This is a genomic window from Micromonospora sp. DT53 (assembly GCF_049841535.1).
Taxonomy (GTDB): domain Bacteria; phylum Actinomycetota; class Actinomycetes; order Mycobacteriales; family Micromonosporaceae; genus Micromonospora.
Genome location: NZ_JBNCKM010000003.1, coordinates 113,092 through 170,762, shown reverse-complemented (window position 1 = coordinate 170,762; position 57,671 = coordinate 113,092). Strand labels below are relative to the sequence as shown.

At 71.2% G+C, this 57,671-nt stretch carries 45 protein-coding genes and 2 pseudogenes (2 of these 47 only partly in view); 20 read left to right on the top strand and 27 right to left on the bottom strand.

Annotated elements, in window-relative coordinates:
- Positions 1–528, bottom strand: partial view of an SDR family NAD(P)-dependent oxidoreductase gene (locus tag ACLQ3B_RS12165; RefSeq protein WP_425780165.1) — the 5' portion only. It extends 171 nt beyond the left edge of the window; the window shows 528 of its 699 coding nt (coding positions 1–528); it begins with the start codon at positions 526–528; its stop codon lies beyond the left edge, outside the window.
- A gap of 102 nt (positions 529–630) precedes the next feature.
- Here ACLQ3B_RS12165 and ACLQ3B_RS12160 point away from each other — a divergent pair, with 102 nt between their 5' ends.
- On the top strand, positions 631–1,533 hold the full coding sequence (locus ACLQ3B_RS12160; protein ID WP_425780163.1) for a helix-turn-helix transcriptional regulator: 903 nt from the start codon (positions 631–633) through the stop codon (positions 1,531–1,533).
- A 57-nt stretch (positions 1,534–1,590) separates the two neighbouring features.
- On the top strand, positions 1,591–2,070 hold the full coding sequence (locus ACLQ3B_RS12155) for a septum formation initiator (RefSeq protein WP_425780161.1): 480 nt from the start codon (positions 1,591–1,593) through the stop codon (positions 2,068–2,070).
- Here ACLQ3B_RS12155 and ACLQ3B_RS12150 read toward each other — a convergent pair.
- From ACLQ3B_RS12150 to ACLQ3B_RS12130, 5 genes and pseudogenes are all read right to left on the bottom strand, one after another.
- On the bottom strand, positions 2,067–3,137 hold the full coding sequence (locus ACLQ3B_RS12150) for a hypothetical protein (protein WP_425780159.1): 1,071 nt from the start codon (positions 3,135–3,137) through the stop codon (positions 2,067–2,069). The genes ACLQ3B_RS12155 and ACLQ3B_RS12150 overlap by 4 nt on opposite strands.
- Positions 3,134–3,481, bottom strand: coding sequence for a PadR family transcriptional regulator (locus ACLQ3B_RS12145; RefSeq protein WP_425780157.1), 348 nt, complete (start codon positions 3,479–3,481; stop codon positions 3,134–3,136). Before ACLQ3B_RS12145 ends, ACLQ3B_RS12150 begins: the two co-directional genes overlap by 4 nt.
- A 324-nt stretch (positions 3,482–3,805) precedes the next feature.
- On the bottom strand, positions 3,806–4,465 hold the full coding sequence (locus ACLQ3B_RS12140) for an HAD family hydrolase (protein ID WP_425780155.1): 660 nt from the start codon (positions 4,463–4,465) through the stop codon (positions 3,806–3,808).
- Positions 4,466–5,160: 695 nt separating this feature from the next.
- Complete coding sequence (locus tag ACLQ3B_RS12135) at positions 5,161–9,096, bottom strand: ThuA domain-containing protein (protein WP_425780153.1); 3,936 nt, start codon at positions 9,094–9,096, stop codon at positions 5,161–5,163.
- 269 nt (positions 9,097–9,365) lie between these two features.
- Positions 9,366–9,464: pseudogene (locus tag ACLQ3B_RS12130) on the bottom strand (30S ribosomal protein S4); the annotation flags it as partial.
- Positions 9,465–9,614: 150 nt separating this feature from the next.
- Here ACLQ3B_RS12130 and ACLQ3B_RS12125 point away from each other — a divergent pair.
- Positions 9,615–9,905 (top strand): DUF1540 domain-containing protein, encoded by a 291-nt coding sequence (locus ACLQ3B_RS12125; protein ID WP_112678265.1) that lies wholly within the window; start codon positions 9,615–9,617, stop codon positions 9,903–9,905.
- Between the two features lie 61 nt (positions 9,906–9,966).
- Here the strand turns inward: ACLQ3B_RS12125 and ACLQ3B_RS12120 are convergent, their stop codons facing one another.
- The 7 genes from ACLQ3B_RS12120 to ACLQ3B_RS12090 all read right to left on the bottom strand — a co-directional run bounded on the left by ACLQ3B_RS12120 (position 9,967) and on the right by ACLQ3B_RS12090 (position 18,341).
- Complete coding sequence (locus ACLQ3B_RS12120) at positions 9,967–10,740, bottom strand: ABC transporter ATP-binding protein (protein WP_425780151.1); 774 nt, start codon at positions 10,738–10,740, stop codon at positions 9,967–9,969.
- The gene (locus ACLQ3B_RS12115; RefSeq protein WP_425780149.1) at positions 10,737–11,819 is read right to left on the bottom strand and encodes a FecCD family ABC transporter permease; all 1,083 of its coding nucleotides are present in this window, start codon (positions 11,817–11,819) and stop codon (positions 10,737–10,739) included. Before ACLQ3B_RS12115 ends, ACLQ3B_RS12120 begins: the two co-directional genes overlap by 4 nt.
- 4 nt (positions 11,820–11,823) lie before the next feature.
- Entirely contained in the window at positions 11,824–12,876 is a 1,053-nt protein-coding gene (locus tag ACLQ3B_RS12110; protein ID WP_425780147.1) for a FecCD family ABC transporter permease, read from the bottom strand.
- Positions 12,863–13,882 carry an ABC transporter substrate-binding protein gene (locus ACLQ3B_RS12105; protein WP_425780146.1) on the bottom strand — a complete coding sequence of 340 codons (1,020 nt, stop codon included), beginning with the start codon at positions 13,880–13,882 and terminating at the stop codon, positions 12,863–12,865. The genes ACLQ3B_RS12110 and ACLQ3B_RS12105 overlap by 14 nt, the downstream gene beginning before the upstream one ends.
- Positions 13,883–14,024: 142 nt before the next feature.
- The gene (locus ACLQ3B_RS12100; RefSeq protein WP_425780144.1) at positions 14,025–15,485 is read right to left on the bottom strand and encodes a hypothetical protein; all 1,461 of its coding nucleotides are present in this window, start codon (positions 15,483–15,485) and stop codon (positions 14,025–14,027) included.
- Complete coding sequence (locus ACLQ3B_RS12095; protein ID WP_425780880.1) at positions 15,482–17,338, bottom strand: dynamin family protein; 1,857 nt, start codon at positions 17,336–17,338, stop codon at positions 15,482–15,484. Before ACLQ3B_RS12095 ends, ACLQ3B_RS12100 begins: the two co-directional genes overlap by 4 nt.
- A gap of 115 nt (positions 17,339–17,453) precedes the next feature.
- Positions 17,454–18,341 carry an IniB N-terminal domain-containing protein gene (locus ACLQ3B_RS12090; RefSeq protein ID WP_425780142.1) on the bottom strand — a complete coding sequence of 296 codons (888 nt, stop codon included), beginning with the start codon at positions 18,339–18,341 and terminating at the stop codon, positions 17,454–17,456.
- 300 nt (positions 18,342–18,641) lie between these two features.
- On the opposite strand from ACLQ3B_RS12090, the gene ACLQ3B_RS12085 reads away from it, so the two are divergent.
- Positions 18,642–19,901, top strand: a complete 1,260-nt coding sequence (locus tag ACLQ3B_RS12085; RefSeq protein WP_425780141.1) for an Hsp70 family protein — start codon at positions 18,642–18,644, stop codon at positions 19,899–19,901.
- A 34-nt stretch (positions 19,902–19,935) separates the two neighbouring features.
- Here ACLQ3B_RS12085 and ACLQ3B_RS12080 read toward each other — a convergent pair whose 3' ends face one another.
- A complete protein-coding gene (locus ACLQ3B_RS12080) occupies positions 19,936–21,090 on the bottom strand; it encodes an RNA-guided endonuclease InsQ/TnpB family protein (protein WP_425780139.1) in 1,155 nt (384 codons plus the stop codon).
- On the opposite strand from ACLQ3B_RS12080, the gene tnpA reads away from it, so the two are divergent.
- The 7 genes from tnpA (at position 21,078) to ACLQ3B_RS12045 (ending at position 29,651) form a co-directional block, all read left to right on the top strand.
- A complete protein-coding gene (gene tnpA / locus ACLQ3B_RS12075; RefSeq protein ID WP_425780879.1) occupies positions 21,078–21,458 on the top strand; it encodes an IS200/IS605 family transposase in 381 nt (126 codons plus the stop codon). The two genes, ACLQ3B_RS12080 and tnpA, sit on opposite strands and share 13 nt — an antisense overlap.
- Positions 21,459–21,521: 63 nt before the next feature.
- Positions 21,522–24,086: a LuxR C-terminal-related transcriptional regulator gene (locus ACLQ3B_RS12070; RefSeq protein ID WP_425780137.1), complete on the top strand. Its 2,565-nt coding sequence runs from the start codon at positions 21,522–21,524 to the stop codon at positions 24,084–24,086.
- Positions 24,083–26,017, top strand: coding sequence for a nitrate- and nitrite sensing domain-containing protein (locus tag ACLQ3B_RS12065; RefSeq protein WP_425780135.1), 1,935 nt, complete (start codon positions 24,083–24,085; stop codon positions 26,015–26,017). Before ACLQ3B_RS12070 ends, ACLQ3B_RS12065 begins: the two co-directional genes overlap by 4 nt.
- The gene (locus tag ACLQ3B_RS12060) at positions 26,014–26,463 is read left to right on the top strand and encodes a roadblock/LC7 domain-containing protein (RefSeq protein ID WP_425780133.1); all 450 of its coding nucleotides are present in this window, start codon (positions 26,014–26,016) and stop codon (positions 26,461–26,463) included. Before ACLQ3B_RS12065 ends, ACLQ3B_RS12060 begins: the two co-directional genes overlap by 4 nt.
- On the top strand, positions 26,441–26,821 hold the full coding sequence (locus ACLQ3B_RS12055) for a DUF742 domain-containing protein (RefSeq protein WP_425780132.1): 381 nt from the start codon (positions 26,441–26,443) through the stop codon (positions 26,819–26,821). The genes ACLQ3B_RS12060 and ACLQ3B_RS12055 overlap by 23 nt, the downstream gene beginning before the upstream one ends.
- Before the next feature lie 74 nt (positions 26,822–26,895).
- Positions 26,896–27,633: a cellulose binding domain-containing protein gene (locus tag ACLQ3B_RS12050; protein ID WP_425780130.1), complete on the top strand. Its 738-nt coding sequence runs from the start codon at positions 26,896–26,898 to the stop codon at positions 27,631–27,633.
- A 101-nt stretch (positions 27,634–27,734) separates the two neighbouring features.
- Entirely contained in the window at positions 27,735–29,651 is a 1,917-nt protein-coding gene (locus ACLQ3B_RS12045; RefSeq protein ID WP_425780128.1) for a glycerophosphodiester phosphodiesterase family protein, read from the top strand.
- Positions 29,652–29,699: 48 nt separating this feature from the next.
- Here ACLQ3B_RS12045 and ACLQ3B_RS12040 read toward each other — a convergent pair whose 3' ends face one another.
- The 4 genes and pseudogenes from ACLQ3B_RS12040 to ACLQ3B_RS12025 form a co-directional block, all read right to left on the bottom strand.
- On the bottom strand, positions 29,700–30,296 hold the full coding sequence (locus tag ACLQ3B_RS12040; protein ID WP_425780126.1) for a hypothetical protein: 597 nt from the start codon (positions 30,294–30,296) through the stop codon (positions 29,700–29,702).
- Positions 30,297–30,418: 122 nt separating this feature from the next.
- Positions 30,419–30,982 (bottom strand): GerMN domain-containing protein, encoded by a 564-nt coding sequence (locus ACLQ3B_RS12035; RefSeq protein ID WP_425780124.1) that lies wholly within the window; start codon positions 30,980–30,982, stop codon positions 30,419–30,421.
- A pseudogene (locus ACLQ3B_RS12030) lies at positions 30,979–32,335 on the bottom strand (sensor histidine kinase). The gene ACLQ3B_RS12035 and the pseudogene ACLQ3B_RS12030 overlap by 4 nt, the downstream one beginning before the upstream one ends.
- A complete protein-coding gene (locus ACLQ3B_RS12025) occupies positions 32,332–33,021 on the bottom strand; it encodes a response regulator transcription factor (RefSeq protein WP_425780122.1) in 690 nt (229 codons plus the stop codon). The pseudogene ACLQ3B_RS12030 and the gene ACLQ3B_RS12025 overlap by 4 nt, the downstream one beginning before the upstream one ends.
- Before the next feature lie 375 nt (positions 33,022–33,396).
- On the opposite strand from ACLQ3B_RS12025, the gene ACLQ3B_RS12020 reads away from it, so the two are divergent.
- From ACLQ3B_RS12020 to ACLQ3B_RS12010, 3 genes are all read left to right on the top strand, one after another.
- Positions 33,397–33,777: a YccF domain-containing protein gene (locus tag ACLQ3B_RS12020; RefSeq protein WP_425780120.1), complete on the top strand. Its 381-nt coding sequence runs from the start codon at positions 33,397–33,399 to the stop codon at positions 33,775–33,777.
- 190 nt (positions 33,778–33,967) lie between these two features.
- Complete coding sequence (gene helR, locus ACLQ3B_RS12015; protein WP_425780118.1) at positions 33,968–36,103, top strand: RNA polymerase recycling motor ATPase HelR; 2,136 nt, start codon at positions 33,968–33,970, stop codon at positions 36,101–36,103.
- A gap of 59 nt (positions 36,104–36,162) precedes the next feature.
- Entirely contained in the window at positions 36,163–36,930 is a 768-nt protein-coding gene (locus tag ACLQ3B_RS12010; RefSeq protein WP_425780116.1) for a hypothetical protein, read from the top strand.
- 63 nt (positions 36,931–36,993) lie between these two features.
- On the opposite strand, the gene ACLQ3B_RS12005 is transcribed toward ACLQ3B_RS12010, so the two are convergent.
- A complete protein-coding gene (locus tag ACLQ3B_RS12005; RefSeq protein WP_425780114.1) occupies positions 36,994–39,066 on the bottom strand; it encodes a PQQ-dependent sugar dehydrogenase in 2,073 nt (690 codons plus the stop codon).
- Between the two features lie 387 nt (positions 39,067–39,453).
- Between ACLQ3B_RS12005 and ACLQ3B_RS12000 the strand changes: the two genes are divergently transcribed.
- The 3 genes from ACLQ3B_RS12000 to ACLQ3B_RS11990 are packed head-to-tail and all read left to right on the top strand — an operon-like array spanning position 39,454 to position 43,406.
- Positions 39,454–41,421 (top strand): serine hydrolase domain-containing protein, encoded by a 1,968-nt coding sequence (locus ACLQ3B_RS12000; RefSeq protein ID WP_425780112.1) that lies wholly within the window; start codon positions 39,454–39,456, stop codon positions 41,419–41,421.
- A 36-nt stretch (positions 41,422–41,457) separates the two neighbouring features.
- Entirely contained in the window at positions 41,458–42,753 is a 1,296-nt protein-coding gene (locus tag ACLQ3B_RS11995) for a sensor histidine kinase (protein WP_425780110.1), read from the top strand.
- A complete protein-coding gene (locus ACLQ3B_RS11990) occupies positions 42,750–43,406 on the top strand; it encodes a response regulator (protein ID WP_425780108.1) in 657 nt (218 codons plus the stop codon). The genes ACLQ3B_RS11995 and ACLQ3B_RS11990 overlap by 4 nt, the downstream gene beginning before the upstream one ends.
- A 55-nt stretch (positions 43,407–43,461) precedes the next feature.
- Here the strand turns inward: ACLQ3B_RS11990 and ACLQ3B_RS11985 are convergent, their stop codons facing one another.
- Positions 43,462–43,827 (bottom strand): hypothetical protein, encoded by a 366-nt coding sequence (locus tag ACLQ3B_RS11985; RefSeq protein ID WP_425780106.1) that lies wholly within the window; start codon positions 43,825–43,827, stop codon positions 43,462–43,464.
- 196 nt (positions 43,828–44,023) lie between these two features.
- On the bottom strand, positions 44,024–44,557 hold the full coding sequence (locus ACLQ3B_RS11980; protein WP_425780104.1) for a flavin reductase family protein: 534 nt from the start codon (positions 44,555–44,557) through the stop codon (positions 44,024–44,026).
- 383 nt (positions 44,558–44,940) lie between these two features.
- Between ACLQ3B_RS11980 and ACLQ3B_RS11975 the strand changes: the two genes are divergently transcribed.
- The gene (locus tag ACLQ3B_RS11975) at positions 44,941–45,738 is read left to right on the top strand and encodes an SAM-dependent methyltransferase (RefSeq protein WP_425780102.1); all 798 of its coding nucleotides are present in this window, start codon (positions 44,941–44,943) and stop codon (positions 45,736–45,738) included.
- 55 nt (positions 45,739–45,793) lie between these two features.
- Here the strand turns inward: ACLQ3B_RS11975 and ACLQ3B_RS11970 are convergent, their stop codons facing one another.
- Complete coding sequence (locus ACLQ3B_RS11970) at positions 45,794–46,528, bottom strand: cellulose binding domain-containing protein (RefSeq protein ID WP_425780100.1); 735 nt, start codon at positions 46,526–46,528, stop codon at positions 45,794–45,796.
- Positions 46,529–46,841: 313 nt separating this feature from the next.
- Here ACLQ3B_RS11970 and ACLQ3B_RS11965 point away from each other — a divergent pair, with 313 nt between their 5' ends.
- On the top strand, positions 46,842–47,915 hold the full coding sequence (locus ACLQ3B_RS11965; RefSeq protein ID WP_425780098.1) for a hypothetical protein: 1,074 nt from the start codon (positions 46,842–46,844) through the stop codon (positions 47,913–47,915).
- A 196-nt stretch (positions 47,916–48,111) separates the two neighbouring features.
- On the opposite strand, the gene ACLQ3B_RS11960 is transcribed toward ACLQ3B_RS11965, so the two are convergent.
- A complete protein-coding gene (locus ACLQ3B_RS11960) occupies positions 48,112–49,368 on the bottom strand; it encodes a phosphodiester glycosidase family protein (RefSeq protein WP_425780096.1) in 1,257 nt (418 codons plus the stop codon).
- Between the two features lie 360 nt (positions 49,369–49,728).
- Here ACLQ3B_RS11960 and ACLQ3B_RS11955 point away from each other — a divergent pair, with 360 nt between their 5' ends.
- The gene (locus ACLQ3B_RS11955) at positions 49,729–55,191 is read left to right on the top strand and encodes a carboxyl transferase domain-containing protein (protein ID WP_425780094.1); all 5,463 of its coding nucleotides are present in this window, start codon (positions 49,729–49,731) and stop codon (positions 55,189–55,191) included.
- 81 nt (positions 55,192–55,272) lie between these two features.
- Here the strand turns inward: ACLQ3B_RS11955 and ACLQ3B_RS11950 are convergent, their stop codons facing one another.
- The 4 genes from ACLQ3B_RS11950 to ACLQ3B_RS11935 form a co-directional block, all read right to left on the bottom strand.
- Positions 55,273–55,734, bottom strand: a complete 462-nt coding sequence (locus ACLQ3B_RS11950) for a hypothetical protein (RefSeq protein WP_425780092.1) — start codon at positions 55,732–55,734, stop codon at positions 55,273–55,275.
- A 77-nt stretch (positions 55,735–55,811) separates the two neighbouring features.
- The gene (locus ACLQ3B_RS11945) at positions 55,812–56,510 is read right to left on the bottom strand and encodes an MOSC domain-containing protein (RefSeq protein ID WP_425780090.1); all 699 of its coding nucleotides are present in this window, start codon (positions 56,508–56,510) and stop codon (positions 55,812–55,814) included.
- A 25-nt stretch (positions 56,511–56,535) separates the two neighbouring features.
- Positions 56,536–57,591, bottom strand: coding sequence for a threonine aldolase family protein (locus tag ACLQ3B_RS11940; protein ID WP_425780088.1), 1,056 nt, complete (start codon positions 57,589–57,591; stop codon positions 56,536–56,538).
- 17 nt (positions 57,592–57,608) lie between these two features.
- Positions 57,609–57,671: the 3' portion of a sigma-70 family RNA polymerase sigma factor gene (locus ACLQ3B_RS11935; RefSeq protein ID WP_425780086.1), read on the bottom strand. The gene runs 516 nt beyond the window's last position; 63 of the gene's 579 nt are visible here — the last part of the coding sequence; its start codon lies beyond the right edge, outside the window — the gene reads right to left on this strand; it ends in the stop codon at positions 57,609–57,611.

Sequence of the window (57,671 nt, the reverse complement as noted above, 5' to 3'; positions counted from 1 at the left end):
GTCCGTCAGCGCCTTGGCGTACTGGGTGGTCAGCATGGTGAGCGCCGCCTTGGAGGACGTGTAGACGGGGGCGATGACGCCCGACTCGGCTCGTGAACGGTCATGGGTGGCTGCCAGTGAGCCCATCGCACTACTCACGTTGATGATCACTGGGTCGGGTGACCGGCGCAGCAGCGGCAGAAACGCGGTTGTCGTCCGCACCACGCCGAGGAGATTGACATCCAGGACGGCGAGCAGGTCGCCGCTGGTCAGTTCGCTCGGGTCCCCGAACGGGCCGTGGATGCCCGCATTGTTGATCAGCACGTCGATCCGGCCCTCGTGCTTCTCGACCTCGGCGGCCGCCGCGGCGACCGAGTCGTCGTCGGTGACGTCGATCTGCACGAACCGGGCTCCGAGTGTGTCCGCCGCCACGGCCCCCAGCTCCGGGTCGCGAGCCCCGACGACGACTGTGTGACCCAGTTCGATGAGGCGGCGGGCGGTCTCGCGACCGAGCCCCTTGTTGGCTCCGGTGATGAAGGTGATCGTCATGCACCCATCGTTTGTCGCCGCCCAGGCGTGTGCCAGAGACGTCGCGACGGTAGGACAAGCAATACCACCTTCCTCGTGGCGGTCTGCGAAACAATCGAGGGCGTGAGGACACAGACGGCGGGACTGGGCGCGACGATCCGCGCCTGGCGTGACCGCCTGTCGCCGGCCGCCACCGGGCTGCCCGTTGGCCATGGGCGCCGAGCCGCCGGGCTGCGACGGGAGGAGCTGGCCGAGCTGGCCGGTGTGTCGGTCGACTACGTCGTGCGGCTGGAACAGGGGCGGGCCACCACACCGTCGGCGCAGGTGACCTCCGCGCTCGCTCGCGCCCTACAGCTGACGTCCGCCGAGCGCGACCATCTCTTCCGGCTGGCCAACCTGGCCCCACCGACGGACGACGAGATCTCTGATCACCTGCCGCCGGGTGTGCAGCGGGTGGTGGGGCGCCTCGGTGACGCTGCCGTCGCCGTGTTTGCCGCGGACTGGCAAGTGATCTGGTGGAACCAGAGTTGGGCGGCGCTGCTGGGCGACCCGTCGGCGTGCCCGCCGGTTCGTCGCAACTTCGCCCGCGACACCTTCCCGGTGAACTCCGACGGGCCGGGGATGTCGCGCTGGCCCGTGATTTCATTGGACGCCGATGTCACGAGCGCCGCCGTCGTCTCCGACCTGCGGCGGGCCACCGGCCGTTTTCCCCGTGATCGCCGCCTGGCGAAGCTCATCCGTGATCTCGCCGAGGGCAACGAGCAGTTCGCCGACCTGTGGGCGGCCGGGACGGTCACCGCTCACCGGGAGGACACCAAGATCGTCGAGCATCCGGCGGTCGGTACCGTTCGGGTCGACTGCGATGTCCTGACCGACGGCAACGCCGAATTGAAGATCGTGATCCTCACTGCGGCCCCGGGCAGCGACGACGAGACCAAGATCCGCCTCGCCACGGTGGCAGGCGTCCACCACCCTGCGGAGCCTGGGGACCTCGACGACAGGGCCCGCCACCCGGGCGGGCGTTAACCGTGCCTTAGGGTCCGGATGTGCCGGCGACAACCGTGGATCGGGGATAGTCAGGGAATGGGCCGTCGTTCGATTCTCGTTGCCGCCGGTTGGGTGGCCACCGCCGCCGTGGCGACCCTGATCGGGTTGGGCGCGATCCGCTTGGTGGGTGACAGCCTGACCGGCACCCCGGGTGGGGTCCGCAGCGAGGCCGAGATCGAACGGGCGTTGGCCGTACCCGAGCCGGCGCCCACCACGAGCATCGCCCCGGGCACGACGGGCACCGCCCCGGCTGCGCCGGGCACCACAGGTCCGGCACCGAGCGCCGGCTCCGGGGCCCGCCGGGGGTTCGCCACCGACGGCGGCACGGCCGTCGCCGAGTGCGGCGTTGGCGGCGTACGCCTCGTCTCCTGGGCGCCCGCGCAGGGCTTCCGGGTCCGCGACGTGGACCGGGGCCCGGACGACGACGTCGAGGTCACGTTCCAGGGGGCGACCCGGGAGTACGAGTTGAAGGTGCGCTGCATCGGCTCGGAGCCGGTGGCCGTCGCCGACGACTAGGTGTTCTGCTCGCGGTCCGCGTTGCGGCCGAGGGCGACCATGCGCAGGGTTTCCTCCCGCCGCCGTACGAGCAACGCCCCGGCCAGGAAGGTCACCGGCGCGACGAGCACCAGCATCGCCCACTGCTCCGGCACCAGGGGGATGGTGTGTCCCATGTTCATGGTCGAGGTGACCCAACCGGCGAGGGCGCTGTCGATCACCAGGGCGAGGGCTGCCACGGGCAGGAGCATGACGACGATCCGGCGGCGTACCTCCGGAGTGAGCGTGGACACCGCGATCACCATGGCCAACGCGGCGGCCGCCAGGCCCGCGACGTAGAGCCAGAGGACCAGCTCGCTGCCCGCCTCGATGCCGTAGAAGACCTGGTAGGACACCTCGCCGACGAAGTCGAAGGTGGGACTGTTCACCCGGTTCGCGGCCAGCAGCGCGATCATCGCGGCCGGCGCGAGAACCAGCGCGAGCAGTCGGCGTACGCCCAGCAGCGCGACCGCTCGGCGACGCGGCGCCGGCACCGTGAGTGCGGCGGCGGCCACCACGGCGAGGGCGAGCTGCGGCAGCATGTCCACCACGTACGTCGGGTTGTCGCTGGTCTGCGGGGCGACGAGCGCACCCCAACCGAGCACGCCGGCCCAGGCCAGAGCGGCGGCTACCCAACGCCACCCGACCAGCACCGTGGCGCAGACACCCGCCCAGCCGGCGACGCGCAGCCAGTCGACGAGATCCGGGCCACTCGGCGAAAACCCGGGCGGCAGGCTCGGCGCGCGGACGAGCTGGTCGAGCAGCGCCTTCCCGGTGATGGCCAGCAGGACGACCACGGCCAGCAGGCCGGTCACCGTTGCCGCGTCCGCCCAGCTCGGCTCGGTGAACCCCCGTGCGCCCACCCGAAACCGCGCCCGCAACCCGGCGCCGACCAGATTCCGCACGTCGGCGGCGGCGGGTCGCCGCTGGCCCGGCCGTGCGCCGGCGAGGAGCACGGCCAACATCTCGTCCTCGTACACCCGACGGTGTTCCCACGGATAGGCGGCCAGCAGCCGCCGGTAGCGGCGCTCCAGATCGTCGCTGCTCACGCCGCTCCCCCATCGGTCAGTAGGCCGCTGCGGCGCAGCCGCGCGCGAGCGGCGTCCGCGTTGTGTCGGAGGCGGGACGCCTCTTCGGTGAGCCGCCGCGCGCCCAGGGCGGTGAGGCGGTAGTAGCGGCGCAGTCGCGACTGCACCACCTCCTCGCGCTCGACCTCGATGAGACCGTCGGCACGGAGCCGATCGAGGACCGCGTAGAGGGTGCCGGCACGTAGGTGCACCCTGCCGTCGGAGATGCGCAGCACATCCTCGATGACGGCATAGCCGTGCAGGGGTGCCTCTGCCAGCGCGGTGAGCACCAGGAACGTCGGTTCCCGAAGTGGAGCCTCAGCCATGCCAGAGAGCATATACCGATAGGCGGTATATTCAAGGACGATGAGAGCTGGGGAACGAACGTGACTGGCACGGAGATCCGCAGTCGGTGGAGGCGTCGCTGCAGCATTGACGCGAAGCGTCGGATGACGTGTTGCGGTGCTCCAGCCGGCCGGGTGCCCCGCATCCGGATCAGTGCGTGGTCGGGCTGGCGTTCGCCGACTGACGACTCTCACTGGCGCCGGAAGCACTCGGAGGGCAGGGGGCGGAAGGCTCGTGTTCTCTCTCGCTGACGTACCGGTTGCGCAAGTTCCGAGAGGACGCTTCTCCAGCGTTTGATCCGCTTGTTAGCTAGCGGGCACGGTGATGGTGTCCAGCCAGGCGCTGAGGGCGGGCGCGACGGCGTAGAGGTCAGGGCCGTTTACCGTTTCGCTGGCGGCGGCACGAGCTTCGGGGGTCGCGTTGAATGCGATGGCGCAGCCGACCACGCCGAACAGCGGTACATCCGAGCGCCCGTCGCCGATGGCCGCGCAGTGCCGGAGTTCGACACCCAACTCGGTGGCCGTCCTGATCGCGAAATCACGCTTGGCGTGCTCGTCGAACTGCTCGGCGACCTCGCCGCTGTAGCGGCCGTCGACCATGTGCAAGCGTGGTCCGCACGCTCGGTCGAAGCCGAAGCGGCTGCACAGGTAGGTGCCGACGAAGTCCCAGGCCAGCGTGCTCAGTACCGGCACGAGCGAGTGGGCCCGGCACCACGAAACCGTCTCCGCGATGCCGTCCACCAGCGGCATCGACTCCAGAAACGCGTGTGCTTCAGCGGGTGTTCTGCTTGCCCACCCACGAGCTTCGAGCACGCACGCCTCGTCACTGCTCAAGGTGCCGTCTGCGTAGCCGGCTTGTATTTGTGCGATCTCCTTGGCATTGCCGACGAGCTCGGCGAGGTGCTGGCCGCTACTGGTCGGTGTCAGCGTTCCATCGACATCAAAGAACACCGCTCCACGGATCATGGCCGAGACAATACCCGTCAGGCGTGGGGCTCCCGGGCAATCACCTCATGCTGGCGGCTGCCAAGCGCTGGGTCGCGAGCGCATCAGACCCTTGAGCGGCATCACATCCACTGATCCACGGCATCAGCTTCCCGCGCCGCATCAGCTCCGCTCAGCCAGGACCGCCAGGAGTTACCGGAACGGCGACGACAGCTCGGGGGCAAGCTGGAGGCCGATGACCTACGCCAGTACGGCGCGGCGTACGCGACGCTGGCCGTTGCGCAGGAGCTGAACCGACCCCGCGCCGCCATGAAAGAGATAGCCGACAAGCTCGGTGGCTGCGCGCAGTGCCGGGACGGCGAGTGCGAGATGTTGACCTGGGCGCGGGACACGCTCAAGGCGCACCGCAGGTGATCGAGCGGGGAGTTGCCCCGGTCGGTGTGGGTGCCGATGTTGGCCCGACCGACCATCGCGCAGCACCGGGCGCAGGGATCGTGCCGGCACCGCCGGCCGGACGGCTGCGCGGAACTGCGGTGGGCGAAGGACCGATTGAAGACCCGCCACCCGTCGGGGCGGACGACGCGCAGGGTCGCACCGTGATCACTTGATGAGGAGTAGTTGTCAGACGGGCCTCGGAGCTGCTGAGCATCACGTGATCGAGGCGAGTCCGCCCCCCACCGCCCGATCGGCGGTGGGGGGCGGACTCGGGTGGTGGTTCAGCTGCTGTACGCCTCCACCTCCCAGAGTGAGTGGCCATACCCGGTGCCCCGGGCGGTGCCGTAGATCCGCAGGTAGCGGCCGTTGGCACCGAGGGCGGCGTGCTCGTCCACGCCGCCGTCGGCCCCGGTCACCGTCTTCACTGTGGTCCAGGTGGTGCCGTCGTTCGAGGTCTGGATCTGGTACGCGCTGCTGTACGCCGCCTCCCAGCTCAGCTTGACCCGGCCGATCGCGGTGGCGCTGCCGAGGTCCACCCGGATCCACTGCGGGTCGGAGAACGTGCTCGACCAGCGGGTGGCAGGGCTGCCGTCGACGGCCTGGGCGCCGGACACGTCGGCCCCCTCGTTGCTGGACGTCGACGTGGGTTTGTTCAGCAGCAGGTTGCCGCCGGTCGGGCCCCCGGTGCCGCCGTACACCTCGAACTCGAACAGCGAGTAGCCCCAGGCGGATCCCCGGGTGGTGCCGAGAAGCCGGACGTACCGGCCGGACCCGCTGAGCCCGGTCAGGTCGTCCACCCCGCCGTCGCCACCGGTCACCGTACGGATCGTGGTGAAGGTGACCCCGTCCGGCGAGGTCTGGATCTGGTATCCGCTGCCGTACGCCGCCTCCCAGGTCAGCTTGACCCGGTTGATGGCGTACGTGGCGCCGAGGTCCACGTCGATCCACTGGGGGTCACCGAAGGCGCTGCCCCACCGGGTGCCGGCCGCGCCGTCGAACGCGTTGCCCGCGCCGAACGCGCCCTCGAAGCTGGACGCGCGCGCCGGCTTGCCCCGGGCCAGGTTGGCGCCCGGCTCGGGATCCGGGTCCGGGTCCGGCCCGGGCCCGCCGGTGCTGGTGGAGAGGGTGAACTCGTCGATGTCGAAGTACGGGCCGGTGCCCTTGAACACCAGGAACAGTGTCCGGGTGCCGGTCGGGGCGGTGACGCCACCGGTGACCGTGGCGAAGTTGGCGTACCCGCCGGTGGGCACCACGGTCGCCGAACCGACAAGTTGCCCGGTGGGCGAGTCGACTCGCAACTCCAACGTGCCGCCACCGCCGGCCGGTGCGCCGACCCGGGCGCTGAACGACTGGACGCCGGTCAGGTTGTAGGGGCGGAACGAGATCCAGTCGTTGTTGTCGACGTAGCCGACCGCCGCGCCGCCGTGTCCGGCCGCGCCGGCGACGACCTGGACGCCTGACGAGTCACCGAAGTGCTCGGCCTGGCGTACGCGCGGTTGCAGCACCGCCTGGGTGTGCGTGGTCAGCGCCGGCTGGCCGCCCCCGCCCAGGTCGGTGTACTCGGCGTCGATGATGCCGAAGATGTTCGCCGCCGTGTCGTGCTCGCCGTCGGCCGAGGTCTGGATGACCCCGGTGCAGCCCTGCACGCTGCCGAGTTGGTGGCCGTGCGAGTCGTGGCCGAGGACGTAGTTCACCTTCACCCGGGCGCAGTTGATCGCGCCGTCCTGGGCGTCGGTGACGGTGACGGTGAACGGCACCGCGTCCCCGAAGGTGAAGGTCTGCCCGTTCAACGGGGTGTTCACGGTGACCACCGGGGCGCTGTTGCCGACCGTGACGACCACGCTCGCGGTGGCCGTCTTGCCGGTGGTGTCCCGGACCGTCAGCGTGGGGCTGCGGGTCCCGTTTGTGGTGTACGTGAAGCTCGGGTTCGCGGCCGTCGAGTCGGTGGTGCCGTTGTTGTCGAAGTCCCAGGCGTAGGTGAACGGGTCGCCGTCCGGGTCGAGGGTGCCGGCCGAGGAGAAGGCCACTGTCAGCGGCGCGGTGCCACTCGTCGGGGTCGCCGACACCTTGGCGACGGGCGCTCTGCCCTCGCGGGCGTACTCGATGCGGTAGAGCGCCGAGTTCGCGTCGCCGTTGAACCATCCGGTGCCGTAGTCGAGCACGTAGAGCGCGCCGTCCGGGCCGAACTCCATGTCCATGACCTGGGTGCCGGTCCACGGGAACGGGTTGATCTTCAGGGGTTGGCCGGACGCGTCGAGCTTGATGTTCTTGATCCAGCGGCGACCGAACTCACCGGCGAAGTAGGTCCCGTCGTAGTACTCGGGGAACGCCACGGGCGAGGTGTTGTTCGGGTCGTACCGGTAGACGGGTCCGCCCATCGGCGACAGGCCACCGCCGGTGAACTCCGGCGGCGAGCCGGAGCCGCCGTACGGCAACCAGGCCGGGACGGCCGGGGGCAGCTGGGTGATGCCTGTGTTGTTGGGCGAGGTGTTCACCGGCCCACCGGCGCAGTCGAACTTCGCTCCGGACGGCCCGGACGGGAAGGTGTAGTCGTTGTAGGCGTCGTTGCGGGCGGTGCAGTACGGCCAGCCGTAGAAGCCGGGCCGATCGATCCGGGCGAACTCCACGTTGCCGGCCGGGCCCCGGTTCGGGTCGGCGGTGCCCGCGTCGGGGCCGTAGTCACCGAGGTAGACGATGCCGGTGGCCTTGTCCACGCTCATCCGGAACGGGTTGCGGAAGCCCATCGCGTAGACCTCCGGGCGGGTCCGCGCGGTGCCCGGCGCGAACATGTTGCCGGCCGGGATGGTGTAGCCGCCGGCCGCGCTCGGCCTGATCCGGAGGACCTTGCCGCGCAGGTCGTTGCTGTTCGCCGAGGTGCGCTGCGCGTCGAACGCCGGGTTGCGCCCGGACCGCTCGTCGATCGGGGTGAAGCCGGCCGAGTCGAACGGGTTGGTGTCGTCACCTGTGGACAGATAGAGGTTGCCGGCCGCGTCGAAGTCCATGTCACCGCCGACGTGGCAGCACATGCCGCGGCTGGTCGGCACGTTGAGGATCAGCGTCTCGCTGGCCAGGTTGATGGTGTTGTCCGCGTTCACGGTGAAGCGGGCCAGCCGGTTGACGCCGTCCCAGGCGGCGAACTGCGCCGGGGTGCCCTCGGCGGGTGCACCTCCGCCGGGTGTGCTCAGTGGTGGGGCGAAGTAGGCGTACACCCAGCGGTTGGTGGCGAAGTTCGGGTCGGCCTTGATGCCCTGCAGGCCCTCCTCGTCGCCGGTGTAGACCGGCAGGGTGGCGGCGATCTTGGTGTTGCCGGCGGCGTCGGTGTGCCGGATCACGCCGTTGCGGGAGGTGTGCAGCACGCCCCGGTCCGGCAGGACGGTGAGGCTCATCGGTTCGCCGGTCTCGGCCGCGCCCTTGGCCAGCTCCACCTGCTGGAAGCTGCTGGTGACGGTGGGGCCGCAGTCGGCGTCGACAGCGCCGGCGGCCGTGCGGATGCCGCCGAGCAGGTGCTGCCGAAAGTTCGCCTCGGTGTACGACGCGTCGGTGTGCCCGAGGCCGGTGTACCAGGCGCGACCGCCGGAGTAGTTCTGACACCAGGAGATCGGGTGGTCGGCGCCCATGCTCCCGCCGGTGTAGGTGCTCTCGTCCAGGGTGGCCAGCACGTGCGCGTTACCCCGGGGGTTGGTGCGGTAGTTGTACAGCTCGTCGAACCGGCTCCACCGCTGCGGCAACGTCGCGGTGGACGGGTGCACCTGGTCGGCGACCTTCACTGTGACGTTCTGCTCGGCCGGGTGCGAGGCGAAGTACGCCCCGACCAGTCCCCCGTACCAGGGCCAGTCGTACTCGGTGTCGGAGGCGGAGTGCACCCCCACATAGCCGCCGCCGCCCTGGATGTAGCGCTCGAACGCGGCCTGCTGGGCGGCGTTGAGCACGTCGCCGGTGGTGGAGAGCCAGATCACCGCCGCGAACCGGTCCAGGTTGGCGTCGGTGAACTGGGCGGCGTCCTCGGTGGCCTCGACGGTGAAGCCGTTGGCCGCGCCGAGCTGCTGGATCGCGGCGATGCCCGGGGTGATGGAGCCGTGTCGGAATCCGGCGGTCTTGCTGAAGACCAGCACGGTGAACGGCGCGGCGCTGGCTGTGGGTGGCGAGGCGACGATGCCGCCCGCCACGAGGATCGCGCTCAGCGCGAGGCCGAGCCACGATCTCAGGGATCTGCGCACGGTGGGGTCCTTTCGCGGTGCGGGGGACGGCGTGCGCCGATCACGCCTGGCGGTGGTGGGACGAGATATGTGAATGCATCGTTGCGTCCGGATCACGGGCGCGTCAAGCACTCTCCCACCATCCGTGAGAGCGTTATCTCCGCAGGTCAGGGGCGACCGTGCGAAGTGAGATCGAATAACGGTTTTCGGGCCGCGATCCACACGCGCAGGGCCCCGGCGCCTGTCGTCTGCACGCGGGGCCCTGCCGCACACCTCGGTCAGCGTGAGATAGGGGCGACACGTTCCGGCGCGTGCGCTCCGGCCGCCGCGACGACGAACGGCGCCTTGCTCCGACTGCGTTCCGCCACCGCGATGACGTCACCGGGCTGCGGGGGCTGGCACGCCCGCTGACGATCGGCGTCATCGTTTGTGGTTAGGGAAGGCTGGCCTATGCAAATTGTCCCCGAAAAGGCGGCTGATAGGGAGTTGTCCCGCCGGAGCCGGGTATGGAGATGACCACCGACGGAAGCGAGATCGCCATGACCGACATGCTGGAGATGCCGCGGGTACACGAGTGCACGGTCACCGACTGCGGCTACAACCACGACGGCTGCCACGCGTTCGCCATCACCATCGGGCAGCAGAACGCCAGTTGCGCCACCTTCATCGACACCTCGGCGAAGGGTGGGCTGGACCGGGTCATCGCCCAGGTCGGGGCCTGCAAGCGGGACGACTGCCAGCACAACGCCGAGTTGGAGTGCCACGCACCGTCCATCCGGGTGGGTCCGGGTCAGGACATCGCGGACTGTCAGACGTACGAGCCGCGCTGAGCCCGGCGCGAACAGGTTGGGGACGGCCGTCACGGCCGTCCCCAATCGCGTCTGAGGCCGCCTACCCGGGGACGATCATCGGCGTGCCGGCGATCGGATCGGGTACGACGAGGCAGCTGAGACCGAAGACCTGCTCGACGAGGTCGCCGGTGACCACGTCGACAGGCGCTCCCTCGGCGACGATCGCACCGCCGGACATCGCGATGAGGTGGTCGCAGTAACGGCAGGCCAGGTTGAGGTCGTGCATGACGATGACGATGGTCTTGCCGGACTCCGCGTTCAGTTTCCGCAGCAGCCGCAGCAGCTCGACCTGGTGGTTGATGTCCAGGTAGGTGGTGGGTTCGTCGAGCAGCAGCAGGTCGGTGTCCTGCGCCAGGGCCATGGCGACCCAGACCCGTTGGCGTTGGCCGCCGGACAACTCCCGGATCGGACGGTCGATCAGATCCGCGGTGCCGGTGGCGTCGAGGGCCCGGGCGACGGCGTCGTGGTCGTCGCCACTGAACCGTCGAAACCACCCCTGATGGGGGTAGCGACCGCGGGCCACCAGGTCGGCGACGGTGATGCCGTCCGGCGCGACGGGGGTCTGCGGGAGCAGCCCGAGCACCTTGGCCACGTCGACGTTGCGCAGGCCGGCGAGGGGTTCGTCGTCGAGCAGGACGGTGCCGTCGCGCGGTGCCAGCAGTCGGGCCAGGCCGCGGAGCAGGGTGGACTTGCCGCAGGCGTTGGCGCCGACGATCGCGGTGACCTTGCCGTCGAGCACGGCGACGTCGAGGTGGTCGACGATGGTCCGGTCGTCGTAGCCGAGGGTGAGGCCCTCGGCGCGTAGTCGGGTCATCCACCCGATCCTTGTCGGTTGGTGGTGGCCAGCAGCCACAGCAGGTAGGGCGCGCCAACAGCGCCCGTCACCACGCCGGTGGGCAACGGCGTGGGCAACAGGTGCACGGCGACGAGGTCGGCGGTGAGCAGCAGCGCGGCACCGACCAGTGCGGCGGGCAGGACGCCCCGGGCCGCGGGGCCGAGGAGTCGGTTGGCGATCGGCCCGGCCACCAGGGCGACGAAGGCGATCGGGCCCGCCACGGACACCGCCAGGGCCACCAACACGACGGCGGTGCCGAGCAGCCCGGCCCGGCTGAGCTCGGCCCGGACACCCAGCGTCCGGGCGGCGTCGTCACCGAGTGCGAGGGCGCCCAGTGGCCGTTGCAGCAGCGTGGCGACCGGCAGCAGGACCACCAGGGCGCCGGTGAGCGTCCACAGCTCAGTGCTGCTGGCCTGCCCGACCGACCCGACCAGCCAGTGCATGGCCTGGCGGGCCTCGAAGAGCTGCGCTCGGCTGAGCACGTAGCCGACCAGGCCCTCGAAGAAGACCGCCACTCCGATACCGATGAGGATGAAGCGGTAGCCGCTGACGCCGTCGCGCCAGGCCAGCACGTACATCGCCAGGGCGGCGACGACCGCGCCACCGAGGGCGAGGCCGCTGACGACGAGACCACCGGCCTGCAGGAGCACGATCCCGGTGACGGCCGCCAGCCCCGCCCCCGAGGTGATCCCCACGAAGTCCGGGGACGCGAGGGGGTTACGCAGCAACTGTTGGAAGATCGTCCCGGACGCGCCGAGGGCCAGCCCGACAGTCACGGCGGCGGCCGCGGTCGGCAGCCGCAGGCCACGGACGACGAAGTCGACGCCGGGATTGTCGGACAGGTGCAGGACCGAGGCGACGACCTCCCCGGCGCCGATGCGGAAGCTGCCCACCATCATGGTGAGCACGAAGAGGGCGGCGACCGTCGCGGTCAGGGCGCAGGTCACCACGATGGACCGGCCGGCTCGACGCCTCCGGTTGGCGCGCAACGCCGCCGCCGTACCGGACGTGGCCGCGCGGACGTCACTCGTTGTCGCTGTCGTTGTCGTTGTCGTCATCGGCTCACACCTCCGACAGCCGGCCGTAGCGCACGATCGCGATGAAGGCGGGGGCGCCGATCAGCCCGAGGACCACGCCTACCTGAACCTCGTCGGGGGCGGCGGCCATCCGGCCGAGCACGTCGGCGAGGAGCAGGACGATGGGTGCCAGCAGCATCGAGTACGGCAGGATCCAGCGGTAGTCGGGGCCGCAGATGAACCGCGCCAGGTGCGGCACGACGAGGCCGACGAAGACGATCGGTCCGCAGGCGGCGGTGGCGGCACCGGCGAGGATCGCGACCACGGCGAAGGCGGCCGCGCGGGTACGTGTCACGTTCTGGCCGAGGCCACGCGCGACGTCCTCGCCGAGCGCGAGGCCGTTGATGGCCCGCCCGAAGCCCAGCGCCGCGACGAGACCGATCAGCAGGAACGGCGCGACCCCGGTCAGGATCGGGGTGTACCGGCCGGCGAGCGACCCCACCTGCCAGAACCGCAGCTCGTTGAGAGCGTCCACGTTCGTCATCACGATGCCGCTGGTGACCGAGGCCAGGCCGGCGGTGACCGCCGCGCCCGCCAGTGCGAGTTTCACCGGGGTGGCGCCCTCCCGGCCGAACGAGGCGACCGCGTACACCAGGGCGAGCGCCGCGATCGCGCCGGCGAAGGCGAACCAGACGTAGACGCCGACGCCACGCACACCGAGCACCGTGATGGCGAGGACCACGAACGCGGCGGCGCCGGAGTTGATACCCAGGATCCCGGCGTCCGCCAGCGGGTTGCGGGTGACGCCCTGCAGGATCGCCCCGGCCACACCGAGCGCGGCGCCGACCAGGATGCCGAGCAGCGTGCGGGGTACGCGCATCTGCAGCGTGACGGTGCTGCTGATCGGCCCGTCGCCGTCCAGGCTGAACAGGGCGTGCAGCACCTCGGACAGCCCGATCGCACGCGAACCCAAGGTCACGCTCAGAAAGCCGACGAGGACGAGGAGCACACAGAGGACGGCGAGCCCCGACCCGAGGGCAGAGGCTCGCCGCCCGCCTCCCGTCGAGGTGCGCGTCCCGATCCGGCTAGTTGCCGACATTCGGATCAGCGGCCTTGACCGCCTGGGTCAGCTTGTCCAGCTCGGTGGCGAAGTCCCCGTACGTGTGCAGCCAGAACGCCGGCCAGGAGACGGTGGCACCCACCTTGGCTGCCGTGATCTTGAACCAGGTCGGCTGCTTCGTGCCCCACTCCGCGTTGGCGGTGGGCGTGAAGGATCGGCCGTCCCACAGGATCAGGTCCGGCTGGTACGTGTCGGCGTTCTCCCAGCTGAGGTTCTCCCAGTACGGGAAGGCCGGGTCCGGGCTGACCGGGTTGATCACCTTCAGGCCCCAGGTCTGCAGGTCCAGCAGCTCGGGCGCGTACTCGGGGTTCGCGACGTAGACCTTCTCCGTCGAGGGGGACATCGCCGCGACCGTCAGGTTCGGCTTGGCCGAGGTGGCCGCCTTGAACGCGGTCACCGCCTCCTCGAAACGCTTCTTGTTCGCCGCGATCTGCGGGCTGGCCACGTCGGCGCCGAGGCTCTCGGCGAGATCCTCGTACCCCTCGGCCAGCGTGACGATCGACTTGCCCTGCGTGACGCCGACGACGGGGGCCAGTTCGGCGAGCTTCTTGCTCTTCTCGTCGACGCCCTCCTCCATGCCGCTGTGCGCCTTCTCGGCCGGCCACCAGTCGCCGACGATCAGGTCCGGACGCAGAGCGGCGGCCTTCTCCACGTCGATCTTGCCCCACTCCTCGCCGAGGATCTGGATCCCGGTGAGGTCGAGGTTCTTCAGGTTGGGGTCGGTCTTGACCGACTCGTCGGCGTAGACGCCGACCGGCTTGATACCGAAGGACATCAGCGCCGCGGCCTCGCCGGCGTGCGCGATGATCCGCGTCGGTGTCTTGTCCGCCTTGACGACCACGCCCGAGCCGTCGTTGAAAGACCAGGGGCCGGAGGCGGTGGCAGCGGCGGGCTCACCGGTGTTCGTGTCGTTGCCACAACCGGTGAGCCCGCCGAGGACGGCGCTCAGCGCCGCGACGGCCAGGACCGGACGCCATGAGTGCATGGTGAAGTTCCCGATCTTTCGAAGAGAGGCGAGCCATCCGGCTCGAAAGTTAGGTTAGGCTAACCAATGCTTCGAGTTTTGGCCAATGCCGGGGGGTGCCCCCCACCTCGGAGGACGGTCAACCACCGCCGCGATGGCGCGCTCAGCGGCCGCCCGCCACCAGCTCGGCGATCATGCCCTCGCAACTGCGGACGACAACCTGGGCCCCGCGCCGCTGCGCCAGCGGGAGCAGCGGATCCTCCGCCCGGTCCCGCCACCGCAACTGTGCGTCGGAAGCGACCTCCCAGAGCCGCCGCACGTCGGTCTCCTGCTCGACACCGAGCCGAGCCGCGAGGCCCACCCCGTCGCCGCCGACCAGCCGCTGCGCCTCCGCGGCCAGCTCCGCGTCGAACCCCAGCCGTGTGTTGCGCAGCGCCACAAGCAGGCGCAACTCCCGGAACTCGTGCGCGCCGGCGAGGATCTGCTCCACCGCGCCAACCAGCTCGGCAGACCCCCGGGTGGGCTCGGCCCGCAGCAGCGCCTCCACCGCGGCCAGCGCCGACCGGGCCTTGAGCGCGTCGCGGCGATCGATGAAACAGCGCGTCACCGACTCCCGCAGCTCGGTGAGACCGCTACGCCGAATCAGTTCGGCGGAGAGCTTCACCCGGCTGTCGAACCCGCTGCGCACCAGCGTGGCCGCCAGCCGGACACCGAAGACCCCGAACCGACCCAGCAGCGCGGCGCGCACCTCGGTATCCAGCCGTACGGGCAACTCGCCGCGCAGGAAGCGGTCGGCGGAGATGAGGTGGGCGTCCAGTTCCGCCCGGGGCACCTGGGCCAGGGTCGCGAGCGCGGCGAAGTCCGACTCGCCGAGCATCCGGCCCGCCAGGCCGATCATTCCACTGCACGCCACGACGTTGACGCTCAGCGCGTTCACCCTCGGGTCGCGGTAGTGCCGCCGGGCAAGCTGGCGTGCCGTGAGCAGGCCGTCGATCCGACCTCCACCGGTCTCGTCGGCGCGGGACAGCACCATGACCACGTTGACCGGAGCCGACTGCCCGACCGCGCTGTCCCGTGCGGACTCCAGCACCCGCAGATCGCTGTCGCGACCGTCGCGGGTCAGGTACAACACCGCGTCCGCATCCCGCAGGACCCGCTCTAACACCGGCACCCGGCCCTGCTCGGCACCTCCGCCGACCGCCGGGGTGTCGATAAGCGTTATCTGGCGCAGCGCCCGCGTCGGCCACCGCACCACGATGTCCCGCACGTCCCCCGCACCCCAGCCCAGATCCACCCGCAGCCCGGTCGCCGACTTCACCACTGCCAACTCCTGCGGTGGATGCCCGACCGGGTACGCGGTGGCGTGCGGCGCGGCCCCGTCCTCGTACCAGGTGAACGCGCCGTCCGCCCGCTCGACCGGCGCGACCTCCTCGCCCATCAACGCGTTGAGCACCGTCGACTTGCCCGATCGCCACGGGCCGACGATGGCGATCCGCAGCGGCTGCTCCAACCGGGCCACCTGATGCCGAAGCTCCGCGACGGCCCGGGGATTGTCCTGGTAAAGCTCGATGGCCTGGTGCAGCAACCCCCACGCCGCCTCATCCAGGCGCACCCCCACCGTCATGCCTGCGGCTCCAGCAGCAGCGGGGCGGAGCGGGCGCCGGTCAACTGCTGCGCCTGCTCGTAGACAGCGGCCAACCGGGTCATCTTCAGCCGAATCTCGCGCTGCCGCTGCTCGCGCAGGGAGGCATCGGTGTCGGCCTCCTGCTTCGCGCTGCGGAACGACTGCACGATGGCCTCCTGAAGCTCCTCGGTCAGCCCCGTGAAGTGGTCCCGCAGCATCCGCTGCACCTGCCGGGCGGCGTCGCGGCAGTCGCGGATGATCCGGACGAAGAAGTCGTCGACATGCCGCTGGATGGCCGTCTTGACGGTCGCCTGCCGGCGACGGAGCAACTGCTTGCTCTCGTCGCGGATGCTCTTGCCGCCGAAGAGCGCCCCGATGCCGACCGAGACCGGATTGATCATCGGCATGCCGGCCAGGGTGGTCGCCAGACCGAACATCAGCATGCCGCCGTACGAGCCCTTCATGCCGGTGAACAACTTCTGGCCGGTGGTGAACCTGTCGATCGTCGGCCGTTGCAGCTCGGGCAGTCGCTCACCGATGTCGTCCGGCATCGTCATCGACCAGGGCGGCAGCACGTCGTAGCCGTACCTGTCGAAGTTGGCGGCCACCCTCCGGGCGATCCAGTCGCAGCGCTGGATCAACCACTCGTGGTTCGCCTCTGCCGCCTCCACCAGGCTCCGCTCCAGCCAGTCCTGGAAGGTGTCCCAGGCGACCAACGGATCGGCGGTGTCGAACGCCTCGTCCACGGCGCGCAGGATCTGCCGGGTCCGGTCGCGCAGGTCGTACTCGAGGTCGGCGAGCAGGTCGGTGATCTCGTCGGTCAGCGTGTTCTGCCAACGGGTGGAGCACCGGCGCAACTCGTCGACCTCGCGCTGCGCGGCGTGCAGCCGGGAGATCGGCCCGGACTGCTCCTCGGCCTCCTGGGTCGCCAACTCGGCGCGCAGCGGCGCGGCCAGCTGCTCCACGACCGTCCGCGCCACCGTCTGTACCGCAGCTCGGGCTAGGTGGTCGGCCTTGCCGGACATGTCGCGTTGCAGGCGGGCGATCAGCGCGGGGAAACCGGACTCGGCGTTCAGAGCACGGTCGTCGGCCGCCGCGGCACGCAGTCGCAGCGCCGCCGAGACCGGGATCAGCGTCGCCGGGACGCCCGCCTCGGCCAGGTGCTGCCGGTTGCGCTCAGCGACGGTACGCCAGTCCGCCACCAGATCGGTCTTGCTCTGCACCACTATCACGTTCGGATGCGAACGCATGATGTGCAGCAGCATGTTCAGCTCGGCGACCGACAACTCCCGGCTGGAGTCCGAGACCAGCAGCACGGTGTCCGCGCGGGCGGGCGCGGCGACCGAGGCGGCGGCGCCGATACCAGCGACCTCGTCGGTGCCGGGAGTGTCCACAAGCACCAGACCGGCACCGAGCAGGGCGCGGGGAAGTCCGATCTCGACGTACGCCGGGCCGCCGCCCGGCCGACGCCCGACGAGGCCGGCGACGCCCGCCGCGACCTGGTTGAGCGCCACCGGGGTCCGCTCGACCGTCACCGCGGCACCGGTGCCGGTGGGGTGGCCCGGGGCTGGTGCCGCGGACTGCGCCACCGCCGCGGTGGGCGCCTCGGCGTGCTGCACCACGGTCGGCAGGACTGTCGTACGGCCGTCGCCGACCGGACAGGCCGGAGCGTTGATGATCGCGTTTATCAGCTGACTCTTGCCCTGGTTCGGCTCACCGATGACCAGGACACGCAGCGTCGGGTCCAGCAGTTGCGCACGCTTCTGGCGCACCGTCTGGAGCAGGTCACCACGACCGTGCGCAGTGCACGTGCGGGCGATCTCGTCCAGCACGTCCAACCAGATCCCGGCCATCACCGCACCAAGTGTGCGGATTTCGGCTCAATTATCAAGAGGGACCGGATGTGGAACCGGGAAGGGCCGGATCGCCCGAGACGATCCGACCCTCCGCTCCGCCCGGAAATCCGGATCAGAGCAGACCGCCGGTGATACCCAGCAGCCCGTGATCGGACGAGGCGTGTGAGTCGTCGCCGAGCACACCATCGGTGACCCCACCGGTCACGTCACCGACCGTGTCGGTGACACCGGGGAGGAGGCTGTCCACCTGGTGCGTCACGCCGCCCACCGTCGACGACACGTCCAGCGGCGGGACCACGCCGCCGACGACGCCGTCGCCGTGCCCGAGGCCCAGCCCACCCAGGGTGTCGTCGACACCGAGAGAGCTGACGACCCCGCCGAGCTGACCGTGGGTGCCGGAGAGGACACCGCCGGTCAGGTCGCCGCCGATCAGATTCGAGTCGGTGACGCCGAGCAGACCGGTCGGGTCGCCGACGGTGCCGGTGACGTCCCCGGTCACCGGGTCCGCGATCGCGTCCACCGGCTGCACCACGTCGGCGTCGAGGGTGTGCGCCACGTCGGCGACACCGGCCAGGTCGGTGTCGAGGCCGGACGGACCGATGCCCAGACCGATGCCCGGCAGCACGGTCACCCCGGCGGCTGCGGTCGACGGGTCGACCGCGATGGCGCCGAGCACGCCGGCCTTGACGTCCACGCCGGTGGGCGAGCTGGTGACGCTGATCTGCTGCGCCACGCTCTGCAGCTGCCCCACCACGTCGGTGGTGTCGGTGAGCAGCGGGTCCAGCCCGAGCTGCTCGACCGGCGAGGTCAGCGGCGCGAGGCCCGCCCCCGGCGCGTAGTCGACGACCAGTGGCACGACGTCCTGCACGTCCGCAGCGGTGATGTCGGTGAGCCCGGCGCCCCGCAACGCACCCTCGGGGTCGAGGTCGAAGGCCGACCGCGCGTCCGGGTTCGTCAGTAGGTCGAGCACGAAGTCGTGAAGCGTCTGCTGCGAGTCCATGTGCCGGTTCTCCTCGGATGTGGCATTGGCGGGTGTCGTACGTCGACAGGAACGACGCTATTGCCGGGGCTCGCCCCCAGGCATCGGGGCTGAACCCGCATCCGGGCCGGTTGAACTAGGGGCTCCGCCACCTCGTACGTTAGGGGGAGAGGGGGAAACCGTCCCGACGAGATTAGGGTCCCGACCAGGGACTGATCTCTGGTACGAACGTAGGAGCCCGCGGGGTTCGCCGGGGGTGGGTCGTCGGACAGCCGACGCCATCGCCACCGACCGGCCGACTCACGGGGAGAGACAGAGACGATGCCGTACGTCCTGGGGATAGACATCGGAAGCAGCAACACGGCCGCCGTCGTCGCACGGCGACGCGGCGCGACCTGGACACGTCCCGAGGCCGTCCCGCTGAGCGCCGGCTCACCTCTCATGCCCTCGGTGCTCTGCCTGGCGGAGGACGGTTCGCTCCGTGTCGGCGAGCCCGCGACCGACGACGGCAGCCGCACCACCCGGGACTTCGTCCACCGGATCGGCGACGACGTGCCGGTGCTGCTCGGCGGCGAGCCGTGCGCGCCGCAGACGCTGACCGCCGAGCTGGCGGCGTGGGTGGTGGAACGGGTGCACGCCCTGCAGGGCGAGGCGGCCGAGGCGATCGTGCTCAGCCACCCGGCGGGGTGGCGCCCCTACCGACGGGAGGTGCTGCACCGGGCACTGTCGAACCTCGGTCTACGGCACGTGACGCTGCTACCCCGCACGGTCACCGTGGCCGAGAGCCACGCCGCACGCGGCTTCGCGGGCGACACGGCAGTGGTCTACGCGCTGGGGGGCAACAGCTTCGAGGCCGCTCTGGTGCGCCGCACCCCACGCGGCACCTACGAGACGTTCGGCACCCCGCAGGGTCTCGACTCGATCGGTGGGGCCGACTTCGACGAGGCGCTGGCCGAGCATTCTCGTACCGTGCTGGCCCGGGAGTTGGCCGCGACCGGACGTCGCGGCGCCCAGGCCGCACTGCGCGGACTGCGCGCGGAGTGTGATCGGGTCAAGCGGGTGCTGACCGTCGACCTCACGGCCGACGTGGTGCTGACCCTGCCGAGCGGCCCGGCACGGGTGCCGGTGACCCGGGCGCAGTTCGAGGCCATGATTCGCCCGACGGTGCAGGCCACCGTCGACCTCCTGCTCCGGGCCGTGCGCAGTGCCGACCTGACGCCGGCGCAACTCGACGGTGTCCTGCTGGCCGGTGGCTCCACCCGGGTCCCCCTCGTGACCGAGCTGATCAGCGCGGCAGTGCCGGTGCCCGTCGAGGTGGAGCCGGACGCGCAGTTGACCGCCGCCACCGGTGCGGCGATGGCCGCCTGTCAGATGGTGTCACCACGCCCTCGCCAGCCGGCGCCGGCCCGCGTTGCGGCCCCGGTCAGCGGTGCCGGTCGGGCCACTCTGCCGGCGCCCCGCCGCCCCCATCACACCGTTCTGGGCGATCCGCCACCGCGGCCCCCGGTCCGGGTCCTCCCACTGGAACTGCCGAAGCCGTCCCGCCTGGCGCTGGCCCGCAGCCGCGGACGCGAAGGTTAACGCTCCCCCATGGATGAATCCGGGGATTTCCGGCTCAGACCGCATTCGACCCCACTCCCCGAAGGGAGGTGATCACATGTCTCACGTCGTCACCACCGGCACGGTCGCGCTCTACCGTGGCGAGGATCGTCCTCGCGGCGTTGAGGTCGCGGCCGGCGGTGAAACCGCAGGCCATGCACTCGAAAACTCTGACGTTCAACCCGATGCGCTGCTTGGCTCTCACAGCGCACTCAGAGCACGTCATGGTTGTGTAGGCGGGCGGCACCAACACCACCCTCCGACCCGTCCGCATACCACGTTCGGCCAACTCTCGCTTCGCTGCACCGATCGCCGCGTCGGCAACCTTGCGCGCCATCGTGGACTTGGCAAGAAACCTCGGCTTGAAGTCCTCAACGGCAATCACCTGATGGTTGTCAACGATGGATTTCGCCCACTGGCGGGAGTCGTGAATGTTCTGCCGGGCTGCCTTCTTGTACAGCTTCGCCGCAGCACGCTTGGCTCTGCGGTAACCGTTCGACTGCGCGTGACCCTTTGGGCGGCGTCGGCGGGCCATCTTCCGCTGCGCCCTGGCCAACTCGGCGGCGCACCGCTTGCGATGCCCGAGGTGCGGCAGGTCGAACCGAGCATTGGTGGTGGTGGCGGTGGTCTTCACACCCCAGTCAATGCCGATCGCCCCGGACGATGCCGGTGCCGCGCATACCTCGCGGCAGACGACAAACGAGGCGTACCAGTGGCCGAGGCTGTCTTGGTAGACGCGCACACTGGTCGGGTCGGACGCCAGTTCACGGGACCACACCACCGGGATCTCGATGCCACCTGCCAGCCGCAGGCGGCGGGCACGGATCTTAAATCCGCGCAGGGTGTATTCGAGGCTGGGCAGGGTGTTCTTGAGCTTCTTAATCGTTGGCCGACCTCGGCCCTTGATCTTGAACGAAGCCTGCAAGGCCGAAGCGTAGGTGCGCAGGGTCTGCTGCTGGACCACCTGGGAGCCCTCGCGCAGCCAGGTGTTCCTGCCACGCGCCTCGGTGAGCAGCTTCGACAGCTTGCAAAAGGTGGGCTTTGCGCCGATCTTCTGCTGATGCACGGCTTCGTTCCACAACCACCGACAGCGACCCCATTCGGCGAGCAGCGCCGCCTCTGCGGTCGAGCCGGGGCGCAGCCGATAGGTGTACCGCACTGTCTCCACCACACCCACCACTGTGCAGCTACCAGGTCGTGTGGTGCCCAAAGTACCGCAGGCCAGTGCTCACCGGACCAGTTGACGACCGGCTCGAGCAGATTATTCGCGAGGTGCACGCCGAGCGAGACACTTCCATCAAGACCATCGAATCGATGCCCGGCCACGTGCACCTACTGGTCGCCTGCGGTCCGCAATACGGCAGCGGCCGCCTCGTCAAGAGAATCAACGGGCGGTCGTCGCGGCTGCTGCGTGAAGAGTTCCCCCATCTCGAGTCCCGGTTACCGACCCTGCGGACCAACAGCTACTCGGTCGCCACAACTGGCGGTGCAACATTGGAGGTCATCAGGCGCTATGTCGAGAACCAGTGCAACGCTTGACAGCATCGCTTACCTCCCCACGGCCAAAGCCGGCGGTTTTTCGGAACCGATTCGATGACCCCGATGATCATGAATGACCTCGCCGCACCAGGGTTGACCCTGGACAAGGGGTTGCACGCGCTACTGGACACGGTCGCGCAGGATCCGACCGGCCCGCTGACCGTCGGCGTTGCCGGTCCGGCCGGCCACGGCAAGACCGCACTGCTCGCCGAGTTGGAGCGCATTCACCAGCGCGCCGGCATCGCCGTACGCATGACCGCACCGGAGCCGGGTGAGCCGGTCGACCCCGACACGGTGGTGCTTGTCGACGACGCGCACCTGCTCGACGACGCGCGGATCGGGGCGCTGCTGCGTCTGGTCGCCGGCCGCCGACACCGGTTGGTGGTCGCCCACCGCCCGTGGCCACGGTCAGCGGCGTTCAGCGAGCTGGTCGACGCCCTGCGCCGCGACGGGCAGGCCGTGCTGCTCACGCCGTTCACCCGGGAGCAGACCGCCGCCTACCTCACCGCCGCACCAGGGCTGGGCCGCCCCGCCGACCTGGTCGACGTCGTCCACACGCAGACCGCCGGCGTACCCCGGGATGTCGAACGGCTGGCCCGCGGCCTGGCCGGCGCGGAGACCCGGACCGGCGCGCCGGCCGACCCACCCCGGTCCGTCATCCTCGAATTCGGGCCGGACCTGGACGTCCAGCCCACCGAGGTACGACGGCTGCTGCTCGCCGTCGCGGCCGGCGGCGCGCTGCCGGTCAGCATGCTCGGCGCGTTGCTGGGTCGGGACCCGGCCGGGGTGGACGAACTGATCGCCACGACCAGGGCGGCCGGGCTGCTGGGCGCCGACGGGCGGCTCGCGCCGATCGTCCGGCGGGCCGTCGCGACGCTCAGCCCCACCACCGAGCGGACGGCGGTGTGGCGCCGGCTCACCGAGTTGCAGCTCGCCCGGGGCGGCGCGGTGCTGCCGCTGGTCCGCTCCCTGCTCGCGGTCGGCGCGCTCGGCGACTGCCCGGCCGCGACCCTGGCCGCCGCGGCCGACGAGGCACTGGCCGACGAGCCGGCGTTCGCCGCCGAACTGTTCGCGGCGGCGACGGCGGCCGGACAGCCGCCCAACGCGCGGCAGGCGCTCGCCGCCGCGCTCGCCGGTGACCTCGACGACGCGCTTCGGCTGGCGGATCGACTGCTGGCCACGGCCGCTCCCCCGGACCGCTCCGAGGCGGCCGTGGTGGCCGCTACCGCCCTGGCCCACCGTGGTCACGTCGGTCGCAGCGTCGAGCTGTTCCGGTGGTCGGGCACCGCCTCGGCGGCGGCGTTCGCCATCGTCGGCGGGCTCGCCACCGGCGATCTGGCGGCCACCACCGAGTCACCGGCCGGTGACCCGGCGGGCGAGCCGCCCACCCTGCACGCCAGCGCCGCCCGACTGATGGCCAACGGCGTACGCGAGAGCGTGACCGGACCGCCGACCGCCGCGCTCTCCGCGCTCGTGCAGGCCGCGGCGTTGTTGGAGCCGGACGGGCGAGCGGCGCTGCTGCCGGACAGCCCGGCGGCCCTCGCCGCGTTGACGGCGGTGCACTGCGGTGAGCTGGAGATCGCCGAGCGGGTGCTGCACCGCGCCCTGGGCGCCGGTGTCGGTGGGCCGCTGATGGCTCGACGCCACCGACTGTTGCAGGCCTGGATCCTGATGGTCCGGGGCGAGATCCACGCCGCCGGCGAGCGCCTCGCCACGGTGACGCTCGACGGGCGGCAACTGGAGTCACGCGACCAACTCTTCGCCGCCGCGATCCGGATGGGCATCGGCCGGCGCAACAGTGACCTCGGGGCACTCAAGCGGGGTTGGGGGCAGGCGCTGGAGGCCGTGGTGCGGCACCCCGTCGACCTGTTCACCCTGCTGCCGCTGGGTGAGCTGGCCATCGCGGGCGCGCGGCTGGGTGACCTGGCCCGGCTGGAGCCGTACCTGCAGCAGGGCCGTGCGTTGCTCGACCGCCTCGGCAATCCACCACTGTGGAGTGTGCCGTTGCGCTGGTGCGGGCTGCACGCCGCCATCCTGACCGGCGAGCCGACGGTCGCCGACGAACACGTCGCGGCGTTGCTCGCCGCCGCGGGCCACAGCCGGTACGCGGCAGTCGTCGCCGCCGCCGGGGAGAGCTGGGTGGAGGTCCTCCGGGGGGTCGTCGACCCGATCCGGGTGGAGGCCGCCGCCCGCGGGCTGCACGACACCGGGCTGTGCTGGGACGGCGCCCGCCTCGCCGGGCAGGCCGCCATCCGCACCGCGGACCGGCGGGCGATGACCACCCTGCTGGAGTGCGCCCGAGCGCTGCAGGGCCGGCCCTCCGGCGGGCCCGGCGCGCCGACACCGACAACCGGCGCGAGCACGGCGCGGGTCGCCGGCCCCACCCAGCACGGGCTCAGCGACCGCGAGTACGAGGTTGCCGAGCTGGTGCTGGCCGGGTTGACCTACCGGGAGATCGGCGACCGGCTCTTCATCTCGGCCAAGACCGTCGAACACCACGTGGCACGAATGCGCAACCGGCTGAACTGCGCCAACCGCACCGAGCTGCTGGCGCTGCTGCGCACCCTCGTCGCCGACCGGGCCAGCGACACGGCCGGGCAACCGTGGCCGCAGCGGGCGAGCCGATGACCCGTAACGACGTTCGGCTGATCCGGACCAGGCTGGCCGTACTGGCCGCCGTGCTGATCACGCTCTGGTCGTACGCGGCCTTCGTGTCCACCCAGGATGCCGTCGACCTGCTGCGCGTGCGGGCACTGGCGGACACGCTGGGCCAGCCCATCGACCGCCTGATCCTGAGCCTGCAGACGGAACGCCGGATCACCGCCGAGACGATCGCCGGGTCGGGCCGAACGACGCCCGGGCTGGTCGGGGCCCGCGAGGGCACCGACCGGGCCGCCGCCGAGATCCGCAAGTTCACCAAGGGGCGCGACCTTCGGCTGCTCAGCGCGGGCACGGTCCGGGACCGGGCCGGCGAGCTGGTCCGACGGCTCGACGGCCTCGGCACGACCCGGTCCCGGGTGGACACCGGGCGGCTCGGCCAGGCCGCGGCAATCGACGGGTACGACGAGGTCATCGACGTCGCCTTCCGGGTGTACGGCCCGGAGTGGGGCGCGTACGAGAGCGGGCTGGCCGCCGACACCCGCGCGGTGATCGCGCTGGCCCGCGCCCGGGAGTTGCTCGCCCGGGAGGACACCCTGGTCAGCGCGGCCCTGACCAGCGCACGGCTCGGCGTCGACGAGCGGCGCCGGCTGACCGCGCTGGTCGGCATCCAACGGTACGCGCGCACCGAGGCCGTGGCCGACCTTCCGCCGGACGGCCAGGGCGAGCACCAGCGGCTGGCCGGCGGCCCCGACTTCGCGGCTCTGCTCGCACTGGAGGACCGACTGCTGCTCCAGGCGGGCACCGCCAACGCCCTGGCCGGTCTCACCGTCCAGGGCTGGCGGGCCGCGGCGGACCCCGCTCTCGGCGCGCTGCAGACACTTGTGACGAGCACCGCCCGCAGCAGCGTCGAGCGGGCCACACCCGGCGCCGCGGTGCTCATCGCGCGTACCGGGGCGGTGGTGGGGCTCGGCCTCATCGTCGTGCTCGTCCTCCTGCTGAGCTGGGCCGGCACCGTCCGACGCCTCACCGACGAGCTGACCAGGCCGGCTGCCGACCCGCCGGCTCCGGCGCAGGAGACTCCGGCCCCGGCGCAGGAGACGCCGACGTCGGGGAGTGCCGCCGAGCGGGAGCTGTTCCTGGCGCTGACCCGGCGCAACCAGGTCCTGCTGCGCGACCAACTCGGCCTGCTGGACGGGATGCAACGTCGGGAACGGTCCACCGAGGAGACCGGCGAGCTGTTCCAGCTCGACCACCTCACCACCCGGATCCGCCGCAACGTGGAGAAACTGATCTCCCTGGCCGGCGCGACACCCGCCCGCCGCTGGCGACGCCCGGTGCCGCTGCTCGACGTGGCGCGCGGCGCGGTCGCCGAGGTGCCCGACTACCACCGTGTCCTGATCGCGCCGCACTGGCCGTGGTCGCTCGCGGGGCCGGCCGTCACGGACGTCATCCACCTGCTGGCGGAACTCATCGAGAACGCCCTGACCTTCTCCGGGGCGGACACCACCGTCCGGGTCAGCGGCGAACAGGGACCGCAGGGGTGTGCCGTCCTCGTCGTCGACGACGGCCCCGGCCTGGACGCCGCCGTGCTGGCCGAGGCGAACCACCTGCTCGGCAACCCGCCACCGGACGGCCCGCCCGCGGGCCTGGCAGGGTGGTACGCCGCCGCCGTACTGGCCGGCCGCTGCGGGGCCCACGTCTCGCTGCGTCCCAGCCGGCGCGGTGGAACGGCCGCGGTCGTGCTCCTTCCCTCCCGGCTGGTCATGGCCACCGACACCGGCCGTACACCGGCCAGCGCACCACCCGAGAACCCGGCCCGCACCGGCCCCGACCCGAGCGGCAACGGCGCGCTGCCGACGCGGGTCCGGCACACCGGGCCGACCGGCCCGGAACACGGCAGGACCAGCCTCGACACCGTCGAGTTGCCACTCGCGAGAAAAGCAAGGAGACATCAATGACGTCTGCAGTGGTCACCGAGGACGGTCTGACCGACGCCCTGAACAGCCTGGTCGACCGGGTGCACGGCGCGGAGTTCGCCGTGGTGCTCTCGCCGGACGGGCTGCCGCTGGGCGGCTCGCGGCGGGTGGGCGAGAAGCTGGCCGAGCAGATCTCCGGCGTGGTCGCCGGCCTGATCGCGTTGGGGCTGGCCGCCACCCGCACCTGCGACGCGGGTCATCTGCGCCAGGTGGTGGTGCAGATGTCGCGGGCGTTCCTGTTCATCGCCACCATCCCGAACGGAACCATCCTCACCGTGCGGATCGCCGGCGACGACGTCGAGGTCGGTGACATGGCGTACGAGGTGGCGCTCTTCGTCGGGCAGGCCGAGCGGCACCTGCCGATCAGCCTGGGGCCGGCCTCCTCGGTGACGATCGGGGACACTGGTGCACACCAGCGGCACCACTGACGAGGCGTGGTACGACGACGACGCGGGCCCGGTCGCCCGGCCCTACACGATGACCGGGGGGCGCACCGCGCCCGCACGCGGCCAGTTCGACCTGATCTCGCTGGTCGTCGCCCGGCGGGGCGTCACGCCCCCCACACCGCTCTTCCCCGAACAGGCGCGGATCGTCGAGCTGTGTCACCATCCAGTGTCGGTGGCTGAGGTTGGTGCCGAGTTGGACCTTCCGCTGGGGACCGTCCGGGTGCTGCTCGGCGATCTGCTCGCGGCCGGGCTGATCGAGACGCACGAACCGCCGATGCTGTCGGAGCTGCCGACCGAGGATCTGCTCCAGGCGATACTCGTCGGGCTTCGCGGCCTGTGACCGGGCTGGCGCCACCCGCGACCCGCACGGATCGTGAGCGCGCACCTGGCGACGAACTGAAGGAGAGACAGGCAGTGCCGGCAACACCACCCCAGCCACGCCGTACCGTGGCGATCATCCTGCTGGATCGGGTCGTGGCCCTCGTCACGGCCACACGGCGGGTGCTCACCGGTCGGGAGGACGTCTCGCGGGCCACCTGGGTGGCCGTCGTCGCGGCGCTCGGGGTGCTGATCGCGACGGCCGTGTCGGTCGTCGGGGTGCTGCGTACACCGGAGAAGTTGACGCCGGTGACCCTCGACCCGCCGCCGTCCGTGGAGCAGGTGGGCGCGTCGCCGTCCGGTACGCCCCGGGCGCAGGCGCGACCGGCGCTCACCAGCCCGGCGGTGCCCGCTCCCCCGCCCGCCTCGGCCTCCTCGACCCCACCGGCCGTCACCTCGTCGACCCGGCCCACGCCGACCGGCGCGACCGCCGAACCCACCCCGGCGGCCCTGGGCGCCGACTTCGCGATCACGGACAACGCCCTGCTCAGTTACGGCGCGACCGTGACGATCAGCAATCCCGGCTCGACCCCGGCACCGCGGTGGACACTTGTCGTCACCCTGCCCCGCGAGTCGCTGGGAGTCAGCGGGGTCGAGGGCGCACAGGCCAGCCGGGACGGTGCGGTGTGGACGTTCGTGCCGGACACGAACAACGGTCAGGTGCCCGGCAGCGCCTCGGTCCGGGTGACGTTCCGGGTCAACGGATCGTTGACCGGTTCCGCCCCCAAGGCGTGCACCATCGACGGAGCCGCCTGCTCCGGCCTGCCGAGCTGACCAGTCCGGGACGCCCCGATCGAGCGCGGTACACCAGGCGTTCCGGCGGCAGCCATGCTTGATTGATCATCAGTTCGGGCGTGCTTCGTAGCGTTCCGACCATGACTGTCCTACCCGCACCACCGTCGCTTCGTCGCGCCGGGTCACGCCTCGGCGCCCTGCGTACCCGGGCCGCCGCCACCGTCGCCGTCCTCGCCGTCACCGGCGCCGCCGTCGCGGTCACCGTCGCCACCTCGTCGTCCGCCACCGCCGAGCCGGGCAACGTCGTCGTCTCGGAGAACTTCTCGGCCGGGTCGCTGCCCGCCGGTTGGCACGCGGTCGACGGCGCCTGGAAGGTCGAGAACGGCCGACTGTACGGGACCTCGGCCAGCTCCAGCGAGAACAACAAGATCACTTTCGGTCGGCACCTGAACGACTTCCGCCTCGAGGCGACCATGCGCTTCGAGTCGGTCTCGGCCGCCACCCGCTGGGCCTCGCTCGGCATCGACGTCCCCGCCAGTGGCGCGACCCCCTGGTGGATCGCCACCATGCGCAGCGGCACCACCGCCGCCAACGGGCTCGAATTCGCCCAGCGGACCACGGCCAACGCCTGGGTCGTGACGAACACCGCCTCCGCCCCGTCCGCCGCCGGCACCGGCCGGGACGTCCGCGTCGCGGTCGAGGTGCACGGCAACCAGGCCCGCTGGATCTTCGACGGGCGGGAGGCGATGCGGACGAGCAGCCTCCAGCGCTCCGCCGACGGCGTCCAGGGGCTGTTCGTCAACGGCGCGACCGTGTCGTACGACGACGTCACCGTCACCGAGTTGGCGCCGAACGGCTACCTCCGCCCCGAGGGCAGCCCGTTCACCGTGATCGCCCATCGGGGCGCGTCCGCGGCCGCACCGGAGAACACCCTCGTCGCCCAGGAGATCGCCCGGAAGGGCGGCGCCGACTGGATCGAGAACGATGTCCAGCCGAGCAAGGACGGCATCCCGTTCATCCTGCACGACGGCACCGTCGACCGGACCACCGACGGCACCGGCAACATCCGGGACCTGACCGCCGCGCAGATCAAGGCACTGGACGCCGGCTCCTGGTTCGGCCCGCAGTACGTCGGCGAGCGGGTGCCCACCCTCGCCGAGCAGCTCGCCGACCTCCGGAGCCGGGGTGGCAACCTGCTGGTGGAGATCAAGGGCAAGCACACCCGCGACGAGGTCGCCACGATCATCCAGGTGATCCGGGACGAGCAGATGATGGGCCGGGTCTTCATCCAGAGCTTCGAGGTCGACGCCCTGAGGTACACCTACGAGATCGCCCCCGAGCTGCCGCTCGGCCTGCTCCGCAGCTCTCTCGACGCCGACCCGGTGGCGATCGCGAAGGAGCTGCACCTGACCGCGTACAACCCGGACGGCAACGCGCTGCTGGCCAAGCCGGACGTCGTCGCCCCGCTGCACGCCGCCGGGGTCGCCGTGATGGCCTGGACGATGGACTCCGCCGGCCTGTGGCAACGGTTGGAGCGGATCGACACCGACGCGATCATCACCAACCGCGCGGCCGAGCTGGTCGGCTGGAACTCGGCGTTCGTCCAGCGGGCCTCGGCCGACCCGACCGTCCGGATCACCTCGCCGGCCGACGGGGCTCGGCTGGACCGGGCGCAGTCCCCGCTGATCGCCATCGCCGCGACCAACGCGGACACCGTCACCGTCACGGTGGACGGTAAGAAATCGGCCGCCGGGCGCAAGCTCGACCTGGCGAAGCTGACCGCCGGTCGGCACACCGTCTCCACCGAGGCGACCGGCCCCGAGGGCACCGCCACCGCGACCAGCACCTTCACCGTGACGGTGAGCCAGGCCGGCCTCGGCTACCTGATCCTCACCTCCGGCGCGGACCCGGCCGCCCTCACGGCGATGACCACCAGGCTGGCCCACGCCCAGTACGCCGAGCTGGCCGCCTACGCCGACCGGCAGGCCGGCAAGCTGGTGCCGGCCGAGGTCGCCAGCGTCATCGCCGCCGACGCCCGCACCCTCGCCCTGAAGTAGCCGCTCCCTGGGTGGCGCTGGTCCGTGGGCCAGCGCCACCCGAAGTCCTCAGTGGACCGCGACGGCCGACTCGGCCTGCTCGCCCCGCTGTCGCACCAGCGGCAGCGTCGGCGCCAACGCCAACGCCATGAACAGGCCAGCGACGGGAAGCAGGTCGAGGGTGATCACCGGCAGGACGATGCCGGTGAGGAGCAGCGGCACACTCCACCACGGCAGCAGCCGTCGGGCGGCGAGCATGCCCGCGAGAACGAGCAGGCCGAGGAAGAACAGCTGGGGTACGACGTCGTAGAAGGCCACCTCCACGCCGGGGATGTCCTTGAACTCCGCGCCGAGCCTCGACATCTCCGCCCGGTCCTCGGCCAGCAGCCCCTCCACGATGTCCGCGCCGAACTGCACGATCGTCGCGGCGAGGCCGACCAGCGTGGTGGCCACCGCCCCGGTGCGCCACGGGCTTCGGGGCAGCAGGCGGGACAGCGCCAGCACACCCGGGACGAAGCACAGCATGCCGGCGAGAGCGACCAGATGTGCGGCCTGCCAGTCGAACCCGGGGCCATACACCCCGTCGGATCTTGCCCACAACCGGACCAGGCCGTAGGCCACGATGCCGACCGGTCCGGCGAGCACGTAGAGCGCAGCGCGTTTCATGCCAGCCAGCATGTGGCCGCCGACGCCTGCCGAACTCCGGGAGGTTCCCTCGGGTCGCCCTGGCTTTCGTCTCAGGTCTTCCACCGAGCAACCCCGAGAACCGCCGATCGCCACGTGCCCGCTCAGCGTTCGCTGATGAGGGGGGCAAAGTCGCCGCGGGTGAGCGGTCTGCTGGACAGGGAGCCGTCGGCTCGGGGCACGCCGAGCGCCTTGCCGTCGCGCAGGAAGGCCACGGTGGTGACGTCCTCGCGGCTGGTGAGGGTGCAGACGATCTGCCCGAAGGCCAGGACCTCGTCGCTGCGGCCGCCATCGTGGGTGGGTTCGTCCACCGAGACCAGGGCCAGCTTCCCGGTCACTGTCGCGCCGGCAGCGTTGACCGCCCCCGGCAGCGCGCTGCTCAGATCGCTGTCCCGTTCGGTCCCACTGGGCCCGGCGAGCAGATGGCGCAGCTGATCTGCGATGGTGGGTGGATGGTCGACGCGTCGGACCACGGGGACGATGCGGTTGTCCTGGACCAGGCAGAGTGTCTCCGCGGCGCGACCCGCCGGTGCGGTGGTGTCGGCGGGAGCGGCGCTGGGCAGTGGCCCTCGTGGGGGCGGCACCGTTCGAGGGGCGTCGTCCGCGGGGATGCCGCAACCGGTCAGCAGCACGGCGAGCGTCAACGGGACGAGACGACGTCGCCTCATGACAGGCTCCCCGGCAGGACGACCCGGAAACAGGCGCCCCCTCCCGGGCGGTCGGCGACCGTCACGTGCCCACCGTGCGCGGCGGCGTGCTGAGCGACCAACGCCAGCCCGAGACCGGTGCCGTCACCGGCGCCACGGATGTGGGCGGCCCGCCCTCGGACGAACCTGTCGAAGATCGCCTCGCGATCCTCGACCGGAACGCCCGGACCGTCGTCGTCGACCTCGATGACGCCGCAGTCACCGTCGCGGCCCAGGCGAACCGCCACCGGGCCACCACCGTAGGTGACCGCGTTGTCGAGCAGGTTCGCCAGGACCTGGGCGATCCGCCGCCGCTCGACCTGCCACGTCGGGGACACATCCGGCGCCAGGTGGACGATTCCGGCCGGCAGGTCGTACGCGTCGCAGGTCTCCCCGGCCACCGTCACCACGTCCACCGGGGCACGGTGCGCGGGCTGGTCACTGCGGGCCAGGTCGATCAGATCGTTGACGAGCCGCTGGAATCGGTCGATCTCGTCGGCGACGAGCCCGGCGGCGGTGGCCGTCCGTTCGTCCTGGTGTTCCCGACGGCGAGCCAGGACGCTGGCGGCCGCGGCGAGGGTCTGCAACGGGGAGCGCAGCTCGTGGCTGACGTCGGCGGCGAAGCGGCGGTCCCGCTCGATGCGCCGGGCGAGTCGGTCGACCATCTGGTTGAACGAGGAGGAGAGGCGGGTGAGGTCGGGGTCGGTGGCCGGGTCGAGCCGGGCGGTGAAGTCACCGGCGGCGATCTTCTCGGCCGCGTCGGCGACCGCCGTCAGCGGCCGCAGGCCGTGCCGGGTGGCGTACCAGGCGAGGGTGGCGCCGGACCCGGCGACCAGCACCGCGACGCTGGTCAGCGCGAGGGCCAGGACCCGGAACGTCTGCTCCAACTCGCGCAACGAGTTGACCTCGAAGTACGTCGCGGACGCGGACAGGGGCACCCCGACCACCAGGGCGGGTTGCCCGTCGACGCGTACGCGCTGCACGGCGGGCACCCCGGCGGCGACGACCCGTAGCAGCTCGGCGGGGATGGCTGCCGTGGTGCCCGGGGTCGGCAGCGCGCGCGTACCACTCGCCGTTGAGGTGCAGCACCGGTCGACGGTTTCCGCCGGTGTCCAACGACCGAAGCACCTCCACCACGTCCGGGGTGTCGGTGTCGAGGCCGGCGTGCACCACGGCGGCGTCGAAGTAGGCGGCCCGCAGCGCAATGCGTTCGCGGTCGTCGAGCAGGGAGCGGCGGGTCAAGTCGTAGGAGATCAGGGCCATCGACGCCGAGAGCAGGAGCGCGCCGACGGCGAAGGCTGCGGTCACCCGGGTACGCAGTCCGAGGCGTCTCATCGCTGCAGCTTGTAGCCCAGACCCCGCAGGGTGACCAGGTGCCGGGGGTTCGCCGGGTCCGGCTCGATCTTCTGCCGCAGGCGGCCCACGTGCACGTCGACGAGCCGTTCGTCGCCGCTGTCGTACCCCCAGACCCGTTGCAGCAACTGTTGACGGGACAGCACCCGGCCGGCGTGCTCGGCCAGCTCACAGAGCAGCCGGAACTCGGTACGGGTGACCGTGACCTGTTGGCCGGCGCGGCGCACCTCCCCCGCCTCCGGACTGATCTCCAACTCCCCGAAGGCGACCGCCGGCACGGGTTCCGGCGCCGATGTCGCGACCGCCGGTCGGGCGCGGCGGCGCAGAGCCCGCAGGCGGGCGGTCAGCTCCCGGATGGCCACGGGTTTGACCACGTAGTCGTCGGCGCCGGCTTCGAGGGCGGCGACGATGTCGTCGGTCTCGTCACGGGCGCTGACCACCACGATCGGGACATCGTCGTCGCGGCGTAACTGGCGGATGCACTCGAAACCGTCGAGGCCGGGCAGCATCAGGTCGACGAGCACGTAGTCGGCCGGGTGGTGGCGTTGGGCGCGCAGGCCCTCCTCGGCCGTGGCCGCCCCGAGCGCGTCATAGCCCTCGTCCTCGAGTGCGAGCAGCAGCGCGAGCCGGATGCGGTCGTCGTCCTCGATCACCAGTACGGCCGTCATCCCGGAATCATCCTCGGCCGACCGCCGGGCAGCCAACCACGCGGGCCGGCCGGCGGTTTTGTCACACAACTGTCACAGAGCCTTGCAGTAGTCGCCAACCCCGCGGCTGTCTCGCGCCGACGCGGCCCTCACCGTGCGCAGTCCGAACCCTCGGGTTCGGCGCATCCTGCACATCACCCGCCTGGATCAGGTGCTCTCGATCGTGAGTGAGGAAGGACCAGCGTCGACCATGGCCCCGGTGGCATCCTCGGCATCGACCACCTCGACGGCACGACAGTCATCGCCGCCACCTGTGACATCGACCTCGACTGAGGCCACGTGGCGGACCGTGCCGACTGGGGCGGTGGGGTGGCGAGCATGTTTCATGCTGGAGTGGTGATTCGTTTCGTACTGAATGTGCTGTGGCTCGTCTTCGGCGGTGGCATCGTGCTGGCGGTCGGTTACGGCATCGCCGCGCTGATCTGCTTCGTCCTGGTCATCACCATCCCGTTCGGCGTCGCGTCGCTGCGCCTCGCGGTCTACTCGCTGTGGCCCTTCGGCCGCACCCTGGTGGCCAAGCCGGGTGCGGGCGTCGGCTCCGGCCTGGCGAACATCCTCTGGGTGGTGCTGGCCGGATGGTGGCTCGCGCTCTCCCACATCCTCGCGGGCATCGCCCTCTGCGTCACGATCATCGGGATCCCGTTCGGTGTCGCCAACTTCAAGCTCGTCCCGGCCGCGTTCTGGCCTCTCGGCCGCGAGGTCGTCGACGCGCCGTGACCCGCTCCGGGTCGGCCACGGGGAAACCCGCAGCGGACATGGAAAACGGGAGGCACCCGGCCTCCCGCCACTTCTAACTTATACCGCACTGGGGGGCTTGCGGCAAGACCCCATTTATGACGCAGAATCGTCGGCCGAGACCAGATTCGGCCGAAATGGAAGTCATGAATTGAATTCCTTGCCTACCTCCGTGTTCGAACTCCCCGATCACCTCTCCCCCAAGGCCGACCCGGCGCTCATCGGCCACGACGAGCGGCACTTCGCCGCCATGGCGCAGAGCCTCGCGCAGCTGAGCGCCGAGTTGTCCGACCGTCTGGACACCGCGCGCCGGGCGCCCGGCGGCAAGGGCCGGCAGGCCGTCGACCGGGACGAGGAGGTCCGCCGACTGACCGCCCGCCTGCGCTCACTGAGCCGCTACGGGCTGGACCTGTGCCTCGGCCACGTGGTCGCCGCGGACAACCCCGAGCCCGTGTACGTCGGACGTCGCGGCCTCACCGACAGCACGGGTCGGCGGCTGCTGCTCGACTGGCGCTCACCCGCCGCCGAGCCGTTCTTCGGCGCGACCCACGCCAACCCGATGGGTCTGGCGAGCCGGCGCCGCTACCGCTGGACCCGCGGCCGGATCAGCGACTACTGGGACGAGGTGTTCACCCCGGACGGGCTCGTGGGGCACGCCGTCGCGCTCGACGACCAGTCCGCGTTCATCGCGAGTCTGGGCAGCGCCCGGTCGGCCCGGATGCGCGACGTGCTCAGCACGATCCAGGCCGACCAGGACGCCATCATCCGGGCGGGGTCGGCCGGCGCCCTCGTGGTCGACGGCGGTCCGGGCACCGGGAAGACCGTCGTCGCCCTGCACCGCACCGCGTACCTGCTCTACGCCGACCCACGCCTCGGTCAGCGCCGGGGTGGGGTGCTCTTCGTGGGGCCGCACCAGCCCTACCTGGCCTACGTCGCCGACGTCCTGCCCAGCCTCGGCGAGGAGGACGTGCAGATCTGCACCCTGCGCGACCTCGTCGGAGAGGGGGCCACGGCAACCGTCGACACCGACCCGGAGGTGGCCCGGCTGAAGTCCTCGGCCGATCTGGTCCGGGCGGTCGACGCGGCCGTCCGGTTCTACGAGGACCCGCCGGTCGCCCCGACGACGATCACGGTCGGCGACTCCGACATCCGACTGAGCGCCGACGACTGGGCCGACGCGTTCCGGGCGCCGGGACCGGGCACGCCGCACAACGAGGCGCGCGAGGAGATCTGGGAGGAACTGCTCACGATCCTTCTCGACAGGTACGACGGCGACGAGCCGGACGACGTGCTCCGCGACTCGCTGCTGCGTAACCGGGAACTGCGGGAGACGGTCAACCGCGCCTGGCCGTTGCTCGACGCGGCCGATCTCGTGGGTGACCTGTGGTCGGTGCCCGCGTACCTGCGCAGGTGCGCGCCGTGGCTCAGCCCGGCGGAGGTCCGCAAACTGCAACGCGACGAGCCGCGGGCCTGGACCGTGTCCGACCTGCCGCTGCTGGACGCGGCGCGGCAGCGACTCGGCGACGCGGAGAGGTCGGGGCGCACCCCTCGGCGGGACCCGGTCGCCGCCGTCGAACGCGAGCACATGGCCCGGGTCGTCGACGAACTGCTCGCGGCCGACACCTACGACGACGGCGAGGGCCTGCTGACGATGCTGCGTCAACCCGATCTGCGCGACGCCCTGGTCGACGGGTCCGGACTGCCGGACACCGGCCCGGACCTGCTGGCCGGCCCGTTCGCGCACATCGTCGTCGACGAGGCGCAGGAGCTGACCGACGCCCAGTGGCAGATGCTGCTGGCGCGCTGCCCGTCGCGCAGTTTCACAATCGTGGGCGATCGCGCCCAGGCCCGGCACGGGTTCACCGAGTCGTGGCAGGAACGCCTCAAGCGGGTCGGGCTCGACCGGGTCACGCTGGCCTCGTTGAGCATCAACTACCGGACGCCAGCGGAGGTCATGGCGCAGGCCGAGCCGGTCATCCGGGCCGTGCTCCCGGACGTGAACGTGCCCACCTCCATTCGCGGCAACGGGCTCCCCGTCGTCCACGGATCGGCCGCCGACCTGCTGTCGATCCTCGACACCTGGCTCGCCGACCACGCCGACGGGATCGCGTGCGTGATCGGCGACCCGACGTTCCCACCCACCGACCGGGTCCGGTCACTGAGCCCGGAGCAGGCCAAGGGGCTGGAGTTCGACCTTGTCGTCCTCGTCGACCCGCAAGCGTTCGGCACCGGCATCGAGGGCGCGGTCGACCGCTACGTCGCGATGACCCGGGCGACCCAGCAACTCGTGCTTCTGACCAGCAGCTGAGGGTGTAACGTCGCGATCTTCGGCTGCCGCGCCGCCGGAGTCCGCGAAGGCGCATCCCCATGACGCAACCCACGCCCCCACGGCGTCGACTCGACGCCGCACTGGCCCATCTCGCCATCACCTTCCGTGGGATGACCGCCCACCCCGACGACGGCAACTGCGAGTGCCACTGGGGCAGCGCGGAAGAACTTGCGTTGCTCAAGACCCCGGACGTCGAGCTGGACCCGGACCTGCTGCGTCGCACGTACTGGGCCGGCGACTGGGGCTTCCCCGCCGCCATGCTGCGCCGGATCCTGCCCCAACTCGCCGCGGCCCTGGTCAGCGGCGAGGTGGAGCGTCTGGCCAGCATGGACCATGCGGGCCGTGCGTTCGCGCTCGGCCGCTGGCAGGAGTGGCCCACCGAGCAGTCGACGGCGATCCGCGAGTTCCTGGACGCCTGGTGGGTCGTCACGCTCACCGACCCAGACGCCGAGGTGCCGCCGCACGCGGTGCTGGCCATGCTCGTGGAAGCCTCTGGCGTGCTCGACCGTTGGCTCGACGCCTGGGCGACGGCAACCAGTCCCCTGGCGAACCAGCGGCTCGCCGAGGCTTTCGGAGAGTGGGAGTACGACCTGCTCTGCGAAGATCTGCCGTGGAGCACCTGGGAACTCACGGGCGACGAGGAGGAGAGGCTCCGCGTGGAGCTGACCGCCTGGCTGCTCCAGCACGCCCCGGCCCGGCTGCGGATGATCGGCGCCGACCCGAAGCGGCTGCACCGGATCAGACTGCTCGGCCTCGCCGGCCCGGCCCGCTGGGACGACCCTGATTGGCCGGACCTCGGCCTCTGACCGGGCCGTCCCACCGCTCATCCCACCAGGGCTGCCCCGAGGCGGCCCTGGTGGGATGCGGAACTAGTTACCCAACGTGACGTGCAGGATCTTCTCGTTGCTGTTGTTCGGGGTGCTGTCCTTGTCACCGACGTTGGTGGTGGTCAGCCACAACCCGCCGTCCGGAGCCGGCTCCACCGTCCGCAGCCGGCCGTAGGTGCCACTGAAGTACGTCTGCACGTTCGTCAGGCTGCTGCCGCTGATCACCGCGCGGTACATCCGAGCGCCTCGGGCGCAGGCCACGTAGAGCGCGTCGCGCACGATCGCGATGCCGGAGCAGGACCCCTCGGCGGTCGGATAGGTGCGTGCCGGCGCGATGAACCCGGCCGTGCCGCAGGTGCCACTGGTGCCCTCGCACGCCGGCCAGCCGTAGTTCCCGCCCTTGGTGATCAGGTTGGTCTCGTCCATGACCGAGTTGCCGAACTCCTGCTCCCACAGCCGGCCCTGCGAGTCGAACGCCAGCCCCTGCGGGTTGCGGTGGCCGTAGCTCCACACGTAGTTGCCGAACGGGTTGTCCGAGGGGACGGTGCCGTCGGGGTTGAGTCGCAGGATCTTGCCTTCGAGGCTCGACCGGTCCTGGGCGTAGTTGCCGTTCTGGGCGTCGCCGGTGCTGGCGTACAGCTTGCCGTCCGGGCCGAACCGCAGGCGGCCACCGTCGTGGTACTTGTTCCGCCGGATACCGCTGAGGAGCACCTGCTCGCTCGCGGTGTTGAGTCGCCCGTTCTCCAGCCTGATCCGGACGATGCGGTTGTCGCTCGGCGAGGTGTGCATGATGTACAGCCAGCGGTCACTGGAGTAGCTGGTCGAGATGGCGAGACCCAGCAGGCCGCCCTCACCGTCGGTGCTCTGCACGTTCGGCACCGTGCCCAGGTTGGTCTTGGCCCCGGTGGTCGGGTTGAGCTGGATGATGTCGTGCGCGTCGCGACGGTTGTAGAGGACGCTGCCGTCGGGCAACGTCACCAGACCCCACGGGATGTCGCTGTCGGTGGTGACCTGCCGCACCCCGCACACCGGGTTGGCGCACGCCGCGCCGGTGGTCACCGTCGTGGTGCCGCTGCGCGACGAGGCGTTGTCCTGCGCGTCGCGAGCCACCACGTAGTACTGGTAGGAGGTGTTCGCCGTCAGACCGCTGTCGGTGAACGTGGTCGCCGGCGGCGCGCCGGTGACCGTGCCCACCTTCACGCCAGCCCGGTAGATGTCGTACGCCCGCACTCCGATGTTGTCGGTCGACGCCGTCCAGCGCAGCGTCACAGTGGTGCCCGACGCGGTGCCGGTGAGCTGTTGCGGCGCCGTCGGTGGCTGACTGTCGGCCTGGCAGGCCGGCGGAGTGATCGAGACGGTGGCGCTCGCCTGCGAGACGTTGCCGGCGGCGTCGCGCGCGTTGACGTACAGGCCCCAGGTCGCCCCGGCCACCACCGTCAGGTTGGTGGAGAGCGTCGTGCCACTCACCGACGTCATCAGCTGGCCGTCGTGGTAGATGTCGTAGAAGGCCACCGCGACGTTGTCCGTCGAGGCGTTCCACGCGAACGTCACCGAGTTGCAGGTCAGGCCGCTGACCCGTGCGCTGCCGGGTGCCGTCGGCGGCTGGCTGTCGGCGCTGCCGAGCGACGTCGTCCACCGCTGGTTGGACTGACCGCTGCAGGTCCAGAGGCCGACGGTGGTGCTGTTGGCGGTGCCCCCGCCGGACACGTCCAGGCACAGGCCGGACTGGACGCCGACGATGGTCCCGGAGGTGGTGATCCGCCAGCGTTGGTTGGCGCCGCCGGTGCAGCCACTGATCTGCAGCGCGGCCGGGGCGGTGGTGTCCTGGCCGACGACGTCCAGGCACATCGTGTCGTCGTAGACCCGCAACTCACCACTTGAGGTGAGGGTCCACGCCTGGTTGGCCTGGCCGTTGCAGTCGTAGATGTTGATGCCGGCACCGGCGGTCCTGACGTTGCCGACCACGTCCAGGCAACGACCGCTGGCCACACCGACGACTGTCGACGGTGCCGCGGCGGCTGCCGGCACACCGACTGCCAGGCTCAGCAGCGTCACCGCTGCCATCGCCACCGGCAACAGCCGTCGTCGTGGATTTCTCCGCGCGATGACTCGCATCCGTCCTCCAGGCTCGGGGCATCGACCGGCCGACCCAGGCGACGAAGCGGTCGACCGCACCGAACGTGCACATCGACCATCAAAGATGCACTGGGTTCACATGTCAAACGATGTCCCTCGATCAGGGGGCAAAACCGCAGATCGGCGTACGGGGCGGCAGCGGGGGCACTTTCGGCGTAGACGTTTCCTCCTCAGGTCGTAGACGCAGTGCCGTCCTGCGCCGGATGGCGGGGCACGATCGGCCGGACAGGCTTGTGCCAAGGCATCGGGTGACGCCACACGGACCTGCTCCGGACACCCGTTTCCGAGGAGAGGCTCTTGTCGACGATGCGCCCCCTATCTCTTTCTCGATCCCACCCATCCCGGCCCCTCGTCCGACTCGGCGCGGTGGTGGCGAGCGCGGTCGTCATCGCCGTGAGCGTCGCCGGTTGCGGTGCGGGGCGGAGCACCCCCGCGCCGCACATCGGCAATCCGGCGGCACCCGTCGCCGCGGGTGGGGCGGGTTCGGCCCTGACCGGCACCGACGTCAACGCCTGGCTCGACGGCCTGCTACCGGCCGCGCTCGACCGCACCGACATCGCGGGAGCCACGATCGCCGTGGTGAAGGACGGCAAAATCATCACAACCCGGGGGTACGGGTACGCCGACACCGGCGCCGGCGGCGACGGAGCCGTGCCGGTCGACCCGGACCGGCACCTGTTCCGGATGGGATCGGTGGCGAAGCTCGTCACCGACACCGCGGTGCTGCAACTCGTGCAGAGCGGGAAGCTCGACCTCGACGCCGACGTGGAGACGTACCTCGATTTCGACCTGCCGCTGCACTACGAGCGCGCCGTCACCCTGCGGCACCTGCTGACGCACACCGCCGGCTTCGAGGATCGGATCGCCGGTCTCATCGGCACCGACGCCAGCGACGTCGACCTGCGCGAAGCTCTGGTGACCGACCCGCCGGAGCAGATCTACGAGCCCGGCACCGTTCCGGCGTACTCCAACTACAGCAACGCGCTCGCCGGCTACATCGTCGAGCGCGTCAGCGGGACGCGCTTCGAGGAGTACGTCAAGCGCAACGTCCTGGACCGCGCGGGCATGCCGTCGTCGACATTCGAGCAGCCGCTCCCGCCGCCGTTGCGCGACCGGATGTCCAAGGGGTACGACAGCTCCGCCGGGCCCGCGGCGCCATTCGAGGTCGTCGGCATTCCCCCGGCGGGCGCGCTGAGCGCCCCGGCGACGGACATGGCGCGCTTCATGCTCGCCCAGCTCGGCGAGCCGGTGGGCTTCGCGCCCCTGCTGGATCAACCGACCCGTGAGCTGATGCAGCGTCCGGCGCTCGACGCGGCGTCGCTTGGCACGCTGGCCGACGGACCCCGGATGACCCTGGGCTTCTTCGCGGAGGATCGCAACGGCCACCGGATCCTCGGCCACGGCGGCGACACCAACTACTTCCACTCGCACCTGCAGATCTACCCCGACGACCGGGCCGGGATCTTCGTCTCCCTCAACAGCAACGGCTCCGGCGCCATCGACAGCCACGAACTTCGCCAGGCTGTCGTGAACGGCTTCGCCGACCGCTACTTTCCGGCCCCCGGGAACCAGCCGTCCGTCGGCGTGGACCCGGCGACCACCGCCAAGCACGCCGCGTTGGCCGCCGGCACCTACGAGCCGTCGCGGACGGTGCGGAGCAACTTCCTGACGCTGATCGGCCTGGTCGGTCGGACCACTGTCAGTGTCGCCGACGGCGGCCGGCTGCTGTTCGAGCCGGGCCCGCTGTCGGACTCCCCCGCCCTCTACGAGGAGGTGACGCCCTGGGTGTGGCGGGAGGTCGGCGGGCAGCGCACGATCGCCATGCGGGCCACCGACGACCGGGTCGAGGCGATCGGTTTCGACTCCGCGTTCGCGTTGCTGCCCGTCGAGCCGGCCCGTGCCTCCACAGTGGCCGTTCCGGTGCTCGCCCTGTCGACTGTCGTGCTGCTGCTCATCGTCCTGTCCTGGCCGGTCGGCGCGATCGTCCGCCGCCGGCTCGGCCGCGCCCCCCGCGAGCGGGCGGGACGCACCGCGCGGATCCTGAGCCGTCTCGCTGTCGCCGGTACGCTCCTCGCTTTCGCCGGTTGGGTGCTGAGCCTCAGCACCATCATGAACCTGCAGGATGTTCCCGGTGCGGCGCTGCGCACCATTCAGGTGCTGCAACTGGTCGGGCTGCTCGGAGTGCTGCCGGCCGCGGTCCGGCTGGTCGACGACGTGCGACGCCACGTCGGCTGGCGACGGATCGCCGGCAGCGGCCTGATCCTGTTCGCTCTCGCCGGTGCGGGCTGGTTCGCCGTGGAGTTCCACCTGCTCGCGCCTAGCATCTCCTACTGACCAGCCCGACCAGCGACGAGCAAGGATGCGCACCGCATGAGGGACCACAGCGACACCGAACCGGACACACCGCGACTGACGAGGTGGCTCGACGGACGGCTCACCCGGCTCGGGGTTACCGGAGTGTTCGCACGGGACTGCCTGCTGGCCGCGACGCTGACCGTCCTGACGTTCGTACTGCTGACGGCGCTGTTCTGGTTCGTGACACCGGAGGACGGGGTGTCGTTCGAGCCGACGCGGGCCTGGCTGCTCGTCGCCATCTGCTGCGCGCAGGCGATGCTGCTGTGCCTGCGTCGGGTCCGGCCCCTGCTCTGCCTCGCGCTCGTCGTCGGCCTCCAACTGCCCATCATCGGCTTCTCCCTGCCCGAGGCGACCATCCGGGGCATCGCACCGTTCGTCGTGGCGTACACCGTCGGGTCGTTGCTGCCGGTTCGCCGTGCGCTGCTGGCCGTCGGCGCGGTCGTGGTGGTGGAGTCGATCGGGGCGGCCGTCGTGGTGACCCCGGATCTGCTGACGGCCGTCGCGTACGTCTCGGCGAGCGCCCTGACCCACGCCGGGGCGACAGTCGTCGGCGGCTACGTGGCCACCTACCGGCGCTACGTCGAGTTGGTCCGGCTGCGGGCGGACGAGGCGATCCGGGAGCAGCGCACGAAGGTCCAGGCGGCGATCGGCGCGGAGCGCTCCCGGATGGCCCGAGAGTTGCACGACGTCGCGGCCCACCACCTCTCCGGCATGGTCGTGCAGGCGGCGGCGGTCGAGCGACTGATCGACAGGGACCCGGCGGCCGCGAAGGCCGGCGTGGCCTGGATCCGAAGCCAGGGCAAGGAGACCCTGGACAACCTGCGGCTGGTCGTCGGTGTGCTGCGCGGCAGGCCGGGGCACGAGGGCGGCGACGGCGCCGCGCCGGTGCGGGGTCTGGGCATGCTCGACGACCTCGTCCGCACCGCGGGCGACCTCGCCGGCCCGGTGGAGCTCGTCCGGGAGGGCGAGCAGCGCGAGGTGTCGCCGATCGCCGACGTCGCGCTCTACCGGATCGCGCAGGAGTCGCTCAGCAACGCCCGCCAGCACGCCCCGGGCGCTGCGGCGCGGGTGGTGCTCCGCTTCGAACCCCGCTCGGTGTCGCTGGAGGTGGTGAACGACGCCGCCGCGCCGCGAGTCGTACCGGCGGCGCGGACCGGTGGGGTCGGCCTGGTGGGCATGCGCGAGCGCGCCCAGCTGATCGGGGCGACGTTCTCGGCCGGCCCGACGACTGCCGGCGGCTGGTCCGTCGCCGCCACACTCCCGACGAACGGTCCCGCCACCTCGCGGCCGAAGGAAGAGGCCCCGGCATGATCAGAGTGATGCTCGTCGACGATCAGGCGGTCGTCCGTGCCGGTTTCCGCGTCATCCTGGAGCAGACCGGCGAGATCGAGGTGGTGGCGGAGGCGTCGAACGGATCCGCCGCGGTCGAGCTGGCCCGCCGGCTGCAACCGGACGTCATCTGCATGGACGTCCGGATGCCGCACGGCGACGGGCTCACCGCGACCCGGCAGATCGTCGCCGACGCGCTCGGAACGCCACCGGCGGTGCTTGTCGTGACGACCTTCGACCTCGACGAGTACGTCTTCGGCGCGTTGGAATCCGGCGCCAGCGGGTTCATCCTCAAGGACAGTGAGCCCGAGGACCTGATCGAGGCGATCCGCCGCCTGGCGAGCGGGTACGGGCTCGTCGACCAGGCCGTCACCCGTCGGGTGATCTCGGAGTTCGCCAGGCGTACGCCCGCTCCCCGCTCCGACGCGGCGGCCGCGCACCAGCTGACCGCGCGGGAGACCGAGATCGTGGAGTTTCTCGCGAAGGGCCTGTCGAACGTCGAGATCGCCGAGCAGCTCTTCATCGAGACCAGCACGGTCAAGTCGCACCTCGGGCGGGCCATGGCCAAGATCGGTGCACGGGACCGGCTGCAGACCGTCGTGTGGGCGTACCAGAACGGGGTGGTCCAACGGTGACAGCCGCGCCTCGGCGCGGCGGGCACGGCTGTCACCGACCGGACCCCGGTTTCGGTCAGGTGCGGGAGGTCGCCCAGGCGCCGCACGTGACGTTGTCGAACACCCCGTAGCGGGTACACACCCGAATCGTGATCCAGTGCTTCTCCGCCACGTTCTCGTTGCACGCGACCCGGCCACCTATGTTGTCGCCGCAGATACCCGTCCGGCCGTAGTCGGTGTACCACTCGCCGTAGGAGGCGTAGTGGCCCGGATAGGGGTCGTAGGTGTAGTGAGTGAGGACGATGTAGTCCCCCGCGCTCTCGAAATTGACCGACCCGTAACCGTTGTACGAGTAGGCGTCGGCGCTCGCCGGGGCCGCCGTTCCCGTCACCAGCGCCGCGACCATCGCGCCCGAGATGGCCAGCGTTCTGAGCAACTTCATCGATCTCTCCCTGCCGTCGACTGTCCGGTGGAGCACCCGGCTCCGGCTTCAGCCTGGACGAGCGCGCTGCCTGCCGGAACCACCTCGAACAGGCCCGCACAACTCCGAACAGACCTCCGGTGCGGGTCTACCAGAGCGACGACGATCGCGCGCACGGTGAACCTCCTCAGCCCGACTGGGCGGGCGACGGTGCCGCTCAGGCGGCGGATCGACGGGACGCCGCGGGCTGGTCGCCGGCCAGCCCGGCGTAGCGCCCCCGGTGGTAGAGCAGGGGAGAGCCGACGTCGGCGTGTCGGAGCACCTCCGGCTCGGCCAGCACCACGGCGTGGTCGCCGACGGTCACCCGGTCAACGACCCGGCAGAGGAGCCAGGCCAGGGTGTCGTCGAGGATCGGCACCCCTTCCGGACCGACCCGCCAGCGGGTGGGTGTCGCGAAGCGGTCGATGCCGCTGGTCGCGAAGGTCCGGGCCAGCTCCTGCTGATGGTGGGCGAGGAGGTGCACGGCCACGTGGCGGGCACGGGCGACCGCGGGCCAGCTCGACGACCCGAGGTTCAGACAGAACGAGACGATCGGCGGCGCCAGCGACACCAAGGTGAACGAGGTGGCGGTGAAGCCGACCCCCGGCGAGCCGGGAGCGGTGACCACGGTGACGGTGCTGGCCTGGTGGCGCAGCAACGTCCGCAACGTGTCGCTGTCGGCGTCGATCGGGGCGTCGGTGGACTGGGTCATGGCGATCCTCCCGGAGGTCTGGTCCGCGACGGGGTGCGCCTCCGCGCTGGCGGGTGCGGGGATACCGGTGCCGCGCCGGCGGCGGGGGCCGGCGGCGGACACGGGCAGGCGAGGGCTGGAAGGCCCGTTCAGGCGGGGATGGGCGCGCCCGGACAGAGCTGCGCGGCGACCCGCATCAGGTCGACGACCCGGCGGGAGGTGAACATCCGAACGGGCGGCATGCGGACGATTTTCCTACCAACACGGTAGGATTTCAAGCCCCCGGGTGGGGCGAAGCGCCATCGGCCACCCACCAGGCGTCGAGAGTGGACACCTGCGGAGTACGATCCCGGGCGTACCGCTGTGGTGACCTCCAGCTGACGACCCCTCGATAGGAGCCTGGCATGGCCGGCCCGGACCCCGAACTCGCCGCGAAGCTTCAGCCCGACGTGCCGCACGCGGCACGGATCTGGAACTACTGGATGGGCGGCAAGGACAACTTCCAGTCCGACCGGGCGGCCGGCGACGCTGTCGCCGAGGTCTACCCGGAGATCGTCCTCATGGCACAGCAGTCGCGCGTGTTCCTGGTGCGGGCCGTGCGTTACCTCGCGGCCGAGGCGGGCATCCGGCAGTTCCTGGACATCGGCACCGGCCTGCCCACCATGCAGAACACGCACGCGGTCGCCCAGGGCGTCGCGCCCGACTCGCGGATCGTCTACGTGGACAACGACCCGATGGTGCTGGTGCACGCGCGGGCACTGCTGGCCAGCACGACGTCGGAGGGTGTCACCACCTACGTTCCGGCCGACTACCACGACCCGGAGAAGATCCTCGCCGAGGCCGCGCAGACGCTCGACTTCGACCAGCCCATCGCCGTCATGTACATGGGCGTGATGGGCTACGAGCCCGACCTGGACGTGGTGCGCTCGATCGTCGGGCGCACGATGGACGCGGTGCCGTCCGGCTCCCACCTGGTGCTCTGGGACGGCACCGACACCAGCCCGGCGGTGGTCACCGGCGCCGACCGGCTGGCGCAGAGCGGCGGGGTCCCGTACATCCTGCGTAGCCCGGAACAGCTCGAGAGTTGCTTCGAGGGGTTGACGATTGTGGAGCCGGGCCTGGTGCCGATCCCCCGCTGGCGACCGGAGGATCCCGACGCCGTCGGGATCGACGCCTACGGCGCGGTCGCCCGCAAACCCTGACCGACACGACGTCCGCCCCGCTCCCGCCATCGCGCCGGAGCGGGGCGGACGTCGTTCACCGCGCGCAGGCCAGGGTCAGACCGTCGGGCACCGCGCTGGTCGCCACGAGCATTCCGAACGTGGTCGCCCCGTCCAGCGCCAGCGCCCCGTTGTAGGAGGCGTTGCGGACGGTGACGTCGGCGCCGACCGTCTCGACCACCCCACCCCAGGCCGCCTGGACCCGCTCGTCACCGGACCACCGCCAGGAGACGTGCCACTGGTCCAGCGGCAGCGTCCCGGTGTTGCGGACCGTGACCGTCGCGACGAAACCACCGCCCCAGCGGGCGTCGATCGTGGCCGTCGCGCGGCACGAGCTCAGCGAGGCGGTCCGCGCCGACCAGATCACGTATGGGTCGCGCTTACCGTCAGGGTCGCTGAACCGGTACCAGTACTCCGTGTCGGGTGTCAGACCCCCGATGGTCACCGTGCCGGTGCGCTCCGGCCCCGAGACGGCCTCGGCCACCGGCGTCCGCCACTGTTGGGCGTCCTCGCGGCTGGCAAAGAGGCTGATGGTCATCGGCGGGTCGTAACCGCAGGGCGGCCGGAAGAAGATCGAGTACGAGATGGTCACGCTCGTAGTGGTGACCGCGGCGACGCTCCCGGTGATCGGCAGAGCCGGCGGGCAGGTGAGGGTCGGCGACGGCGACGGCGTGGCCGACAGGGTGGGGGTGGGCGTCGCCTCGGTAGCGGTGGCCGTCCCGGTCCAGGCGGCCAGCGCCATGGTCGTGACAGCGAGGAACATGCGAAGCATCGGTACCTCCGTGGTTACCGGGCACCGATGACCGAGGTGGTGGCCGGTGCCGCGCTCGGGTTCCGGTCGCCGACGAGGCTGCCCGGCACGGGTGACAGGGCCACCTCGCGCGCCCCGCGGACCGGAGGATCTGGTGCGCGCTGGCTCCCCGAGCACGACCGAACCACAGCATGGCAGTCGACGAACATCGATACAACCCGATCCCGATCCTGTCGAGCATCGTCCGCTTTCTCGTCGCCGCAGGGACACCCGCCGGGCGCCCGAGCCCCGAATGATTCATTACGGTCTATTCATTCGGACACGGGAGCACACCATGCTCGACGCAAGCAGCACGACCCGGCAACCCCGGGTGGTGCGGGCACTGATCGCGGCAGGCGCCGCCACGGCGCTGGCGGTTGCCGCGCTGGCCGCACCGACCCCCGCCGACGCCGCCGTCAGCCGGGCCGAGCTGGCCCTCCGCTGGGCGCCCATCCACTACCAGGACGTGGACGCCACCGGCAGCCACGCCCTGAGCGGCCAGTCGGACTACCTCACCCGGGTCGACCTCGACGGCGACCTGGACGGACGCAACAACTGGGACCACACCGGGCAGGCTGGGGCCTCGCTCGCCGCCCACGCGTACTACTCCGTCCTGGAGACGAGCACCCACTGGTACATCACGTACTTCTTCTTCCACCCTCGCGACTGGACCGACCACCCGTTCTTCGAGACCGAACACGAGAACGACGGTGAGGGCGCGCTGTTCGCGATCGAGCGCGACGGCTCGACGTACGGGGTTCTCCGCTCAGCCGTCACGGTCGCGCACAGTGACTTCTTCTCCTACACGCCGACCGGCAGCACCTGGACCAGCGGCGGGGAGAGCATCGACGGCACCCTGCGGTTCCAGGCGTCACCGCACGACGCGTTCCAGCACCCGGTGACGGCGCAGGAGGCGCAGGGCCACGGCCTCAAGGCCCACCCGCAGTACGACATCAACGGCGACGGCCTGGTCTACTACCCGTCGACCGTCGCCGAGACGCCGAGCAGCGGCAACGACCGCGACGTGCGGTATCAGCTGATCGACATCTTCGCCGCTGGCGGCCTGTGGGCGCAGCGCTCCAACGCGAGCCTGTTCGCCAGCCTGGGCACGTTCGCCGGTGACACGTCCGGTGACTGCGGCGTCGGCACCTGGAGCTGTTCGACCAACTCGGCCAACGCACCCTGGGGCTGGGACGACGGCAACGACACCCTCGCGCGAGGCGAGATCGCCAGCGACCCGGCGAAGCTCTCGAGCGCGTACTTCACGGTGCCGACCGGCCTTGCACGCACCTACAGCTACAACCCGTACGCCGGCGCGGCGGCTGCGCTCGCCGAGGCGGCCAGGACGGCTCCGCCGACCGTCGACTGACGCCTCCGTCTCCCCGGGGTTGGACCGCCCTGGTCTGTCACCGGGGAGACAACTCGACCCGCACCCGGTCGCTCTCACCGCCGGCCACCGAGAGGCCCCGGTGGGCGTCGTCGATGATCCGACTCCCCCGGGGCAGGACGCGGATTCACCCCGCCCGAGGACACCGGGCGGGGCGAATCCGAGCGAGGTCGGCCGATCAGCGCCGGCCCACGAAGATGCCGATACCGTTGGCGACCGCGCGCTCCGTACCGTCGGATGGGCTGTTGCGGGCGGTGGCCGCGGCCTGGCCCGGCTCGCGGACGGCGACCGTGCTCGAACCACCGCCGTCGAGGTTCACGGCGGCGTCCGCGCCGAGCGAGCGCATCAGGTCGGCCAGTTCGGCGATCGTGAACCCGGCGCTGGCCGGGGCGCGGCCAGCCAGGGCGACCAGGTACACGGTCCGACCGTCGCGGCTGGCACCGGCCGCGCTGCGTACCGCTGCGGTCTTGGTGTCCAGACCGGCCAGCGGCGCACCGTCGCGCAGGATCGGAGCGCCACCGACCGCGAAGGTCAGCTTCGGATTGCCGACGGAGACGAGCTTCTCGCGCACCTGCACCCGGTCGCCGACGGCGAGGTCGTCGAGCGCGTCCGCGCCGGCCTCCCGGCCGACGAGCACCTGGGTGTCGGCCGGGATCGCGCCGGCACCGGGCGTCTGACCCACCGTGGTGACCACGCCGTCGCGGATGGTCACCTCATAGGTGTGGGTGCTGCACGGGTCGCTGCGGTTCGTGTCGGTGCCGCAGGTGGACCGGACCCGGGAGGCGGTCCCCCAGTCGGCGGTGAACAGGCCGACGCCGTCGACCGGGAGCGCGTACTGGTTGAGGCCGCCCAGCGCGATCGTGCCCTTCCTGCTGCGCACCTCGCCGTCGAGGCTCAGAGTGTCGACGCGCGCCTTGCCGTTCACGCCGACGCCGAACACGTCCCGGGTCGAGGTGCCGGGAGCGAGGGCGGGGCCGAAACGCTGAGCTGTCGGCACCGCGAACTTCAGCTCCTCGCCGTCGGCGATCTCCGGACCGGACGACGAGTAGGTCGGGGTGACGCCGACGTGCGTCTCGCTGTTGTTGAAGAAGTCGCCGTTGACGCCGGCGACGGCGCCCTGCTCGTTCGTCATCGCCGAGACGACCTTGCGCTGCGCCACCGCGTCGGGGTGCAGCAGGCCCAGGGAGACCTTGTTCTTCTTGAGGTCGGCCGCGAGCAGGTAACCGACGGTGACGCCCCGGGGCGTGGTCACCTCGAACGAGCCGTAGGTGACGCCCGGGGCGAGTTGCTCGGTCGAGGTGATGGTGATCGGGTTGTCCGTCGCGGGTACCGTGGCGGTCGCGGCGTGGGCGACGCCGGCCGGCGTCACGAGCGTGGTCAGCCCCGCCGCGAGCAGCAGCGCCAGACGTGGGCTTACGAGGTGCGGTGACCTCATTGCCGCTCCTATCCTGATGCGTTCCTGGCCTGGGGCCGGGATGGTCGAGCCGGGTCGGCGCTTGACCGGACCAGCGATGATCTACCTGGCCAGCCGATCACCCGGGGGTGAACGCGGAAGGCTGCGGACGTGAACCGCCCGTACCGTCTTGATCAACTGCCGGAGCAGCCGGGGCCGGGCGATCAGGTCGGCTTGGCCCCCCGGGGGCGCCAAAAAGTTTTGTGCACTTCCTACAACTGAGGGACTGTGGGTTCGGTGGTTGCGCCATAGCGCTGGCCGCCGCCACGCGGAAAGGTGATCACTGCTGGGAGCCGTCGTCTCTCGGCACGCAGGTCGAGGTCTAGCTAAGGGGTTCTTCGGGTGTTCAACCGTGTCGCCATCGTCAACCGTGGTGAAGCCGCCATGCGGCTCATCCACGCGGTCCGCGAGCTGGCCGCGGAGACCGGCATCCAGCTCGAAACCGTGGCTCTCTACACCGATGTCGACCGCAACGCCACATTCGTCCGCGAAGCGGACATCGCCTACGATCTCGGCCCGGCCTCCGCCCGCCCGTACCTCAACCTGGCAGTGCTGGAGCGCGCCCTGACCGAGACCGGGGCCGACGCCGCGTGGGTCGGCTGGGGCTTCGTCGCCGAGGATCCGGCGTTCGCCGAGCTGTGCGAGAAGATCGGTGTCACCTTCGTCGGGCCGAGCCCGGACGCCATGCGCCAACTCGGTGACAAGATCGGCTCGAAGCTGATCGCCGAGAAGGTCGGCGTGCCGGTCGCGCCGTGGAGCCGCGGCGCCGTCGAAACCCTGGACGCCGCCAGGGCCTCGGCGGCCGAGGTCGGCTACCCGCTGATGCTGAAGGCGACCGCCGGCGGCGGCGGGCGCGGCATCCGCGTGATCAGGAACGAGGCCGAGCTGGTCGACGCGTACGAGCGCACCAGCCAGGAGGCGGCACGGGCGTTCGGCAGCGGCATCGTGTTCCTGGAGCGCCTGGTCACCGGGGCCCGGCACGTCGAGGTCCAGGTGATCGCCGACGGGCAGGGCACCGCGTGGGCACTCGGCGTCCGCGACTGCTCGGTGCAGCGACGCAACCAGAAGGTCATCGAGGAGTCCGCGTCGCCGGTGCTCGACCCGGCGCAGGCCGCCGAACTGAAGACGTCGGCCGAGCGGCTGGCCGTGGCGGTCGGTTACCGCGGCGCGGCGACCGTCGAGTTCCTCTACCACCCGGGTGACCGGCTGTTCGCGTTCCTCGAGGTCAACACCCGCCTCCAGGTCGAGCACCCGATCACCGAGCTGACCACCGGGTTCGACCTGGTCAAGGCGCAGCTGCACGTCGCCTCCGGCGGACGCCTCGAAGGTGCGCCGCCGGCCGAGCGCGGGCACGCCATCGAGGCGCGGCTCAACGCCGAGGACCCCGACCGCGACTTCGCGCCGTCACCCGGCCGCATCGCCCGGCTGGACCTGCCCAGTGGCCCCGGCATCCGGGTCGACACCGGCGTCAGCGAGGGCGACACCATCCCGGCCGACTTCGACTCGATGATCGCGAAGATCATCGCGTACGGCCGCGACCGCGACGAGGCGCTCGGCAAGCTGCGCCGGGCGATGGCGAACACCACGGTGATCATCGAAGGCGGGGCGACGAACAAGAGCTTCGTGCTCGACCTGCTCGACCAGCCCGAGGTGATCGACGCCAGCGCGGACACCGGCTGGATCGACCGCGTCCGCGGCGAGGGCCGGCTCGTCACGCACCGCCACTCCGCGGTCGCCCTGGCGGCCGCCGCCATCGAGGCGTACGAGGAGGAGGAGCGCGTCGAGCGGCAGCGGCTGCTGTCGACGGCGGCCGGCGGACGTCCGCAGGTGCAGCACGCCAGCGGTCGACCATTGGACCTCAAGCTGCGCGGCGTCGGTTACCGCACACGAGTGGCGCGGGTAGGCGCGCACCGGTTCCGGGTCGGCATCGAGACCGGCCCCGTCGTGCGCACCGCCGACGTCGAACTCGACCGCTTCGACAGGCACACCGGTCAGATCGTCGTCAACGGCATCCGCTACCGCCTGCTCACCGGCACGTACGGGCCGACCCACCTGGTCGAGGTGGACGGCGTGACACACCGGGTCAGCCGGGACGAGGGCGGCGTCCTGCGCTCCCCGATGCCCGCGCTCGTCGTCGCCACGCCACTGGAGGTCGGCGCCGAGGTCGAGGCCGGCGCGCCGGTGCTGGTGTTGGAAGCGATGAAGATGGAGACGGTGCTGCGGGCGCCGTTCAAGGCGCGGCTGAAGGAGTGCGCCGTCTCGGTGGGCAGCCAGGTGGAGGCCGGCGCGCCGCTGCTGCGCCTGGAGCCGCTCGCGGACGACGCCGAGGAGACCGCGGACGACCCCACCGGCGAAACCGTCGAACTGGACCTGCCCACCGCCGCCGCGGACATCCCGGCGTACGAGCGCACCAGGCGCGGTCAGGAGGACCTGCGCGGTCTGCTGCTCGGCTTCGACGTCGACCCGCACGACGACAATCGGGTGCTCGACGGGTACCTCACCGCCCGGCAGGCGGCCATCGAGGACGGTCAGCGACCCCTGGCCGCCGAACTCGACCTCATCGAGGTGTTCGCCGATCTCGCCGAACTGAGCCGCAACCGGCCGACCGGCGAGGACGGCGGCGCCGCGCACGTGCACAGCGCCCGGGAGTACTTCCACACCTACCTGCAGAGCCTCGACGTCGAGCGGGCCGGGCTGCCGGACGCCTTCCAGACCAGGCTCGGCAAGGCGCTCGGCCGGTACGGCGTCACCGACCTGGACCGCTCCCCCGCCCTCGAAGCCGCCGTCTTCCGGATCTTCCTCGCCCAGCAGCGCGCGTCCGCGGACGCGCAGGTCATCGCGACGCTGCTGCGCGCCTGGCTGCGGGAGACCCCGCCGGACGAGACGCTGCGCGAGCCGGCCGGCCTCGCGCTGGAGCGGCTGATCGCCGCGACGCAGGTGCGCTTCCCCGTGGTCGCGGACCTCGCCCGTGGCGTGGTGTTCGCCTGGTTCGCCCAGCCGCTGCTGCGCCGCAACCGCGCCCGCGTCTACGCCGAGGTCCGTGGGCACCTGCGGCACCTGGACGCGCACCCGGACGCGGCAGACCGCGCCGAGCGCATCGCCGAGATGGTACGCAGCACCGAGCCTCTGGTTCGGCTGCTCGGCCAGCGGCTCGTCCGCGACCACCTCGACAACGCGGTCATGTTGGAGGTGCTGACCCGGCGGTACTACGGCAACCGGGCGCTCACCAGCGTGCGTACCCGCCAGGTCGCGGACTGCACGTTCGTGGTCGCCGAGCGCGCCGACTCGAGCGTGGTCTCCGCCGCGGTGAGCTTCGACGCGCTGGGCAGCGCCCTGCGTGGGCTGGCCGAGCTGGCCACCGGCGAGGACTCCGTGGACGCCGACATCTACCTCGGCTGGGAGAACCAGCCGGAGGACTTCGACGCGATGGCGGCCGCGCTGGCCGAGGTCATCGCCGCGCACCCGCTGCCGGCCCAGGTCCGTCGGGTGACCACCACCGTCGCGGGCCGCGGCGGGTCGGTGATGCACCACCACTTCACCTTCCGCCCGGCGGGCGCCCAGATGACCGAGGACCGGCTGATCCGCGGGCTGCACCCGTACATCGCGCAGCGGATGCAGCTGGAGCGGTTGCACAAGTTCGACCTGACCCGGCTGCCGTCGTCGGACGAGGAGGTCTACCTCTTCCAGTGCGTGGCGCGGGAGAACCGGGCCGACGAGCGCCTCGTGGCGTTCGCGCAGGTGCGTGACCTGACCGAGCTTCGCGAGCAGGACGGCCGCCTGGTCGCGCTGCCGACGGCCGAGGACGCCATCGCCACCTGCCTCGACTCGATCCGCCGCGCCCAGTCGCGGCGGCCGTCGAAGACGCGCTTCAACACCAACCGGATCGTGGTCTACGTGTGGCCGCCGAGTGAGCTGACTCGCGAGGAGATGGAGATGATCGCCGGGCGTGTCCGCCCGACGACCGCGGGCGCCGGCCTGGAGGAGATCCTGTTCATCGCGCGGCAGCGCGACCGCCGGACCGGCGAGCTGACCAAGATCGCCGTACGGATCTCGTTCGATGCCGCGGGCGGCGCCGAGTTGGCCGTCGGGGAGCCGCCGGTCGAGCCGATCGAGCCGCTCGACGAGTACCGGCTCAAGGTGCTGCGGGCCAGCAGCCGCAACACCGTGTACCCGTACGAGCTGACCGGTCGGCTCGGTGACTTCGTCGAGCACGACCTCGACACCGACCATGTGCTGGTGCCGGTGGACCGGCCGAAGGGGCGCAACAGCGCCGCCATCGTGGCCGGGGTGGTCACGACCCCGACGGAGCGCTACCCGCAGGGTGTCACCAGGGTGGTGCTGCTCGGCGACCCGACGAAGTCGCTGGGCGCCCTGTCCGAGCCGGAGTGCCGGCGGGTGATCGCCGCCCTGGATCTGGCCGAGCGGATGCAGGTGCCGCTGGAGTGGTGGGCGCTGTCCGCCGGGGCGCGGATCTCGATGACCTCCGGTACGGAGAACATGGACTGGGTTGCGGCGGCGCTCAAGCGGATCGTCGAGTTCACCCAGGCCGGCGGTGAGATCAACATCGTCGTCGCGGGCATCAACGTCGGCGCGCAGCCGTACTGGAACGCCGAGGCGACGATGCTCATGCACACCAAGGGCATCCTGGTGATGACGCCCGACTCGGCGATGGTGCTCACCGGCAAGCAGTCCCTCGACTTCTCCGGTGGGGTGTCGGCTGAGGACAACTTCGGCATCGGCGGCTACGACCGGGTGATGGGGCCGAACGGGCAGGCGCAGTACTGGGCGCCGAACCTGACTGCCGCACGGGACGTGGTGATGGCGCACTACGACCACACGTACGTGGCGCCCGGCGAGGACGCGCCCCGGCGGGCCGTCACCACCGACCCGGCCGACCGTGACATCTCCACCTTCCCGCACAACGTGGCGGACAGCGCCTTCGCCACCGTCGGGGAGATCTTCTCCGTCGAGACCAACCCGGACCGCAAGAAGCCGTTCGACATCCGGACGGTGATGCGGGCCCTCTCCGACCAGGACCACCCGGTGCTGGAGCGCTGGGCCGGCATGGCGGACGCGGACACCGCTGTCGTGCAGGACGTCCACCTCGGTGGCATCCCGGTCTGCCTGCTCGGCATCGAGTCCCGGTCGGTGCCACGGCACGGCTTCCCGCCCACCGACGGTCCGGACACCTACACGGCGGGCACGCTGTTCCCCCGCTCGTCGAAGAAGGCCGCGCGGGCGATCAACGCGGCCAGCGGCAACCGGCCGCTCGTCGTGCTGGCGAACCTGTCCGGCTTCGACGGCTCGCCGGAGTCGATGCGCAAGCTGCAACTGGAGTACGGCGCCGAGATCGGCCGGGCGATCGTGAACTTCCGGGGACCCATCGTCTTCTGCGTGATCTCGCGCTACCACGGTGGTGCGTTCGTGGTGTTCTCGAAGGCACTGAACCCGAACATGACGGTGCTGGCACTGGAGGGTTCGTTCGCGTCGGTACTCGGTGGCGCACCGGCCGCCGCCGTGGTGTTCTCCGCCGACGTCAACGCCCGTACGGCGTCCGACCCGCGGGTACGGGACCTGGAGGCCCGCACCGCCGCCTCGGCTGGCACCGAACGCGCCGCGCTGACCGCGGAACTCGACGAGCTGCGCTCGTCGGTGCGTGCGGAGAAACTCAGTGAGGTGGCCGCGGAGTTCGACCGGGTGCACAACATCCACCGCGCCGTCGAGGTCGGCTCGGTGGACGCCGTCATCCGCGCCGCCGAGCTGCGTCCGCGCATCATCGAGGCCATCGAGACCCGCCTGGGTTAGCGCGTCCGGTACGCCCGAACAACGTCAGCACCACCGGTCGTCGACCGGTGGTGCTGACCGTAGGGGGATGTGCTGCGAGGTCTAGCTGAGCGCCGCGTTCAGGGCGACGGCGATGACGAGCCAGACGACGACGGTGCCGATACCGACGCCGACCATGGCGAGCGCCTTGACGGCGGTCGCCATCCGGGTGCGGACAATTGTCAGGTTCGCCACGACGCCCAACGCCCCGACCAGCCCGCCCAGGATGCCGCCGACGGTGAGCAGCAGGAACGGCAGCAGCGCCAGGATGCGCAGGAGGATCGGCGTGACGGGCCCGGTCCGGTGCCGCACACCGTTGACCTCCAGCGTCGGGTACGGGTCGGCGATGGTGCTGCGTAGCGTGGCCTGGACGACACCACCGTCCACCGTCGGCAGCGCGAAGCGTTTGCCCGTCCGGGGAGCCGGCACTCCGCCGACGGTGACGGCAGGGTGGCCCCAGACAGCCTTGGTGGTGACGACGATCGGGCCGGCTACGCCGGCGACGTTGAGGGGTTCGGTGTTCACCGGCGTGATCCTAGCCAGCGCTCGTGGCTCGAACCCGTCCCGCTACCACCTCGCCCCCTGGACCTCGCGACCCCGGGTCAACCCGCAGGAGCAAGGGTGGCGGTGTCGCCGACGGCGATACGACCGGGCCGGACAACGGTCGCCCAGAGGCCGAACGTCATCGCGTGATGCTCGGCGATCGCCTTGAGGAGACCGCCGTGCAGGGGCACCTCGCCTTGCGCCATGTCGATCATGGCGCAGCGGGTCTGCGGTGCGCTCGGGCGAAGTACCGCCCCCGAAGCAAGCCGCAGGTCATGATGGAGCCAGTCATCCTCAGGGAAGCCTGCGCCGGGCACGTCGATGAGCAGATTCGCGCGAAACCTGGCCTGTGCGACCGGCTCACCAATCACGGTGGCGAGCGCGCGGAGCGCGGCCGTGGTTATCACGCTCACCGGTCCTTCGTCGTGGTGTGGCACGTCGGCCTCCGGCTCGATCGTGACGTCCCGGCCGAGGGCCAGACTGACAGCCGCGTGGCCGGCGGGACTGTCGGCGGCGAACGTTCGTCCGTCTGGTAGTTCTACCGTCGGAACGCTGCCAGCGAGATGGCTCCGAAGATCGAGCAGGCCAGGCATGCGTCGGAATCGGCGTGTGTTCTTGCCACTGCCCAGTTTCCCGTCACGATCACGGCACGCCCACCGCCGATCGTCAGCAAGCCCTCGCTCAGTGATGTCGACTGCGGCCAGTTGCTCACCGAGCAGAGACTTGATCGGGAATCGACGGATCTCGGCCACCCTCATCTCGGTATCCCGCACACCCACCACGTCAGGTGGCCCGCCGCAGCAGTTCGTGGATGAGCGTGACGACCTCGCCAGGGGTGAGCGCCATCGCGTTCTCGCCGACGCTCACCTCGAACGAGCACCGGTCTGGAGCCGGCGCGGACCGTACGCGGCCGAACAGCTCCGCCCCCTCCGCGGCGAGCAGGGCGGCGGCCCGCATCGCGGCATCCGGGCCGACGGGAAGGTGAACGTGGAACAGGGGCGTCTGCGGCGGGTCCGGGAAGGCGCGGGCCACACCGTCGGCGTTGATGGCCGCCGCGATCGCCACCGCGTGCTCCCGGTGCGCCGGCAGTCGGGGCAGCAGGGTGTCCAGGCCGTGCAGCGCGGTGAGGGCCAGCGGCCAGGCGTCGTAGACGTCTCCGCCGAGCCGGCGGCGCCACACCCGGGCTTCGGCCACGAGGGCGGCGTCTCCGGCGAGCGCGGCGCCGCCGACGCCCTGCAGTCCCTTGTAGAACGAGACGTACACGGTGTCGAACAGCGCGGCGATCTCGGCGAACGGCCGCTGGTAGTACGTCTGCGCCTCCCACAGGCGGGCGCCGTCGAGGTGGATGGCGGCACCGTGCTCACGCGTCGCCGTGGTCTGGGCGACGAGGTCGTCCCACTCCGGCAGCAGTCCCCCGATGTCTCGTTGCGGCAACTCCCAGAGCACCGCCGCGAGCGGTTCGGCGACGGCGGCGAGATCGGCCAGGGTCATCAGCCGGTGGCGGTCGCCGACGGGCTGGAAGCGCAGCCCGTGCACGACGGCGTACCCCTGCTGCTCCCAGACCTCCAGGTGACACTGCGGGTGAGCGGCGAAGGCCCGCCTGCCGCGCCGGTCGGCGTGGATGCGCAGGGCCACCTGCTGCGCCATCGTCCCGGACGGGAAGAACAGGGCTTCGTCCGTGCCGAGCAGGGATGCCACGCGCCGTTCGAGCGCGGCCACCGGCCCGTCCGGTCCGTGCGGCGGCGTGGCCGGGTCTACCTGAGCCAGCATCGACCGCAGCATGTCGTACGGCAGGCGACGCAGGTTCGAGTGCAGAAACAGGGAACGCCGCACACTCATTGCGGCAGTATCCACCCTCAGCCGGTTCGTCGCTCGTGGCTCGGATCGGTGTCGGCCTGCCAGGCGGCGACGAGATCCTC

Bases quoted from the DNA above. Each gene is read 5' to 3' on its own strand.
- ACLQ3B_RS12155 (WP_425780161.1), top strand. From the start codon at position 1,591: ATGGGCCGTCGTTCGATTCTCGTTGCCGCCGGTTGGGTGGCCACCGCC.
- ACLQ3B_RS12145 (WP_425780157.1), bottom strand. From the start codon at position 3,481: ATGGCTGAGGCTCCACTTCGGGAACCGACGTTCCTGGTGCTCACCGCG.
- ACLQ3B_RS12140 (WP_425780155.1), bottom strand. From the start codon at position 4,465: ATGATCCGTGGAGCGGTGTTCTTTGATGTCGATGGAACGCTGACACCG.
- ACLQ3B_RS12125 (WP_112678265.1), top strand. From the start codon at position 9,615: ATGACCGACATGCTGGAGATGCCGCGGGTACACGAGTGCACGGTCACC.
- ACLQ3B_RS12120 (WP_425780151.1), bottom strand. From the start codon at position 10,740: ATGACCCGACTACGCGCCGAGGGCCTCACCCTCGGCTACGACGACCGG.
- ACLQ3B_RS12115 (WP_425780149.1), bottom strand. From the start codon at position 11,819: ATGACGACAACGACAACGACAGCGACAACGAGTGACGTCCGCGCGGCC.
- ACLQ3B_RS12110 (WP_425780147.1), bottom strand. From the start codon at position 12,876: ATGTCGGCAACTAGCCGGATCGGGACGCGCACCTCGACGGGAGGCGGG.
- ACLQ3B_RS12105 (WP_425780146.1), bottom strand. From the start codon at position 13,882: ATGCACTCATGGCGTCCGGTCCTGGCCGTCGCGGCGCTGAGCGCCGTC.
- ACLQ3B_RS12100 (WP_425780144.1), bottom strand. From the start codon at position 15,485: ATGACGGTGGGGGTGCGCCTGGATGAGGCGGCGTGGGGGTTGCTGCAC.
- ACLQ3B_RS12095 (WP_425780880.1), bottom strand. From the start codon at position 17,338: ATGGCCGGGATCTGGTTGGACGTGCTGGACGAGATCGCCCGCACGTGC.
- ACLQ3B_RS12090 (WP_425780142.1), bottom strand. From the start codon at position 18,341: ATGGACTCGCAGCAGACGCTTCACGACTTCGTGCTCGACCTACTGACG.
- ACLQ3B_RS12085 (WP_425780141.1), top strand. From the start codon at position 18,642: ATGCCGTACGTCCTGGGGATAGACATCGGAAGCAGCAACACGGCCGCC.
- ACLQ3B_RS12070 (WP_425780137.1), top strand. From the start codon at position 21,522: ATGATCATGAATGACCTCGCCGCACCAGGGTTGACCCTGGACAAGGGG.
- ACLQ3B_RS12065 (WP_425780135.1), top strand. From the start codon at position 24,083: ATGACCCGTAACGACGTTCGGCTGATCCGGACCAGGCTGGCCGTACTG.
- ACLQ3B_RS12060 (WP_425780133.1), top strand. From the start codon at position 26,014: ATGACGTCTGCAGTGGTCACCGAGGACGGTCTGACCGACGCCCTGAAC.
- ACLQ3B_RS12045 (WP_425780128.1), top strand. From the start codon at position 27,735: ATGACTGTCCTACCCGCACCACCGTCGCTTCGTCGCGCCGGGTCACGC.
- ACLQ3B_RS12040 (WP_425780126.1), bottom strand. From the start codon at position 30,296: ATGAAACGCGCTGCGCTCTACGTGCTCGCCGGACCGGTCGGCATCGTG.
- ACLQ3B_RS12035 (WP_425780124.1), bottom strand. From the start codon at position 30,982: ATGAGGCGACGTCGTCTCGTCCCGTTGACGCTCGCCGTGCTGCTGACC.
- ACLQ3B_RS12025 (WP_425780122.1), bottom strand. From the start codon at position 33,021: ATGACGGCCGTACTGGTGATCGAGGACGACGACCGCATCCGGCTCGCG.
- ACLQ3B_RS12010 (WP_425780116.1), top strand. From the start codon at position 36,163: ATGACGCAACCCACGCCCCCACGGCGTCGACTCGACGCCGCACTGGCC.
- ACLQ3B_RS12005 (WP_425780114.1), bottom strand. From the start codon at position 39,066: ATGCGAGTCATCGCGCGGAGAAATCCACGACGACGGCTGTTGCCGGTG.
- ACLQ3B_RS11995 (WP_425780110.1), top strand. From the start codon at position 41,458: ATGAGGGACCACAGCGACACCGAACCGGACACACCGCGACTGACGAGG.
- ACLQ3B_RS11990 (WP_425780108.1), top strand. From the start codon at position 42,750: ATGATCAGAGTGATGCTCGTCGACGATCAGGCGGTCGTCCGTGCCGGT.
- ACLQ3B_RS11985 (WP_425780106.1), bottom strand. From the start codon at position 43,827: ATGAAGTTGCTCAGAACGCTGGCCATCTCGGGCGCGATGGTCGCGGCG.
- ACLQ3B_RS11980 (WP_425780104.1), bottom strand. From the start codon at position 44,557: ATGACCCAGTCCACCGACGCCCCGATCGACGCCGACAGCGACACGTTG.
- ACLQ3B_RS11975 (WP_425780102.1), top strand. From the start codon at position 44,941: ATGGCCGGCCCGGACCCCGAACTCGCCGCGAAGCTTCAGCCCGACGTG.
- ACLQ3B_RS11970 (WP_425780100.1), bottom strand. From the start codon at position 46,528: ATGCTTCGCATGTTCCTCGCTGTCACGACCATGGCGCTGGCCGCCTGG.
- ACLQ3B_RS11965 (WP_425780098.1), top strand. From the start codon at position 46,842: ATGCTCGACGCAAGCAGCACGACCCGGCAACCCCGGGTGGTGCGGGCA.
- ACLQ3B_RS11960 (WP_425780096.1), bottom strand. From the start codon at position 49,368: ATGAGGTCACCGCACCTCGTAAGCCCACGTCTGGCGCTGCTGCTCGCG.
- ACLQ3B_RS11945 (WP_425780090.1), bottom strand. From the start codon at position 56,510: ATGAGGGTGGCCGAGATCCGTCGATTCCCGATCAAGTCTCTGCTCGGT.
- ACLQ3B_RS11940 (WP_425780088.1), bottom strand. From the start codon at position 57,591: ATGAGTGTGCGGCGTTCCCTGTTTCTGCACTCGAACCTGCGTCGCCTG.